Source organism: Vibrio sp. 10N.286.55.E10 (assembly GCF_002872555.1).
GTDB classification, from domain to species: Bacteria; Pseudomonadota; Gammaproteobacteria; order Enterobacterales; family Vibrionaceae; genus Vibrio; species Vibrio crassostreae.
This window is the reverse complement of record NZ_MCSD01000009.1, coordinates 57,672-115,342: the sequence shown is the minus strand read 5'-3', so window position 1 is coordinate 115,342 and position 57,671 is coordinate 57,672. Positions and strand designations below refer to the sequence as shown.

General features: G+C 45.2%; 43 protein-coding genes, 1 pseudogene and 1 other annotated feature (2 of these 45 cut by a window edge). Of the genes and pseudogenes, 25 read left to right on the top strand and 19 right to left on the bottom strand.

The window, feature by feature from the left end:
* From ftsZ to BCV39_RS07395, 8 genes are all read left to right on the top strand, one after another.
* Positions 1–299, top strand: partial view of a cell division protein FtsZ gene (gene ftsZ, locus BCV39_RS07430; protein WP_017059291.1) — the end only. 931 nt of this gene lie to the left of the window's left edge; 299 of the gene's 1,230 nt are visible here — the last part of the coding sequence; the start codon falls outside the window, past its left edge; its stop codon occupies positions 297–299.
* Positions 300–395: 96 nt separating this feature from the next.
* Entirely contained in the window at positions 396–1,313 is a 918-nt protein-coding gene (gene lpxC / locus BCV39_RS07425; RefSeq protein WP_010434751.1) for a UDP-3-O-acyl-N-acetylglucosamine deacetylase, read from the top strand.
* Between the two features lie 388 nt (positions 1,314–1,701).
* The gene (gene secA, locus BCV39_RS07420) at positions 1,702–4,428 is read left to right on the top strand and encodes a preprotein translocase subunit SecA (RefSeq protein ID WP_048658034.1); all 2,727 of its coding nucleotides are present in this window, start codon (positions 1,702–1,704) and stop codon (positions 4,426–4,428) included.
* Between the two features lie 349 nt (positions 4,429–4,777).
* Positions 4,778–5,176 carry an 8-oxo-dGTP diphosphatase MutT gene (gene mutT, locus BCV39_RS07415; RefSeq protein WP_017098312.1) on the top strand — a complete coding sequence of 133 codons (399 nt, stop codon included), beginning with the start codon at positions 4,778–4,780 and terminating at the stop codon, positions 5,174–5,176.
* A gap of 92 nt (positions 5,177–5,268) precedes the next feature.
* Positions 5,269–6,093 (top strand): 4-hydroxy-tetrahydrodipicolinate reductase, encoded by an 825-nt coding sequence (dapB, locus tag BCV39_RS07410; RefSeq protein ID WP_020628676.1) that lies wholly within the window; start codon positions 5,269–5,271, stop codon positions 6,091–6,093.
* 503 nt (positions 6,094–6,596) lie between these two features.
* Complete coding sequence (gene carA / locus BCV39_RS07405; RefSeq protein WP_048609692.1) at positions 6,597–7,736, top strand: glutamine-hydrolyzing carbamoyl-phosphate synthase small subunit; 1,140 nt, start codon at positions 6,597–6,599, stop codon at positions 7,734–7,736.
* Positions 7,737–7,752: 16 nt separating this feature from the next.
* Positions 7,753–10,983, top strand: coding sequence for a carbamoyl-phosphate synthase large subunit (gene carB / locus BCV39_RS07400; RefSeq protein WP_019823635.1), 3,231 nt, complete (start codon positions 7,753–7,755; stop codon positions 10,981–10,983).
* A 195-nt stretch (positions 10,984–11,178) separates the two neighbouring features.
* A complete protein-coding gene (locus BCV39_RS07395) occupies positions 11,179–11,958 on the top strand; it encodes a TSUP family transporter (protein ID WP_102432157.1) in 780 nt (259 codons plus the stop codon).
* Here the strand turns inward: BCV39_RS07395 and BCV39_RS07390 are convergent.
* The 11 genes from BCV39_RS07390 to gltB (BCV39_RS07340) form a co-directional block, all read right to left on the bottom strand.
* Positions 11,909–12,754: a LysR family transcriptional regulator gene (locus BCV39_RS07390; RefSeq protein ID WP_019825244.1), complete on the bottom strand. Its 846-nt coding sequence runs from the start codon at positions 12,752–12,754 to the stop codon at positions 11,909–11,911. The two genes, BCV39_RS07395 and BCV39_RS07390, sit on opposite strands and share 50 nt — an antisense overlap.
* 123 nt (positions 12,755–12,877) lie before the next feature.
* Positions 12,878–13,459: a flavodoxin family protein gene (locus tag BCV39_RS07385; protein ID WP_102432156.1), complete on the bottom strand. Its 582-nt coding sequence runs from the start codon at positions 13,457–13,459 to the stop codon at positions 12,878–12,880.
* A 274-nt stretch (positions 13,460–13,733) separates the two neighbouring features.
* Positions 13,734–14,351 (bottom strand): TRIC cation channel family protein, encoded by a 618-nt coding sequence (locus BCV39_RS07380; protein WP_016789753.1) that lies wholly within the window; start codon positions 14,349–14,351, stop codon positions 13,734–13,736.
* A gap of 74 nt (positions 14,352–14,425) precedes the next feature.
* Positions 14,426–15,295 carry a vitamin B12 ABC transporter substrate-binding protein BtuF gene (btuF, locus tag BCV39_RS07375; protein WP_102432155.1) on the bottom strand — a complete coding sequence of 290 codons (870 nt, stop codon included), beginning with the start codon at positions 15,293–15,295 and terminating at the stop codon, positions 14,426–14,428.
* Between the two features lies 1 nt (position 15,296).
* On the bottom strand, positions 15,297–16,250 hold the full coding sequence (locus BCV39_RS07370; RefSeq protein ID WP_048662666.1) for a cobalamin biosynthesis family protein: 954 nt from the start codon (positions 16,248–16,250) through the stop codon (positions 15,297–15,299).
* Between the two features lie 10 nt (positions 16,251–16,260).
* On the bottom strand, positions 16,261–16,956 hold the full coding sequence (gene mtnN / locus BCV39_RS07365; protein ID WP_012603226.1) for a 5'-methylthioadenosine/S-adenosylhomocysteine nucleosidase: 696 nt from the start codon (positions 16,954–16,956) through the stop codon (positions 16,261–16,263).
* Positions 16,957–17,083: 127 nt separating this feature from the next.
* Complete coding sequence (locus tag BCV39_RS07360) at positions 17,084–17,512, bottom strand: DUF1499 domain-containing protein (RefSeq protein WP_017070085.1); 429 nt, start codon at positions 17,510–17,512, stop codon at positions 17,084–17,086.
* Between the two features lie 170 nt (positions 17,513–17,682).
* Entirely contained in the window at positions 17,683–19,095 is a 1,413-nt protein-coding gene (locus BCV39_RS07355) for an FAD-dependent oxidoreductase (protein ID WP_102432154.1), read from the bottom strand.
* 16 nt (positions 19,096–19,111) lie between these two features.
* Entirely contained in the window at positions 19,112–23,575 is a 4,464-nt protein-coding gene (gltB, locus tag BCV39_RS07350; protein ID WP_102432153.1) for a glutamate synthase large subunit, read from the bottom strand.
* A 428-nt stretch (positions 23,576–24,003) separates the two neighbouring features.
* Positions 24,004–25,473: a glutamate synthase subunit beta gene (locus BCV39_RS07345; protein WP_017630242.1), complete on the bottom strand. Its 1,470-nt coding sequence runs from the start codon at positions 25,471–25,473 to the stop codon at positions 24,004–24,006.
* Entirely contained in the window at positions 25,473–30,020 is a 4,548-nt protein-coding gene (gene gltB / locus BCV39_RS07340) for a glutamate synthase large subunit (protein ID WP_102432152.1), read from the bottom strand. Before gltB (BCV39_RS07340) ends, BCV39_RS07345 begins: the two co-directional genes overlap by 1 nt.
* 529 nt (positions 30,021–30,549) lie before the next feature.
* Here gltB (BCV39_RS07340) and BCV39_RS07335 point away from each other — a divergent pair.
* The 4 genes from BCV39_RS07335 (at position 30,550) to BCV39_RS07320 (ending at position 36,341) form a co-directional block, all read left to right on the top strand.
* Complete coding sequence (locus BCV39_RS07335) at positions 30,550–31,503, top strand: TIGR01212 family radical SAM protein (RefSeq protein WP_102432151.1); 954 nt, start codon at positions 30,550–30,552, stop codon at positions 31,501–31,503.
* Between the two features lie 91 nt (positions 31,504–31,594).
* A complete protein-coding gene (locus tag BCV39_RS07330) occupies positions 31,595–33,346 on the top strand; it encodes a diguanylate cyclase (RefSeq protein WP_102432150.1) in 1,752 nt (583 codons plus the stop codon).
* A 174-nt stretch (positions 33,347–33,520) separates the two neighbouring features.
* The gene (arcB, locus tag BCV39_RS07325; protein ID WP_102432149.1) at positions 33,521–35,890 is read left to right on the top strand and encodes an aerobic respiration two-component sensor histidine kinase ArcB; all 2,370 of its coding nucleotides are present in this window, start codon (positions 33,521–33,523) and stop codon (positions 35,888–35,890) included.
* Positions 35,891–35,897: 7 nt separating this feature from the next.
* The gene (locus tag BCV39_RS07320) at positions 35,898–36,341 is read left to right on the top strand and encodes a hypothetical protein (RefSeq protein ID WP_048658047.1); all 444 of its coding nucleotides are present in this window, start codon (positions 35,898–35,900) and stop codon (positions 36,339–36,341) included.
* A 124-nt stretch (positions 36,342–36,465) separates the two neighbouring features.
* On the opposite strand, the gene arcA is transcribed toward BCV39_RS07320, so the two are convergent.
* Both arcA and BCV39_RS23330 read right to left on the bottom strand, forming a co-directional pair.
* Positions 36,466–37,182: a two-component system response regulator ArcA gene (gene arcA / locus BCV39_RS07315; protein WP_004741534.1), complete on the bottom strand. Its 717-nt coding sequence runs from the start codon at positions 37,180–37,182 to the stop codon at positions 36,466–36,468.
* A 429-nt stretch (positions 37,183–37,611) separates the two neighbouring features.
* A pseudogene (locus tag BCV39_RS23330) lies at positions 37,612–37,713 on the bottom strand (ribonuclease activity regulator protein RraA); the annotation flags it as partial.
* A 47-nt stretch (positions 37,714–37,760) separates the two neighbouring features.
* Between BCV39_RS23330 and BCV39_RS07310 the strand changes: the two are divergent.
* A complete protein-coding gene (locus BCV39_RS07310) occupies positions 37,761–38,246 on the top strand; it encodes a putative 4-hydroxy-4-methyl-2-oxoglutarate aldolase (RefSeq protein ID WP_048658048.1) in 486 nt (161 codons plus the stop codon).
* Between the two features lie 112 nt (positions 38,247–38,358).
* Here the strand turns inward: BCV39_RS07310 and BCV39_RS07305 are convergent, their stop codons facing one another.
* Positions 38,359–38,817, bottom strand: a complete 459-nt coding sequence (locus tag BCV39_RS07305; RefSeq protein ID WP_048662672.1) for a hypothetical protein — start codon at positions 38,815–38,817, stop codon at positions 38,359–38,361.
* Positions 38,818–39,134: 317 nt separating this feature from the next.
* Positions 39,135–39,253, top strand: a sequence feature (Thr leader region).
* A 29-nt stretch (positions 39,254–39,282) separates the two neighbouring features.
* Between BCV39_RS07305 and thrA the strand changes: the two genes are divergently transcribed.
* The 3 genes from thrA to thrC are packed head-to-tail and all read left to right on the top strand — an operon-like array spanning position 39,283 to position 43,996.
* Entirely contained in the window at positions 39,283–41,742 is a 2,460-nt protein-coding gene (gene thrA / locus BCV39_RS07300) for a bifunctional aspartate kinase/homoserine dehydrogenase I (protein ID WP_102432148.1), read from the top strand.
* 17 nt (positions 41,743–41,759) lie between these two features.
* Positions 41,760–42,716 carry a homoserine kinase gene (gene thrB, locus BCV39_RS07295; RefSeq protein WP_048658085.1) on the top strand — a complete coding sequence of 319 codons (957 nt, stop codon included), beginning with the start codon at positions 41,760–41,762 and terminating at the stop codon, positions 42,714–42,716.
* A complete protein-coding gene (thrC, locus tag BCV39_RS07290; RefSeq protein WP_048662673.1) occupies positions 42,713–43,996 on the top strand; it encodes a threonine synthase in 1,284 nt (427 codons plus the stop codon). Before thrB ends, thrC begins: the two co-directional genes overlap by 4 nt.
* 77 nt (positions 43,997–44,073) lie before the next feature.
* Here the strand turns inward: thrC and grcA are convergent, their stop codons facing one another.
* On the bottom strand, positions 44,074–44,451 hold the full coding sequence (gene grcA, locus BCV39_RS07285; RefSeq protein WP_017059315.1) for an autonomous glycyl radical cofactor GrcA: 378 nt from the start codon (positions 44,449–44,451) through the stop codon (positions 44,074–44,076).
* Positions 44,452–44,777: 326 nt separating this feature from the next.
* On the opposite strand from grcA, the gene nfo reads away from it, so the two are divergent.
* The 3 genes from nfo (at position 44,778) to BCV39_RS07270 (ending at position 47,402) form a co-directional block, all read left to right on the top strand.
* Positions 44,778–45,686 carry a deoxyribonuclease IV gene (gene nfo / locus BCV39_RS07280; protein ID WP_048658052.1) on the top strand — a complete coding sequence of 303 codons (909 nt, stop codon included), beginning with the start codon at positions 44,778–44,780 and terminating at the stop codon, positions 45,684–45,686.
* Between the two features lie 397 nt (positions 45,687–46,083).
* The gene (gene ung, locus BCV39_RS07275; RefSeq protein WP_057621958.1) at positions 46,084–46,764 is read left to right on the top strand and encodes a uracil-DNA glycosylase; all 681 of its coding nucleotides are present in this window, start codon (positions 46,084–46,086) and stop codon (positions 46,762–46,764) included.
* Between the two features lie 86 nt (positions 46,765–46,850).
* Entirely contained in the window at positions 46,851–47,402 is a 552-nt protein-coding gene (locus tag BCV39_RS07270; protein WP_048658054.1) for a hemerythrin domain-containing protein, read from the top strand.
* 185 nt (positions 47,403–47,587) lie between these two features.
* Here BCV39_RS07270 and BCV39_RS07265 read toward each other — a convergent pair whose 3' ends face one another.
* A complete protein-coding gene (locus tag BCV39_RS07265; RefSeq protein WP_008224353.1) occupies positions 47,588–47,776 on the bottom strand; it encodes a DUF3545 family protein in 189 nt (62 codons plus the stop codon).
* A gap of 711 nt (positions 47,777–48,487) precedes the next feature.
* On the opposite strand from BCV39_RS07265, the gene BCV39_RS07260 reads away from it, so the two are divergent.
* Both BCV39_RS07260 and yaaA read left to right on the top strand, forming a co-directional pair.
* Positions 48,488–49,915 (top strand): sodium:alanine symporter family protein, encoded by a 1,428-nt coding sequence (locus BCV39_RS07260; RefSeq protein ID WP_032545312.1) that lies wholly within the window; start codon positions 48,488–48,490, stop codon positions 49,913–49,915.
* 208 nt (positions 49,916–50,123) lie between these two features.
* A complete protein-coding gene (gene yaaA / locus BCV39_RS07255; RefSeq protein WP_102432245.1) occupies positions 50,124–50,900 on the top strand; it encodes a peroxide stress protein YaaA in 777 nt (258 codons plus the stop codon).
* Between the two features lie 112 nt (positions 50,901–51,012).
* Here the strand turns inward: yaaA and srmB are convergent, their stop codons facing one another.
* Both srmB and BCV39_RS07245 read right to left on the bottom strand, forming a co-directional pair.
* On the bottom strand, positions 51,013–52,278 hold the full coding sequence (srmB, locus tag BCV39_RS07250) for an ATP-dependent RNA helicase SrmB (RefSeq protein WP_048658056.1): 1,266 nt from the start codon (positions 52,276–52,278) through the stop codon (positions 51,013–51,015).
* A 107-nt stretch (positions 52,279–52,385) separates the two neighbouring features.
* Entirely contained in the window at positions 52,386–53,114 is a 729-nt protein-coding gene (locus BCV39_RS07245; RefSeq protein WP_048662677.1) for a methyltransferase, read from the bottom strand.
* 314 nt (positions 53,115–53,428) lie between these two features.
* Between BCV39_RS07245 and brnQ the strand changes: the two genes are divergently transcribed.
* Entirely contained in the window at positions 53,429–54,742 is a 1,314-nt protein-coding gene (gene brnQ / locus BCV39_RS07240; RefSeq protein WP_102432244.1) for a branched-chain amino acid transport system II carrier protein, read from the top strand.
* Between the two features lie 130 nt (positions 54,743–54,872).
* On the opposite strand, the gene fldB is transcribed toward brnQ, so the two are convergent.
* Complete coding sequence (gene fldB / locus BCV39_RS07235; protein WP_019820572.1) at positions 54,873–55,394, bottom strand: flavodoxin FldB; 522 nt, start codon at positions 55,392–55,394, stop codon at positions 54,873–54,875.
* Between the two features lie 150 nt (positions 55,395–55,544).
* On the opposite strand from fldB, the gene xerD reads away from it, so the two are divergent.
* The 3 genes from xerD to recJ all read left to right on the top strand — a co-directional run.
* The gene (gene xerD / locus BCV39_RS07230) at positions 55,545–56,459 is read left to right on the top strand and encodes a site-specific tyrosine recombinase XerD (RefSeq protein WP_102432243.1); all 915 of its coding nucleotides are present in this window, start codon (positions 55,545–55,547) and stop codon (positions 56,457–56,459) included.
* 26 nt (positions 56,460–56,485) lie between these two features.
* Positions 56,486–57,265, top strand: a complete 780-nt coding sequence (locus tag BCV39_RS07225) for a thioredoxin fold domain-containing protein (RefSeq protein ID WP_102432242.1) — start codon at positions 56,486–56,488, stop codon at positions 57,263–57,265.
* 79 nt (positions 57,266–57,344) lie between these two features.
* Positions 57,345–57,671, top strand: the 5' end (the start) of a protein-coding gene (gene recJ / locus BCV39_RS07220; protein ID WP_017059329.1) for a single-stranded-DNA-specific exonuclease RecJ. It continues 1,410 nt past the right edge of the window; 327 of the gene's 1,737 nt are visible here — the first part of the coding sequence; it begins with the start codon at positions 57,345–57,347; the stop codon falls past the right edge of the window.

The following is a 57,671-nucleotide window of genomic DNA, read 5'->3' as shown; positions in this document are numbered from 1 at the left end:
TTGTTGCAACAGGTATCGGTACAGAGAAAAAACCAGACATTACATTAGTTGCTGGTGGTAAAGCTAAGGTTGCACCAACTCCTCAACCACAGGTAGCGGCTCAAACTGCACCAAAAGTGGAAGAGAAAGTGGCACAGCCATTGCAAGAAAAAACTGAGGTTAAACCTCAAGTTAAGCCGCAGCCAACAACGTCTCCTGTTTCTTCAGGTACAGGCGCTAGCCAAAGTGCAGCACCTAAGGCTGAGAAAGAGAGTGGATACTTAGATATTCCAGCATTCTTACGACGTCAGGCTGATTAACAAATACCCAAAATTTGACTATCGTCGAATTAATGGTAAAATTCGCGGTCGGTAAATACTGACCGTGATTTGTAGCACTGATAACGAGGCAAGCAGATGATCAGACAACGTACTCTGAAAGAAATTGTGAAAACAACTGGTGTGGGTCTCCACTCTGGTCGTAAAGTCACACTTACTCTTCGCCCGGCAGCTGCAAATACAGGCATTGTTTATCGTCGTACAGATGTAAATCCACCTGTAGATTTCCCAGCTGATCCAGCGTCAGTTCGTGACACTATGCTATGTACAGCTCTTGTTAATGACGAAGGCGTACGTATCTCTACAGTGGAACACCTTAACGCAGCTCTAGCGGGTATGGGCATCGACAACATTATTGTTGAAGTAGATGCTCCTGAGATCCCAATTATGGATGGTAGCGCAAGCCCATTCGTATACTTGCTACAGCAAGCGGGTGTAGAAACACTGAATGCAGCGAAGCGTTTTATTCGTATCAAAAAGCCTATCCGTTTTGAAGATGGCGATAAGTGGGCAGAGTTTGTTCCATTTAACGGCTTCCGTATGGACTTTGAGATCGACTTTAACCACCCAGCAATTGAATCTGATGAGCAACGTTTGTTGTTTGATTTCTCTTCACAAGGCTTTGTGAAAGAAATCTCTCGCGCTCGTACTTTCGGCTTCATGCGCGATATTGAGTATCTACAATCTCAAAACCTAGTACTTGGCGGTAGCTTCGATAACGCTATCGTTCTAGACGAATACCGAATTCTTAATGAAGAAGGTCTACGTTTTGACAATGAGTTCGTAACTCACAAAGTACTGGATGCGATTGGTGACCTTTACATGTGTGGACACGCTATTATTGGTGAGTTCCGTGCATACAAATCAGGTCACGGCCTAAACAACCAACTACTACGTGCAGTACTTGCTGACGCAGAAGCTTGGGAATGGGCAACATTCGAAGAAGAAGTAGGCTCTCCTGTTGCATTTGCTGAGCCAGGAATGGTTCTAGCGTAATTGTTGTTTACAACAATATAAGATTTCGAAAACCAGGTCATTGACCTGGTTTTTTTGTATCTATTTTCCAGATACAGTGTCGTCAACATCCGAAAGTTGACTACCAATGGGCTACAGTCTGGCTAATCCGTCAGCAATTAGAAAGAAAAGTTCCAAGCACATCAAACAAATGGGGTTATAAATGGTCGTTGGTGTGAAAATTACTTACACTAAAGGGCATTAATTTTAACTCAAGCCTTGAAAACTCTACTCTCAAGTACAATATCAAAGATACTAGATTTATCTCAGTATCCTTGGTTAGTAACTGAAGACTAGTTCATAGCTAGTAGAGACTGACGGCATTTAAAATAGATCGCGGACGATCTGAGAACGAAGAGATTCCAAGCACATGATTACTAAGCTGCTGACAAAGGTAATTGGCAGTCGCAATGACAGAACACTGCGCCGCCTTAGAAAAATTGTAAAAGAAATTAATAACTACGAACCAACGTTTGAAGCACTTTCAGACGAAGAGCTAAAAGCAAAAACGGTTGAGTTTCGTGAGCGCTTAGATAAAGGTGAATCGCTAGACCAGCTTCTACCGGAAGCATTTGCTACGGTACGTGAAGCGTCTAAGCGTGTTTACGGCATGCGTCACTTTGACGTGCAAATGATTGGCGGCATGGTTCTAAATGCTGGCCAAATTGCAGAAATGCGTACTGGTGAAGGTAAGACTCTTACAGCAACCTTACCAGCTTATCTTAACGCCCTACCTAGCAAAGGTGTTCACGTAGTAACGGTGAACGACTACCTAGCGAAGCGTGATGCGGAAACAAACCGCCCATTATTTGAATTCCTTGGTATGACGGTTGGCGTGAACGTGCCAAACATGGCTCCGCCAGAGAAAAAAGAAGCGTACCAAGCTGACATCCTATACGGAACAAACAACGAGTTTGGTTTCGATTACCTACGTGACAACATGGCTTTCCGTGCTGAAGATCGTGTTCAACGTGAACGCTTCTTCGCTGTTGTCGATGAAGTTGACTCAATCTTAATCGATGAAGCTCGTACTCCACTTATTATCTCGGGTCCAGCTGAAGATAGTTCAGATCTTTACACGCGTATTAACACGTTGATCCCTAACCTTGAGCGCCAAGACAAAGAAGATTCTGAAGAGTACCGTGGTGAAGGTCATTACACCATGGACGAGAAATCGAAGCAGGTTCACCTGACTGAAAACGGTCAAGAATTTGTAGAAGAGCTAATGGTGAAAAACGGTCTGATGGAAGAGGGTGACACGCTTTACTCTCCAACAAATATCAGCCTATTGCACCATGTTAATGCAGCGCTGCGTGCACACGTATTGTTTGAGAAAGACGTCGATTACATCGTTACTGAAGAAGGCGAAGTGGTTATCGTTGATGAACATACTGGTCGTACTATGCCAGGTCGTCGTTGGTCTGAAGGTTTACACCAAGCTGTTGAAGCTAAAGAAGGAGTGAAGATTCAGAATGAAAACCAGACGCTAGCATCGATTACATTCCAGAACTTCTTCCGTCTATACGAAAAACTGTCAGGTATGACAGGTACTGCCGATACTGAAGCTTTCGAATTCCAGTCTATCTACGGCCTAGAAACAGTGGTTATCCCAACCAACAAACCTATGGTGCGTAACGATATGCCAGATGTGGTTTATCGTACTGAAGAAGACAAGTTCAACGCGATCATTGAAGACATCAAAGACCGTGTCGCAGCTGGTCAGCCATCACTGGTTGGTACGGTTTCTATCGAGAAGTCTGAACTACTGTCTAATGCACTGAAAAAAGCAAAAATTAAGCACAGCGTTCTAAATGCTAAGTTCCACGAAATGGAAGCAGAGATCGTTGCACAAGCTGGTATGCCGAGTGCGGTAACTATCGCAACTAACATGGCCGGTCGTGGTACCGATATCGTGTTAGGTGGTAGCTGGCAGGCACAAGTTGAGAAGCTAGAGAATCCAACCAAAGAGCAGATCGAGAAGATCAAAGCTGATTGGAGAGTAATCCACGATAAAGTACTTGAGTCAGGTGGTCTGCACATCATAGGTACTGAACGTCATGAATCTCGCCGTATCGATAACCAGCTACGTGGTCGTTCTGGTCGTCAAGGTGATGCGGGTTCTTCTCGTTTCTACCTATCAATGGAAGATTCTCTGCTACGTATCTTTACATCGGATCGTATGGCTGGTCTTATCCAAAGTGGTATGGACGAAGGCGAAGCGATCGAATCTAAGATGCTTTCTCGCTCAATTGAAAAAGCACAACGTAAAGTTGAAGGTCGTAACTTCGATATCCGTAAGCAGCTTCTTGAGTACGATGATGTAGCCAATGACCAACGTAAAGTGGTTTATGAGCTTCGTGACGAACTGATGAGTTCTGACGACATCAGTGAGATGATCGAACACAACCGTGAAGATGTACTGGCATCAGTCATTGATGAATACATCGCACCTCAGTCTCTTGAAGACATGTGGGATATCGCGGGTCTACAAGATCGTCTGAAGAATGACTTTGATCTAGACTTTGATATTCAAGGTTGGTTAGACGAAGACGACAAGCTTTATGAAGAAGCTTTGCGTGAGCGTATTCTTGGCATGGCGGTTGATTCGTACAAACAGAAAGAAGAAGTGGTTGGTGCTCAAGTACTGCGTAACTTCGAGAAATCTGTGATGCTACAAACGCTAGACGGTCTTTGGAAAGAGCATTTGGCTGCGATGGATCACCTTCGTCAAGGTATCCACCTGCGTGGTTATGCTCAGAAGAACCCGAAACAAGAGTACAAGCGCGAGTCGTTTGAACTGTTTGAAGGCCTACTAGATGTACTAAAAACAGACGTTGTTACCATCCTTTCTAAAGTTCGCGTTCAGCAACAAGAAGAAGTTGAAAAGATGGAAGCTCAACGTCAAGCTCAAGCTGAAGAAGCGGCGCGTCGTGCACAGGCACAACATGCAACGGCTGAAAACCAGCTAGGTGACAATGAAGCTGAAGCGGCATCTCCACAAACGGTAGTACGTGATGAGCGTAAAGTGGGTCGTAACGAGCCATGTCCATGTGGAAGTGGCAAGAAGTACAAGCAGTGTCACGGTAAAATCGCGTAAGTTTAATGAATCGTTGTTGTAGCGCATGATAGCTGCGTTGGTGGTACTCACTTACAGTCGTAAGCTCTGTGCCACCGCCTTGCTCTCAAGCACTACAACTTAGCTTCATAAAACTGATAAATAGAATATAAAGAGTCGCTTAGGCGGCTCTTTTTGTATGTAAATTTCGTGGCTTACTTTGTTACGCAAGGAAGTCGTCATTCCCTATAGCGAGGAACGAGCGTAGTAGGGAATCTCGTTTAGTTAGGCTCACGTTGTTTTATATCCCCAACTCAGTCGTTCCTCCTTCTGGAGGATGACGTATTCAGGGACTATGTGAGTTAAGCGTTTTATTAAGGAACACCAACACATGAAAAGAATCCATATTGTAGCTGGCATTATCTTTAACCAAGATAAGTCACAGGTATTTATCACTAAACGTCCGGACGACAAACACAAGGGCGGTTTTTGGGAGTTCCCTGGTGGCAAGGTTGAAGTGGGCGAAACCATTGAACAAGCTATGACTCGTGAGCTTGATGAAGAGATTGGCATCAAGGTGACAGAACAGTCTCTGTTTGAGCACCTTGAGTTTGATTACACCGATAAGTCGCTTAAGTTCGACTTCATCCTTGTGACTGACTTTGAGGAACAACCTTATGGCAAAGAAGGTCAACAAGGTGAATGGGTAAGCCTAGAATCATTGAATCAATACGCTTTCCCAGAGGCAAATGTGCCAATTTTAGAGCGAGTGATAAAAGAGTTTTCGTAATTGCTAGCCTGAGTTTGAGATTGTTGTTAGTTTAAAGAGATTAATCGATTGAACGTTGCTGCAAGAGATAAGCGGCAACCGTAACCAAAACAATGGAGATATTCGCAGTGGTAAGAATTGCAATTGCAGGAGCAGCGGGCCGCATGGGTCGCAACTTGGTGAAAGCCGCTCATCATAATTCAGAAGCAAGTGTTGGTGCTGGCTCGGAACGTCCAGAGTCATCTTTGGTCGGCGTAGATGTCGGTGAGTTATGCGGTGAAGGTCGTTTTGATGTTGCTCTAGTCGATGACCTGTCTAAAGCCATCGAAGAGTTTGACGTGATCGTCGATTTTACAGCCCCTGTTAGCACATTAGCGAATATTGAACTTTGTAAACGTCACGGTAAAAAACTGATTATCGGTACGACGGGTTTCTCTGAAGAAGAGAAGCAGGTGATTGATGCTGCTTCAAAAGAGATGGCTATCGTAATGGCACCTAACTACAGCGTTGGTGTGAACCTGGTCTTTAAGCTGCTAGAGAAGGCCGCTAAAGTGATGGGCGATTACTGTGATGTCGAGATCGTTGAGGCGCACCACCGCCATAAAGTCGATGCACCTTCTGGTACTGCGATTGGTATGGGCGAAGCGATTGCTGGTGCGATGGGCAACGAGCTGAACGATGTAGCTGTATGGTCACGCGAAGGTATTACTGGCGAGCGTACTAAAGATGAGATTGGTTTCGCGACGATTCGTGCCGGTGACATTATTGGTGAACACACCGCTATGTTTGCTGATATCGGTGAGCGAGTGGAAATTACCCATAAAGCCACTGATCGAATGACTTTCGCTAATGGCGCAATCAAGGCTGCAGTCTGGTTAAATGATAAACCAGCCGGCTTTTATACCATGACTGATGTCCTAGGTTTGAATGACCTGTAAATAGATATTTATGCGCTGGCAATTGCCGGCGCTTTCTTTATTTGATACATTTCCCTTCGTAATATCCCTTTTACAAACCTCCCTATAGTTTCTTCTTATCGTCGATTTTCTCTTATTTAACTGTCTTTTTTAATGCTTATAATGTGTTTTTTGTTTTAGGTCTTTAAATTACGATCTTTTCTCTTTGTATTTATCGATTGCGTTTTGTTGCTGATATTTTTATTACTCTATGGTTGGCTAAAATGAGGGGTGAAAATTAGAAAATCGTAATATTCGGCCGAAATGAGCATGAAAGTTGAACTTTTGAAGCTTTGATGGCATAAATTGAATTAGTCCTTACAAATGTTTAATTTCTTTTGCGTTAAATGTTGACACGTATCACGCACATCACTAAAATACCGCCAATTTGTCTAATTTCCATAAACACGCAGTTTCTGGTGTTGCAGGAAGGTAGATTTGCAAATTAAATCAATTTTAATGCATTTTTATTTCTGGAGGTTGTCTTGAAGAAGTCAGCACTACTCGTCCTAGAAGATGGGACAGTATTTCACGGTGAAGCCATTGGCGCTGTAGGTTCTGCAGTTGGTGAAGTCGTTTTTAATACCTCGATGACGGGGTACCAAGAAATCCTCACTGATCCTTCCTATTCTCAACAAATCGTTACCCTTACTTACCCTCACATTGGCAATACCGGAACCAATTCCGAAGACGAAGAATCCTCTTCAATCCACGCTCAAGGCCTTGTGATTCGCGATCTCCCTCTAATCGCTTCTAACTTCCGTAATGAACAATCCCTTTCTGATTACCTTAAGTCGCAAAACGTTGTTGGTATCGCTGATATCGATACTCGTAAACTGACGCGTATTCTTCGTGAAAAAGGCGCTCAGAACGGTTGTATCGTAGCGGGTAACAATTTAGACGAAGCTTTGGCTCTAGCTAAAGCAAAAGAATTTCCTGGCCTGAAAGGTATGGACCTTGCGAAAGAAGTTACAACAAAAGAAGCGTATCAATGGAAACAAGGTTCGTGGACGCTTACGGGTGGACTTCCTGAAGCGAAAGCAGACTCTGAATTGCCATACCACGTTGTTGCTTATGACTTCGGTGCAAAACGAAACATCCTACGAATGCTTGTTGACCGCGGCTGCCGCCTAACGGTTGTTCCTGCTGAAACTTCTGCTGAAGAAGTACTAGCTCTGAACCCAGACGGTGTTTTCCTTTCAAATGGCCCTGGTGACCCAGAACCATGTACTTACGCAATTGAAGCGACAAAAGTGTTCCTAGAAAAAGGCTTACCAATCTTCGGTATTTGTCTAGGTCACCAGATTCTTGCTCTTGCGTCAGGCGCTAAGACAGTGAAGATGAAGTTTGGTCACCACGGTGCAAACCACCCGGTTAAAGATTTAGATCGTGATGTTGTGATGATTACTTCGCAAAACCACGGCTTTGCTGCTGACGAAGAAACCCTTCCAGAGACACTACGTGCAACGCACAAATCACTATTTGATGGTTCTCTACAAGGTATTCACCGTACAGACAAACCAGCATTCAGCTTCCAAGGTCACCCTGAAGCAAGCCCAGGTCCAGAAGACGCAGCGCCGTTATTCGACCACTTTATTGAACTAATCAAACAGCACACAGCGTAATTCGGAGTAGTAGACAATGCCAAAACGTACTGACATTAAAAGTATTCTTATTCTAGGTGCTGGCCCGATCGTTATCGGCCAAGCATGTGAGTTCGATTACTCTGGTGCTCAAGCTTGTAAAGCGCTTCGCGAAGAAGGTTACCGAGTTATTCTTGTAAACTCGAACCCAGCGACAATCATGACTGACCCAGATATGGCCGATGCAACTTACATCGAACCTATCCAATGGGAAGTTGTGCGTAATATCATCGCTAAAGAGAAGCCTGATGCAGTTCTACCTACTATGGGTGGCCAAACTGCATTGAACTGTGCTCTAGACCTAGAAAAGCACGGTGTTCTTGAAGAGTTCGGTGTTGAAATGATTGGTGCAACGGCTGACGCTATCGATAAAGCAGAAGACCGTTCACGCTTCGATAAAGCAATGAAAGCAATTGGCCTTGAGTGTCCAACTGCTGATACAGCGAAAACGATGGAAGAAGCTTACAAAGTTTTAGACATGGTTGGCTTCCCTTGTATCATTCGTCCATCGTTCACGATGGGTGGTACTGGTGGCGGTATCGCTTACAACAAAGAAGAATTTGAAGAAATCTGTCGTCGTGGTTTGGACCTATCTCCAACTAATGAACTTCTTATCGATGAATCACTTATCGGTTGGAAAGAGTACGAGATGGAAGTGGTTCGTGACAAAAACGACAACTGCATCATCGTATGTGCGATTGAAAACTTCGACCCAATGGGTATTCACACAGGTGACTCAATCACTGTGGCTCCAGCTCAAACGCTGACAGATAAAGAATACCAACTAATGCGTAACGCATCTCTAGCAGTATTGCGTGAGATTGGTGTTGAAACAGGTGGTTCAAACGTACAGTTTGGTATCAACCCGAAAGATGGCCGTATGGTTATCATCGAGATGAACCCACGTGTATCTCGCTCTTCAGCACTAGCTTCTAAAGCAACAGGTTTCCCAATCGCTAAGATTGCAGCGAAACTGGCTGTTGGCTTCACGCTAGACGAGCTAATGAATGACATCACTGGCGGCGCAACGCCAGCATCATTCGAACCAACAATCGACTACGTAGTAACTAAGATTCCTCGTTTTAACTTCGAGAAATTTGCAGGTGCTAACGACCGTCTAACGACGCAAATGAAGTCTGTTGGTGAAGTTATGGCTATCGGCCGTAACCAACAAGAATCTCTACAAAAAGCACTTCGCGGCCTAGAAGTTGGCGCGACTGGTTTTGACGAAATGGTAGACCTAGATGCACCAGATGCTCTAACGACTATCCGTCACGAACTGAAAGAAGCTGGCGCAGAGCGTATTTGGTACATCGCTGACGCATTCCGTGCTGGTATGTCGGTAGATGGTGTATTCAACCTAACGCAAATCGACCGTTGGTTCCTAGTTCAAATCGAAGACATCGTTAAGCTAGAGCAAGAACTTAAAGCGAAAGGCTTTGCTGGTCTGAACAAAGACGAGCTAAACAAGCTTAAGCGTAAAGGTTTTGCTGATGCGCGCCTATCTAAGATTCTAGGTGTAGCGGAAAGCGAAATCCGTCGTCTGCGTGACCAGTACGATATCCACCCAGTGTACAAGCGTGTAGATACATGTGCGGCTGAGTTCTCTTCTGATACAGCTTACATGTACTCTTCTTACGATGACGAGTGTGAAGCGAACCCAACAGACAAAGACAAGATCATGATTCTAGGCGGCGGTCCAAACCGTATCGGCCAAGGTATTGAATTTGACTACTGTTGTGTACATGCATCACTAGCACTACGTGAAGATGGTTACGAAACTATCATGGTTAACTGTAACCCTGAGACAGTTTCTACAGACTACGATACATCTGACCGTCTGTACTTCGAACCAGTAACTCTGGAAGACGTACTAGCAATCGCACGTGTAGAGAAGCCAAAAGGCGTTATCGTTCAGTACGGTGGTCAAACACCACTTAAACTGGCTCGTGCTCTTGAAGCTGCTGGTGTACCAATCATCGGTACTAGCCCAGACGCAATCGACCGTGCAGAAGACCGTGAGCGTTTCCAAGTTGCTGTAGACCGCCTAGGCCTACTTCAGCCAGAGAACGCGACAGTAACAACGATGGAGCAAGCGGTTGAGAAATCTCGCGAAATCGGCTTCCCACTGGTTGTACGTCCTTCTTACGTACTTGGTGGTCGTGCGATGGAAATCGTATACGACGAGCAAGATCTACGTCGCTACTTCAACGAAGCAGTTAGCGTATCAAACGAATCTCCAGTACTACTTGATAGCTTCCTAGACGACGCTGTTGAAGTCGACGTTGATGCGATTTGTGACGGTGAACGCGTTGTTATCGGCGGTATCATGGAGCATATCGAGCAAGCGGGTGTTCACTCAGGTGACTCAGCATGTTCTCTTCCTGCATACACGCTAAGCCAAGAAATCCAAGACGTAATGCGCGAGCAAGTTGAAAAGCTAGCGTTTGAGTTGGGTGTTCGTGGTCTGATGAACACGCAGTTTGCTGTTAAGAACAATGAAGTGTACCTAATCGAGGTTAACCCTCGTGCAGCACGTACGGTTCCATTCGTATCTAAAGCAACTGGCGCACCAATCGCTAAGATTGCCGCTCGTGTAATGGCAGGTCAATCTCTAGAGTCTCAAGGCTTTACGAAAGAAATCATCCCACCTTACTATTCAGTGAAAGAAGTTGTACTTCCATTCAACAAGTTCCCTGGTGTTGACCCACTGTTAGGCCCAGAAATGCGCTCTACTGGTGAAGTTATGGGTGTTGGCGCGACATTCGCAGAAGCATACTCTAAAGCAGAATTGGGTTGTGGTCACATCTACCCTGAAGGCGGTCGTGCATTGCTTTCTGTTCGCGAAGGCGACAAAGAGCGTGTTGTTGACCTAGCATCTAAGCTATCTAAGCTTGGTTACCAGCTAGACGCAACTCACGGTACTGCGGTTATCCTTGGTGAAGCGGGTATCAACCCACGTTTAGTAAACAAGGTACACGAAGGTCGTCCTCACATTCTTGACCGTATCAAGAATAACGAGTACACGTATATCGTGAACACTGCAGCTGGCCGTCAAGCGATTGAAGACTCTAAAGTTCTTCGTCGTGGAGCACTTGCTGAGAAAGTGAACTACACGACTACGCTAAACGCTGCATTCGCGACTTGTATGGCGCACACTGCAGACGCGAAAACTTCAGTAACTTCAGTTCAAGAGCTACACGCTCAGGTTAAAGCTTCTCAAGCTTAATCGCCTAAAGTGTATCGCTGTTAAGCGGATATGAATGCTCAAAGCCCACTCTTCGGAGTGGGCTTTTTTATGTCTGTTAGATAGCATGAGTTAAATGATGAAAATCAGGAATAGGTTAGAATCTTGTGTTTCGTTATTGCTCGTCTGCCGTGAGTGGTAACTTGTCGCTACACAGGACTTTAAGGCGTTGGGTATATGGAAATCACTCTAGAAATATTGGCTATCTTGTTTGTTGTCGCAACGGCAGCAGGCTTTATTGATGCAATGGCTGGCGGCGGTGGGTTATTGACTCTACCAGCATTGCTAGCGGCTGGAGTTCCACCAACGCAGGCACTGGCAACCAATAAACTCCAAAGCTCCTTCGGCAGCTTCTCTGCGAGTTGGTATTTCGTGCGCAATGGTATCGTCAGTATTAAGGAGATGCGCCTCGCTATCTTTTGTACCTTTATTGGTTCTGCAATTGGTGCCGAGCTAGTCCAACACATTGATGCGAGCTTACTGACCAGTGTTATCCCGTTGCTGCTCATCGCTATCTCTCTCTATTTCCTGTTAGCCCCCCCAACTAGAGCATCTGAAGGAAAACAGAAGGTCTCTGAGGCGATGTTTGCTCTGTGTGTTGGTGGCGGTGTGGGTTTCTATGATGGCTTTTTTGGCCCAGGAACAGGTTCTATCTTCACCGTCTGCTTTGTTGCGATTGGTCACTTCTCGTTAGTCGATGCAACGGCGCGCACTAAGGTACTTAACTTTACCTCGAATATCGCGGCCTTAATTTTCTTTATTTTGGCTGGTTTGCCAATTTGGGAGTTAGGATTAGTGATGGCGGTTGGTGGCTTTATGGGCGCTCAGCTTGGCGCTAAAGTAGTAGTGACAAAAGGGCAGAAATGGATTCGCCCTCTTGTGATCGTGATGTCGATGCTAATGGCGTCTAAACTGCTTTGGGAACAGCATCAACAATGGATTCTATCAGTGTTTTAACTCGCGGAGACTGGTAGCTATTCGGTCTGACACAGATATGAATTGGTCGAATTAAACCTGTTAATTCGTGGAAGCTAAACAGGTATTGAGACTTAATATTGAGTGTTTTTACGATTGAGAGTGGGATTAAGGCTGGTCCAGTCCCACCCAATGCAAGTTGCGCTGCTGCGGTGTAGGCATCCATCTCCATCAAGGGTTTAATTCCAAACTTTTCTAACACTGAGAGCTGATAAGAGTTGGCAGGGTTGGTCATATCGTTGGTAATCACCAATGGAGGAAGCTCCGTTAACGGCGACTTACTCACTATGTAAAACGGCTCATCAAATAGATGAAAGGTCATCAACCCATGATGCGGTGGCAACAAGCCAGCACACAACCCCAAGGTCGCCTTGCCAGATTGCACTCGCTCTATGATTCTTGGCGTGTGGTTGGTGGTTATTGTGATGTATTTATCTTGCTGGATAAATTGGCCCATCATCTCACCTAAATAACCGGCTATCAGAGACTTAGAACTGTCTAGGGTGATGAGAGTGGTATCTTCCAACTCTTGCTGTTCATAAATAAGCCCGCGAAGTTCATTGAATGTAGGGCCAATACTCTCGATTAATGCAAGCGCATCTGGCGTGAGTTTTATCTGTCGGCCACTCGGTTCAATGAGCTTTTTACCTAGCTTCTTTTCTAAATTCGCAATCCGTTTACTGACCGCTGATTGGCTGATATAAAGCAAACTTCCTGTGCGGCTCATGGTTTTTGCTTTACTCAATACCAGTAGAGTTTCGATTCCTTCGAGTAGCATTAGGTTATATTCATGAAAGTTGGGAATGATTGAATCAAGTTACCTGAAACGACATTCATTCTCTAGTCTTGAGCTCATAGATATCAAACAAGCTAGGAGTTTTGAAGCTAGCCCGTCAGTTAGTTAGTCTCCCTTAACTAGGCTCGCGATGCGTTGGCCGAAATAGAAAGCAGTCTGAAGATCGTTGCTGTTGATGTGATTACTAGTGCTATCTGACGTCTCATCTTCACTGGCGACCAAACCAATGCTTGATCCTGTGCGATTCAAACCTAAGCTATCAATGTGCTTTGAGATATCAAGCCCTGCCCAAATCATGCCATGCTGACAAGCCAGAGTGAAAAAGCTCAACAAGGTTTGTTGTTGCTCACCGTTAAGGCTGCCGCCAGTGGTAAAGCCTGCTGCGAGTTTATTTCGCCACGCTTTGTTACAGTAGCTATCACTGCTTGCATCCATAAAACTCTTAAACTGCGCGGCTGGTGAGCCCATGTAAGTCGGGGATCCAAAGATAATGGCGTCACAGTTATCTAATGACTTGAGCTTATCGTCATTGTCATACCTTCCTTCGACCACTTCAGAAGATAGCACTTCGACAAGGAGTACTGAGTTAGGTTGTTGAGTGTTAATACCTTCAGCGATTGTCTCTGCAACTTGCTTAGTTGCTCCATTCTTAGAGAAGAAAACAATGCCCACTTTACCAATACCCATCTTGAACTCCCGCTTGCCAATGTTAGTAAATAAAATATTTTATAAAGTTATTTGTTTATTAATATAGCCTGTGGACTAGATAAGTAAATAAAAAACATTACTAAACTGGTGGGCTAATGGACTAATGGACTAATGGACTAATGGACTAATGGACTAACTAAATTGAGTTTTAGGAAAGGAGGGGATCTTTGATGAGTGGAAATAGAGGGTATAGTGATTTGAAACCGGATCAAAAAAGGCTCCTTTACGGAGCCTTTCTCTTTGTAATGATAGCTTATTTGATGGCGAAGGTCGGCAATGATAAATGCCAGCGAATAGCGCCAAGTCTAATCAATAGTGTTGAGAACACGCCGGCCAGAAATGCAGTTTCTGAGTCGTGCCCCATACTGATCGCCATGGTGTGGAAAGCGCCACCAATGATACAAGCGGTCGCGTAGACTTCACTTCTTAGAATCATTGGCACTTCACGGGCAAGTACGTCACGGATAATACCGCCACCGCAGCCGGTGATGACACCCATGATGATAGCAACTAATGCAGAATCTTGATAAATCAGTGCTTTTTCTACACCAATGCCAACAAATACCGCTAAGCCTATCGCATCACATACTGGCAGGATCCACCAAGCAAGGCGTTTGGGGCGTCTTACTATAATCATGGTCAGCAAGCAGGTGGTGATGATGACCCAAAGATAGGTGGTGTCGGTGATCCAAAACACGGGAGTTGCACCCAGAGCCATGTCTCGAATTGTACCGCCACCAATTGCGGTTACACTGCCTAAAACGGCTACGCCAAAGGGGTCCATCTTAAGACGGCCAGCGACAAAAACGCCTGAGACGGCAAAGATGGCAGTGCCAAATAAATCGATAATATAAAGCAGCATGGAGTCCATGATACTGGTGCTCTTATGGTTAAAATTGTAGGGACAGGTCGGTGGCGAATTGTACGAAAAAACGCAGCAAATAGTTAGTGATTTTGCCTAGCTCTATCGAAGAAATCGCACACTTGTTGGATCGCTTGCAAAGTTCTCGTTGTTGGGCGATTAATCCAGTCAGAATTGAGTGACCAAATCTGATTTTGAGCAACTGCTGGGATCTCATCTTGCCAAGTTTGCCACATGGTTCCATTCTCAATCGCGTGCTGAGACGTGAAGATCACTTGTGGTTTCCTTAATACAACTTGTTCAATACCAACTTGCGGATATGGGGAGGCGCTGTCTTCAAAAATATTGTGGCCACCACAAAACTCAAACACCTCACTTGGCCAGTGCCCTTGAGCAACAGTGATGATCGGCTTCTCACTGAGTTGGTAGAAGTAGTTTACTGGCTCGGCATCTTTGTATTTTAGTCTCAACGCGTTGAGCTGCTCTCTGTATTGCTGAGCGTTATTTTCGCCAATACTTGGATCGCTAGCGTATTGGCTCAGTTGTTCAATATTGGTTGCGATACTGTCTAGGCTTTTGGTCTTGGAGTAGTAAATATTAAAACCAAATTGCTCTAGTTTCGCGAGCTCTCTGGGCGGGTTTCCGGCTGGCCACGCAAGAATCAAATCAGGCTGAAGAGCGATGATCTTCTCAACCTTGATACCTTGATAGTTTGCCACTTTTTCAAGCTTATCGGCTTGTGGTGGGTAATCACTTCGTTCACTTACGGCAACAAGGCTGTTGCCTAAACCTGCGCTGTACGCGAGCTCAGTGGCATGAGGAGCAAGGCTGACCACGCGTTGAGCTGGCTGTACTTTTTCTTGAGTCCGTGGTGCTTCTTCTGCAAATGATAAAGGCAGCCATAAGCTGGAAGACAAAATAGTAAGGCTTGTAACAAGTGCTGAAGGTTTCACTCTAAATCCCTTGGTGAATAAATAGTAAGGCTAGGCTTTGTAAAAATATCCAGATAGCGATGCGACCAAAGAGTAGTTTCTGAACCTGAGACAGATGCAGAGCTGACGGTGCGATTCTGCCGCCTAATTTTGCACGAATGGCTTTAGTGTTGTCGTAAATCGCAGGGCCACCTAATGATAACTCCAGTTTGTTGCCAACGGCCGTGATCAACCAGGCAGGGCCGGGCAGTGGCCAAGAGCGACTCTGAACTAACATCATCTTAAACGTGTGTGTGGCTTTATCACCACATACGATCATCAAAGCAAAAAAACGCATCGGTATAAATTCGAGAATCGCGACTATCTTGATCGCCGTTGAGCCGAACGGAGAAAATTGCTTGCGACTTGGCGACCAAGCTCGAGCTAATTCGACCACAAGGCGATACATTAACGCGGTGATTCCACCACCAATGGCGTACCAGAACAACACACAAACTACGTTACGAGCGTAGCCCATGATGATGGTTTCTGTGGCGGCTTTGCCTAGGCCAAGTGACGAAAGTGATTCAGTTTGACGATTGATAATCGGAGCCAGTAACTGACGAGCGGCCGCTTTATCTTCTCGGCCTAATGCTTTGATTAACTGATTTGCCAGCTTTTCATTATTGCGCCAATCAATCGCGAGTAATAAAAGTGCTAATTCAAATAGTTGAGATTGCCAAACCAATGGTTGCAGTGCCAGAAGAATAACCAGAGTCGGCAGTACCATTAACCCCCAGGCTAATGTGCCTGAGATTAAACTTTGGGAATAGTTGTGGTTGTTATTAACCTTGCTTGCTAAAAGCTCAGCAAACTTATGCCATAAGGTCGTGGGGTGTGCGGCATGGGGGATAGGTAAAATTAAATGAAAAAGCAGTGCTCCCCACATCACAAGGAGCACGCCATTTGCAAATACCTGATCAAACAGTGTTTGCATGTCTAGTCGCTTACTTTAGTAGGGCAACCATCTTGATAACCATTTCAGAAGAGCTTTGCGCTGCTAATGGCAGGAACTCTTCGAAGCTCATTGGTGATTCTTTGTCTGCAACGTCAGAGATTGCACGAACAACCACGAATGGTACTTGGAATTGGTGACAAGCTTGAGCGATAGCCGATGCTTCCATCTCTACAGCAACGACAGATGGGAAGTGCTTGCGGATGAACTCTTGGCGTTCTGCTGTGCAAACAAATGCGTCGCCAGTACAGATAAGACCGCGAACGGCATGCTTATCTTCCATTTGTGCTAGCGCTTGTTCAGCAACAGCCATCAGTTTGTCGTCAGCTTTGAACGCTGCTGGTTGACCTGCCATTTGGCCAATTTCGTAACCGAAAGCTGTAACGTCTGCATCGTGGTGACGAACTTCAGTCGAGATAACCACATCGCCAAGGTTCAGTGTTGAATCAAAACCGCCAGCAGAGCCTGTGTTTAGAACGACATCTGGTTGGTATTCGCTTAATAGGATTGAAGTACCAACAGCTGCTGCTACTTTACCAATGCCAGATTGAAGCAAAACAACGTCAACACCATTTAGCTGACCAGAGAAAAAGGTACAACCGCCTTTATTAACTTCAGTAATGTCTGAAATTGCTGCTTTTAGGATCGCAACTTCTTGCTCCATTGCGCCAATGATGCCGATTTTCATGTGTAGTCTCTTAATAAATAATATTTAAACAGTAGAGCGAAATTGTAGCATGGATAAGAAGTGTCGAGCGACTGCCCAGAGGCACTTCTCATCCGAATAGCAGCGATTTATCTGCGTATTCTTTTATCTACTTGATTAGGCCTTCGCTTTTCAAGCTAGCACGAAGTTGTTCAGCTCGTTTTCGGTTTACGCCAAAATCAGAATGGCCAGTACGAGACTCTGAACGCACGATCAGTTTGCCATCGGTGATCTTAAGCTCTAAGTCATCGACAAAGCGCATGATGCGAGAGGTACATTCAACACGCAGATAATCTTCTGTTTTACTCGCGGTTTTCGATCCCGGTAAGGTTAGTGCAACCTGCTCAATCGCATCTAGGTTTGCTGAATCTGATAACTCAAACGCGGCCAATGCGTGCTGCTCACGATCATCTTGAGTTGATACGCAGTTTGGTTTGTCTCCACAAGGTGATGAAGTTCTATCTTTCATGTCCGTGATTCCTTGGCTGCATGCGGTTAACGTTAAAAGTGATAGCGAGAGGAGAGCGGCTTTTTTCATAGTGTTTCCTATGGCTTGTTTTTAATTCTAATTGTAGTTATCGGTATTGGCTTATTTGTAATTGTTTTACGTATTTTCGTTGTGCTTTTGATAAACGAATCTAATTCAAAAAAGGATCCATAATTGGATCCTTTTTTATAGTAACGAACTGAGTAATAAAGGAAACCTAATCACACTTCTAGGTAATCTAATATCCCTTCTGCTGCTTTGCGGCCTTCATCGATAGCGGTCACCACCAAGTCAGATCCTCGAACCGCATCACCACCTGCAAAGATCTTGCTGTTGGTGGTTTGGTATTGAAACTCTTGTTTGCCGGAGGCTTTGATTCGCCCCCATTGATCGAGTTCCACACCGAAAGGTTCTAACCATTCCATCGCATGAGGTTGGAAACCAAATGCCATGATCACAGCATCGGCTTCAAGAACATGTTCACTGCCTTCGACAGGTTCTGGACGACGACGACCGGCTTCATCTGGCTCACCCAAAGCAGTTTTCACGACTTTGACACCAACCACATGACCAGCGTTGTTAAGCTCTAAGCCAATAGGTTGTAGGTTGAACTTGAACTTCACACCCTCTTCACGTGCATTTTTTACCTCACGGCGAGAGCCCGGCATATTGGCTTCATCTCGACGGTAAGCACACACAACATTAGCCGCATGTTGACGAATCGAAGTTCGGACACAGTCCATCGCGGTATCACCACCACCAAGCACGACCACTTTTTTGTCCTTCATGTCGATGAATGGCGTTGGGTTATCCAGTTCCATTACCTTATAGGTATTGGAAACAAGGAAGGGTAGAGCATCATAAACGCCTGGTGCTTCTTCGTTGTCTAACCCAGCACGCATGTTTTTATAGGTGCCGACACCTAAGAAGACAGCGTCGTAGTCATCGACAAGTTGTTGTAGTTGAACGTCTTTACCGACTTCGGTATTCATCTTAAATTCGACACCCATACCACTAAAGATACGGCGTCGGTTTTCCATGATACCTTTCTCAAGTTTGAACGATGGGATACCAAACGTGAGCAGGCCACCGATCTCTGGGTAACGGTCAAATACCACGGCCTTCACACCGTTTCGAACTAAGATATCAGCTGCAGCAAGCCCTGCGGGGCCAGCGCCGATGATAGCGACTTTTTTATCGGTCCATTCAACGTGAGACATGTCTGGCTTCCAGCCCATCTCAAACGCTTTGTCATTGATGTATTTTTCAATGTTGCCGATGGTTACTGCGCCGAAATCATCATTGAGGGTACAAGATCCCTCGCACAGTCGGTCCTGAGGACAAACTCGTCCACACACCTCAGGTAAACTGTTGGTTTGGTGAGACAGTTCAGCGGCTTCGATAATGCGTCCTTCATTGGCAAGCTTAAGCCACTGAGGGATGTAGTTATGGACTGGACACTTCCATTCACAGTATGGGTTACCACAGTCTAAACAACGGTCTGCTTGTGCTTTGGCTTGCTGTTTAGTGAAAGGTTCGTAGATCTCTACAAACTCAATCTTACGAATCTTGATTGGTTTCTTCGCTGGATCTACGCGATTCACATCAATAAATTGGTATACATTCTGGCTCATTATTGGCTCCTTCCAATTATTGCGCTTGAACACGAAGTTCAGCAGAGCTACGGCTTTGGTGACCGAGCAAGGTGTTGAGATCCGCCGTCTTCGGCTTCACTAGGTAGAACTTCGGAATCCATTCATCAAAGTTCGCCAGAATCGCTTCAGCGTGTACTGAACCTGTCTCTTCTAAGTGCTCTGCAATCAAACCACGCAGATGTTCTTGGTGGATGTATAGGTCAGATAGAGAAAGTGCCTCAACCGATTCGTTGTTCACACGGCCTTGGAAGTCTTCATTCTTATCCATCACATAAGCGAAGCCACCCGTCATACCTGCGCCGAAGTTGACTCCGGTTGCGCCAAGAATGGCCACAATACCGCCTGTCATATACTCACAAGCGTTATCACCTGCACCTTCAATCACAGCGACGGTACCTGAGTTGCGCACGCCAAATCGTTCTCCTGCGGTACCTGCGGCAAATAGCTTGCCTCCAGTAGCGCCATACAGACAGGTGTTGCCTATGATGGTCGCTTCGTTACAAGTAAATGCGGTGCCTTGGTGAGGCTTGATAACCACTTTACCGCCCGCCATGCCTTTGCCGACATAGTCATTGGCATCGCCTGTCAGATACAGCTCAACGCCACCAGCGTTCCAAACCGCAAATGATTGGCCTGCTGTACCATCGAGGTACAACTTAATTGGTGAGCCCGCCATCCCTTGGTTACCGTAACGCTTAGCAATTTCGCCAGAGATACGTGCGCCTATCGAACGGTCTGTATTAATCACGTTGTAGTAGAGGCTGGTGGACTGTCGTTTCTCAATCGCATCGAGTGCATCATCAAGAATCTGCTGGTTGAGCTGAGCTTTATCAAATGGTGCGTTTGGCTCGGTCCAAAACAGCGGGTGACCTTCCGAAGATACTGGAGCTTCGAGTATTGAAGATAGATCGAGTTTGCTCTGTTTCGCTGTGAGGCCTTGAACGGCTTCTAGTAAGTCCGTACGTCCAATCAGGTCTGTAAGTTTTTCTACACCAAGCTCCGCAAGGTATTGGCGAACTTCATCGGCTAGGCCAGTAAAGTAGTTCACCACCATGTCTGGCAGGCCTTTGAAGTATTCACGGCGTAGCGTTTCATCTTGAGTCGCAACACCCGTTGCACAGTTGTTTAGGTGACAAATTCGTAAGAACTTACAACCCATCGCGACCATTGGCGCAGTCCCGAAACCAAAGCTTTCAGCACCGAGAATCGCGCCTTTAATCACATCAAGGCCAGTTTTCAGACCACCATCGACTTGTAGACGGATCTTATGACGAAGCCCGTTAGCAACCAATGCTTGCTGGGTTTCCGCGAGTCCTAGCTCCCAAGGACAGCCAGCGTATTTCACCGAAGTCAGTGGGCTTGCCGCGGTACCGCCGTCGTAACCTGAAATGGTGATCAGATCCGCATAGGCTTTTGCCACACCTGTTGCAATCGTGCCGACACCCGGTTCGGATACTAACTTCACTGAAACTAAGGCTTTAGGATTCACTTGTTTAAGGTCGAAAATCAGCTGTGCCAAATCTTCGATGGAATAGATATCGTGATGTGGAGGAGGGGAAATCAGCGTGACCCCTTGAACTGAGTATCTCAGTTTGGCGATTTCTGCCGTGACTTTATGACCTGGCAGCTGACCACCTTCACCGGGTTTCGCACCTTGCGCGACCTTGATTTGCAGAACATCTGCATTGGTTAAGTAATGCGGCGTTACGCCAAATCGACCAGACGCAATCTGTTTGATGCGCGAGTTGCGGTCAGTCCCAAAGCGTCGTGGGTCTTCACCACCTTCACCAGAGTTGGAGTAGCCTCCTAATCGGTTCATCGCCATAGCCAGTGCTTCATGAGCTTCTGGGCTCAAAGCTCCAATCGACATCGCAGCCGAGTCAAAGCGCTTAAACAGATCGCTACTTGGCTCTACTTGCTCAAGTGTTAGTGGTTTATCGGCTTTTTTCAGGCTCATTAAGTCACGTAACATTGCCGCAGGGCGAGCATTTACCTGTTTAGCAAAAGATAGGTAATCCGAAGTTTCGCCAGTTTTAACTGCGGTTTGCAGTGTGCCAACTACATCTGGGTTGTAGGCGTGATATTCACCGCCATGGACGTATTTCAGTAAACCGCCGTGTTCGATCGGTTTGCGCTTAGTCCACGCTTTACGAGATAAGTTATAGATATCTTGTTGGAAATCGCTAAAGCTTGCGCCTTGGATTCGTGTGGTAACTCCGCGGAAACAGAGCTTAACAACATCGGAATGTAGGCCAACGGCTTCGAAAAGTTGCGAACAACGATATGAAGCAATCGTAGAAATACCCATCTTCGACATGATCTTATACAGACCTTTGTTGATGCCGTTTTGGTAGTTCTGCATCGCGGTACGATAGTCTTTATCTAAAGAACCATCATCCAACATTTTACCTAACGCTTCATAAGCAAGGTATGGATAAACCGCGGTCGCACCGAAGCCAAGTAGAACTGCGAACTGATGTGGGTCACGAGCAGTGGCTGTCTCAACCACGATGTTGGCATCACAACGTAGGTTAGTATCAGCAAGCCTTGTTTGAACCGCGCCAACCACCATGGCTGCAGGGATCGGTAGTTTGCCTTTTTCTAAACCTTTGTCCGATAGCACAACTAAAACCGCACCCTCACGGACTTCTTGTTCCGCGCTATCACATACCGCTTTGATCGCTTGTTCGAGATCTTGATGATTCGGGTCGTAGTGCATGCTGAGAATGACATGACGGTAATGTTTCTGACTTAACTGCAGAAGCTGTTGCATGTCTGAGTAAAGCAGTACTGGTGAATCAAACGTCACACGATAGGCGTGACCGTCTGTTTCACAGAACACGTTCATCTCTTTACCGATACTGGTCGCCAAAGACATCACGTGTTTTTCACGCAATGGATCAATCGGAGGGTTGGTGACCTGTGCAAACTTCTGACGGAAGTAATCAGTAACCAGACGCTCTTTTGAAGAGAGAACAGCCATCGGCGTATCATCGCCCATTGAGCCTACTGCTTCTTGCCCCATATCACCAAGTACACGCAGTACTTGGTCGGACTCCTCGTTGCTCATCGCAAACTGTTTTTGGTAGGTCTTGAGCGTGTCATCGTCAAAGCTACGCTTACCGACTTGGTCATCTTGCAACGCAGAAAATGGCGTTAATTTGTGAACATTCTTTTCCATCCACTCTTTATATGGATGGCGGCTTTTGAGGTCATTATCGATTTCATTAGATTGCCACAGTTTGCCGCGGCGAGTATCTATCACCAGTAACTCACCTGGACCAACACGACCTTTTTCTGCAACTTCATCCGGTGCGTAGTTCCAGATACCGACCTCAGATGCCAGTGTGATTAGATTGTCTTTGGTAATCACATAACGCGCTGGTCGCAGGCCATTTCTATCAAGGTTACATGCGGCGTAACGACCATCAGAAAGTACGATGCCAGCAGGGCCATCCCACGGTTCCATGTGCTTGGAGTTGAAGTCGTAAAAGGCACGCAGATCTGGGTCCATGTCTGGGTGATTTTGCCAAGCGGGCGGCACAAGCATGCGCATCGCTCGGAACACATCCATACCACCGGCAAGGAACAGGTCGAGCATGTTATCTAGGCTTGATGAATCTGAGCCTGTCTCATTCACAAAGGGTGCAGCCGTTTGTAAGTCGGGCAGCAACGGTGAAGAGAATTTATAGGCACGAGCCTTGGCCCATTGGCGGTTACCTTCGATGGTATTGATCTCACCATTGTGCGCCAAATAGCGGAATGGTTGAGCCAGTGGCCAGCGTGGTTGCGTGTTAGTTGAGAAACGCTGGTGGAACAGACATATTGCCGATTCCATACGTAAGTCTGCAAGATCGAGGTAAAATCGCGGAAGATCGGCGGGCATACACAGACCTTTGTAGACCATTACTTGTGTTGAAAGGCTACAAATATAGAAATCTTTGTCTTCGGTGATCTGCTTTTCAATTCTGCGACGAGCAATGTATAGGCGGCGTTCGATATCACGCTCACGCCAGCCTGCAGGTGCTGAGATAAACACCTGTTGAATGTTGGGAACCGAGTCTTTCGCGATGGGACCCAAAACTTCGGTGTTAGTCGGCACGACACGCCAACCTGCAACGGTGAGTGTCTCTTGAGCGAGCTCTTTATTGACGATGTCTTGCGCGGATTGCGCCTTGATTGGGTCTTGGCTGAAGAAAATCATGCCGACAGCGTATTGCTTGCCGAGCTTGAAGTTATTCTCTTCTGCGATGATTCTGAGGTAAGAGTCTGGCTTCTGTAGTAATAAGCCACAGCCATCTCCGGTTTTACCATCCGCAGCGATACCACCACGGTGTGTCATGCGATCTAGGGCTGAAATAGCAGTTCTTACCAACTTATGACTAGGTTGGCCTTCCATTTGCGCTATTAAACCAAATCCACAGTTGTCTTTTTCAAGACTAGGATCATATAGAGCCATTGCAATTCTCCCTTTTGCTTCTCTGTCATCCAGACAGTAAATGACTAACTATTCATGTACTTGTTGTTTTTTATAAACTGATAGTTTGCTTTAGCCAGTTAAAACGTTATTGGTTGTGTTAACAAAACCGATTGATTTTATTTTCATCAGCTTTACAACGTATAGCTAATTGTGTTTAAGGTCAAGTTCATGGTTAATTATCATGCATAAACGCGATTAGCCACTTAATAATCTAAAATAATCGATGGATATCAATGAGATATATAAGGTGGATGTTAACGAGATTTAACATATACAACAGGGGGATTTTGAAAGCGCCAGAAAGCAGATAGAAAAAAGGCTAGCATCGAGTGCTAGCCAAATATAAAAGTTAGGAAGGGTGTTGCTTTTCCTCTAGGCTAACGTCATTGACGTTAGCCCGAGAAATATTATGCGGAAAGCATGAGTGAATCAGCTTTCGCTTCTAAGTTTGAGTTACCCATTAAGAAGTCATCAATAGCAATTGCACATTCACGACCTTCATTAATACAACGTACCACTAGAGACTGACCTGTACGCATATCACCAGCAGCGAAAACGCCTTTCTGGTTAGTTGCGTAACCTTCAGAAGCGACGTTACCGCGCTCGTCCAGTTTAATGTCTAGTTGAGCTAGTACACCTGTTGGCTCTGGGTGTAAGAAACCCATTGCTAGGAATGCCATATCACAAGGGATAACACGTTCTGTGTTCGCCACTTCATCAAAGCTTGGACGCTCACCTGGTTTCGCATCTTGCCAAACGATGTCAGCAATACGTAGACCCGTCACTTGACCTTGCTCGTTACCGATGAACTCTTTGGTTAAGATGTTCCAGTGACGTTCACAACCTTCTTCGTGAGAAGTAGTGGTTTTCATGATCATTGGGTATTGAGGCCAAGGCATATTTGCAGGGCGCTTCTCTGGTGGGATCGGCATGATCTCTACCTGAGTAATGCTTGCTGCTTTATGACGGTTTGAGGTACCTACACAGTCAGAACCAGTATCACCACCACCGATAACCACAATGTGCTTATCTTGAGCGTGAATCTCTTCTGTTTTCAGGTCTAGGTCGTTGGCACGACGGTTGTTTTGGCCAAGGAATTCCATCGCAAAATGAACGCCTTTTAGCTCACGACCTGGAATTGGTAGGTCACGCGGAACCGTAGAACCACCTGTTAGCAGGACCACATCAAACTCTTGACGTAGCTGTTGAGCATTAACATCAACACCGATGTGTTGGTTCACTTTAAACTCAACGCCAGCTTCAGCCATTAGGTTGATCTTACGATCAATCACGTCCATACCCAGTTTGAAATCTGGGATACCGAAACGCAGTAAACCGCCAACTTTCTCGTCACGTTCAAATACAGTCACTGAGTGACCTGCACTGTTTAGTTGCTCAGCAGCGGCTAGGCCAGCAGGACCTGAACCGATAACAGCCACTGTTTTACCTGTGCGAGAACGAGGTGTTTTAGGTTTTGCGTACCCTTCGCGGTACGCAGTCTCTACAATCGTTTTCTCGATATTACAGATAGTGATTGGGTCTTGGTTGATACCCAGTACACAAGCACTCTCACAAGGAGAAGGGCACACACGACCTGTAAATTCAGGGAAGTTATTGGTCGAGCTTAGGATGTTCCAAGCCTCTTCCCAGCTGTCACGGTAAACCGCGTCATTGAATTCTGGGATGATGTTACCAATCGGACAACCGCTGTGACAGAAAGGTACGCCACAGTCCATACAACGAGACGCTTGAGTATTGATCTTGTCACCAAACTCTTCGTTAAGTACGAACTCTTTGTTGTCTTCGATACGAACTGACGGGTCGAGCTTCTTTGGAAGCTCACGACCGTGTTCTAAAAATCCAGTAGGCTTACCCATTATACTGCCTCCACTTCTTCCGTTTGTGCTTGTTGTGCTTCAGCTTTACGCTTCTCAAGAACTGCTTTGTAGTCGCGTGGCATGACTTTAATTAGTGATGCAACACTTGCTTCAAAGTTGTCTAGGAAAGACTGAGCAACTTCACTTCCTGTGAATTCAACGTGCTTGGTTAGCATATCTAGTAGAAGATCTTTATCTTCTTGTTCAATTGGATCTAGGTCTACAAGTTCAGAGTTAAGCTTGGTTTCGAAGTCGCCCGCTTTATCCCAAACATAAGCGACACCGCCACTCATACCCGCAGCAAAGTTACGACCCGTTGAGCCAAGGATAATAGCAACACCGCCAGTCATGTATTCACAACCGTGGTCACCAACGCCTTCAACAACAACCTTCGCACCTGAGTTACGAACACAGAAACGTTCGCCAGCCATACCGCGAATGAAAGATTCACCTGAAGTCGCACCGTAGAAACATACGTTACCAACCACGATGTTATCTTCAGCAACGATAGATGATTTCGCATCTGGGTACAGTACTAAAGTACCGCCAGACAGACCTTTACCCCAGTAATCGTTCGCGTCGCCTTCTACTTCGAACTTAACGCCTTTCGCAAGGAACGCACCGAAAGATTGGCCAGCACTACCGTGGAACTTAACGTTCATTGGCTGTGGTAAACCTTGGTCTTTGTAAACCTTCGAGATTTCGTTCGACAGCATGGTACCTGCAGAGCGGTCCGTGTTGATGATAGGGAAGCTTGCACTTATAGCTTCGCCTTTCTCAAGTGCAGGAATCGCAGCTTGAATCAACTTACGGTCTAGAACATCTTCTAGGTTGTGGTTTTGTTGTGTCTGGTTGTAGATACCATCTTCTGCACGCGCCTGCTCAATGTGCAGTACCGGCGTTAGATCTAGGTTCTTGTACTTCCAGTGACCGATGTCATCACGAACTTTAAGTTTGTGCGATTGACCCACCATCTCATCAATAGAGCGGAAGCCAAGTTCAGCCATTACTTCACGTAGACCTTCAGCCATGTATTGGAAGAACGTTACTACGTCTTCTACGCGGCCGTCGAAACGCTCACGAAGAGTTTTGTTTTGTGTTGCGATACCAACAGGACATGTATTCTTGTGACACTTACGCATCATGATACAGCCTTCAACAACTAGAGCTGCTGTTGCTACGCCCCATTCTTCAGCGCCAAGTAACGTTGCGACTGCAAGGTCACGTGGTGTTTTCATCTGACCATCAGACTGAACAACGATACGGTTACGTAGGCCGTTTTTCAGTAGTGTTTGGTGCGTTTCTGCTAGACCCAGTTCCCAAGGCAGACCAGTGTGACGGATAGAAGACATCGGAGATGCACCCGTACCACCATCAAAACCTGCGATAAGTACCACGTCAGCTTTCGCTTTCGCTACACCAGATGCAATCGTACCTACGCCAGCTTCTGATACTAGCTTCACGTTTACACGGCCATTACGGTTCGCGTTTTTCAGATCGTAGATCAGCTGAGCCAAATCTTCGATTGAGTAGATATCGTGGTGTGGCGGTGGCGAGATAAGACCTACGCCCGGAGTCGAGTGACGCGTTGCGCCGATCCAGTCATCAACCTTATCACCAGGTAGTTGACCACCTTCGCCCGGTTTCGCACCTTGAGCCATCTTGATTTGTAGCTCATCAGCGTTAGATAGGTAGTAAGACGTTACACCAAAGCGACCAGAAGCCACCTGTTTGATTGCTGAACGTTCCCAGTCGCCGTTTTCTTTACGTTCGAAACGTGCTGGATCTTCACCACCTTCACCTGAGTTTGATTTCGCGCCAATGCGGTTCATCGCAACAGCCAGTGTTGAGTGAGCCTCATGCGAGATTGAACCAAAGCTCATTGCGCCAGTAGCAAAACGCTTAAGGATGTTCTCGATTGGTTCTACTTCTGCTAGAGGAATAGAGCCTGCAGGGTTTTTGATGAAGTCCAGTTGACTACGTAGCGTTGCTGCGTTGTCGCCTTGGTCATCAACTGCTTTTGCGTACTTCTTGAACTGACCGTAATCTTTGTTACGCGTCGACTCTTGAAGTAGAGAAATCGTTTCAGGGTTGAACAGGTGCTTCTCACCACGTTGTTTCCACTGGTAAACACCACCAACATCAAGGATCTGAGCTGGGATTTCACGAGCTGGGTAACCAACACGGTGACGAACCAGTACTTCTCGCGCGATATCGTCGATCGTTAGACCTTGGATACGAGAAACAGTACCTGTGAAGTATTTTTCAACTACTGATTTGCTAACACCAAGTGCTTCAAAGATTTGTGCACCGTGGTAAGACTGCAGCGTAGAGATCCCCATCTTAGAGAAGATCTTAAGTAGACCGCCGTTAACACCTTTACGGTAGTTATCGAATAACTCACGTGGGTGTACGTTTGGATCTAGCTTCTTCGTACGTTGCAGTTCAACAATCGTTTCAATAACTAGGTATGGGTTAACTGCGTTCGCACCGTAACCGATAAGCGTTGCAAAGTGGTGTGTCTCACGAGCGTCGCCCGTTTCAACCACGATGTCACACTTAGCACGTAGACCTTTACGGATTAGGTGGTGATGAACCGCGCCAACAGCCAGCATTGCTGGAATAGCGGCATGGTTAGAGTTAACCGCACGGTCAGTTAGTAGGATGATAGAGTAGCCATCAATCACTGCGTCTTCTGCGTATTGGCAGATACGCTTAAGTGCGCGCTCTAATTTACCTTGGTCGCCATTTGCTTGGAATACGATATCCAGTGTCTTCGCTTGAAGGTGCTCGTTATCGATTGCACGCAGTTTTTCTAACTCAGAGTTAGACAGTACTGGAGACTCAAGCTCTACTTTTTGACAGTGTTCAGGTGTTTCAGCAAGTAAGTTCTGATCTTTACCTAGGTAAGTGTTCAGAGACATAACCATACGCTCACGAATCGGGTCGATCGGTGGGTTGGTTACTTGTGCAAACAACTGTTTGAAGTAGTTTGAAAGGTGCTGAGATTGATGAGAAAGAATCGCTAGCGGCCAGTCAGCACCCATTGCAGAAAGTGGCTCGTAGCCTGTTTTCGCAAGAGGTAGAATGATTTCGTTCACTTCTTCAGAGCTCACACCAAACGATTGTTGTTTGTGGAGAAGTTTCTCTGGAGAAGGTTGACTAAATTCGTTGCTCGCATCTGGTAGCTTTTTCAAGCTCAGAAGGTTCTCTTCAACCCACTTTTCGTAGGGTTGTGCTTTAGCAATGCTGTCTTTCACTTCTTCATCAGAAATGATGCGGCCTTGCTCAAGGTCAGCAACAAAAATACGACCTGGTTGCAGGCGACCACGGTACTCAACGTTTTCAGGTGCAATCTCAACAACACCAGACTCAGACGCCATTACTAGGAAATCGTCTTTTGTTACTGTGTAGCGAGAAGGACGCAGACCGTTACGGTCTAGCGTTGCACCTACTTGAACACCATCGGTGAAACATACAGATGCTGGGCCATCCCATGGTTCCATTACGTTCGCGTGGTACTGGTAGAACGCACGACGAGTTGGGTCCATGTTTTTGTTTTCTTGCCATGCTTCCGGGATCATCATCATCAACGCATGTGGCAGAGTACGACCTGAAAGAACAAGTAGCTCAAGTGCCATATCGAAGTTTGATGAATCCGAACTACCTTCCTGACAGATAGGCAGTAGCATGTCGATTTCAGCTTGTGTAAACAGATCCGATTCTAGGATTGCTTCACGCGCTTTCATCCAGTTCAGGTTGCCGCGAACCGTATTGATTTCGCCATTATGCGCGATGTAACGGAAAGGCTGAGCTAGACGCCAACGTGGGAATGTATTGGTAGAGAAGCGAGAGTGTACCAGTGCTAGAGCTGTCACCATGGTTGGGTTTTGCAGGTCTAGGAAGTACTGAGGAACTTGTTCAGTTGTTAGCTGACCTTTGTACACCAATGTCTTGTAAGACATAGAGTTGATGTAGAAGTCATCACCGATATTTGAAACGCTTTCTAGGCATACACGAACCGTGTAGTTACGTAGAACATACAGTTTACGCTCAAGTTCTTCTGGTGTGATACCAGGGCCGCCAGAAATAAATACATGTTCAAATTGAGGTTCAGTGCTTAGTGGGTCAGCACCAATCATTGAATTGTCAGTTGGAAGTTCACGGTAACCGATCACTTCTAACTCAAGGCGTTGTGCATTGCGTTCTAGAATGTCACGACACTGTGCACGTTTGTGTTCATCTTTAGGGAAAAGTACAACACCAACACCATATTTTTCAAAAGATGGCAGCTTAATTCCAAGCTTTACGGCTTCTTCTAGTAAGAATTCGTGCGGCTTCTGTAGCAGGATACCTGCACCATCACCAGAACACGGATCGCAGCCTTGGCCGCCACGGTGTTCCATACGTGCAAGCATATCGAGTGCTTGAGTTACTACATCATGAGATTTGCGATTCTTTAGATGCGCAACAAAACCGATACCACAAGCGTCATGCTCCAATTCAGGAGTATACAGACCCTGTGAGTTCTGCTCTTGATCTACCATAGATACATCCTTCCAGTTAAATCTAGGCGCAACTTATTTGTATAAAGTCAGCCTTGTCCTTTTATATTTATGGGTCTAAACCTGCCTATGCTGGCGGTTTGAATCCTTTCCGTATCTCGCAGGAAAAGTATTGCGAGAAAAACAATCCTTAGTGATACCTGTTTATTTTTAACCACAAACTAGTGGTTTATATAGGTGGGAGTTAGATATCACCGACTTATTAGCAAGTTTTCGTTGTAAGTAAATACTCAAAAATAGCCAATATGTGTAAGTATCCTACAATTTTGTCTAGGCGAATTGCAATGAAAGTTGACCCATGTAGACCATTTTTTTCGTTTTATTTTGAATTTAATGCCTAACAAATGTGCAACATTAGGCAAATAGAGCCGATTTTTTGCATGTTTATTGATATTTGTTAGGTTGCTCGCAAAAAGCCTTGAGTAAACTAATTGGTCGAATTTTGCAGGGATGTAATTTTTTTTCAAAAAAGACTGATATTCATTCTTATTTACTTGAGTGCTTTGAAAATATGCAATTACACGAGTTGGTCAATACTATCGGCCAAGACCTTCAACGCCGTTATGGCGAAAAAGTCCACAAGCTGACGCTTCACGGTGGTTTCAGCTGCCCAAACCGAGACGGGACCATTGGTCGTGGAGGTTGTACGTTTTGTAACGTGGCTTCCTTTGCCGATGAACAAACTCAAATTCAAAGTATTGCTGACCAGTTAAAAGATCGCGCGGGTGAGATTGCTCGTGCCAAGAAGTATCTGGCTTACTTTCAGGCGTACACCAGCACTTATGCTGAGGTACAAGTGCTTAAGAATATGTATGAAGAGGCGTTAAAAGCACCTGGTGCAGAGATCGTCGGCCTTTGTGTTGGCACAAGACCAGACTGCGTGCCTGATGCGGTGTTGGATCTGTTAGCGGGTTACGTTAAACAAGGCTATGAGATTTGGCTCGAGCTTGGCCTGCAAACCGCCAATGATAAAACCCTCAAGCGAATTAACCGCGGACACGACTTTGCGGTGTATGAAACGATCACCCAGCGTGCACGCGCTTTAGGCATCAAGGTGTGTACCCACCTGATTGTTGGTCTACCAAAAGAGACTAAGCCGGATAACCTTGAAACCTTAGACAAGGTATTAGCGGTTGGCACTGATGGTATTAAGCTGCACGGCCTGCATATAGTAGAGGGCAGTACCATGGCTAAGGCGTGGAAAGCCGGAAAGCTAGAAGCCCCAAGCCTTGAAGAGTACATCGATATCGCGAGTGAGATCATTCAACGCACGCCTGCGGACGTGGTTTATCACCGTGTTTCTTCAGCGGCGAGACGGCCAACGTTACTCTCTCCTTTATGGTGTGAGAACCGCTGGTTAGCGATGACTGAAATAGGCCGTTCGCTCGATAAAACCGGTGCTCAAGGCATCAAAACTGGCTCTGCATTCGAGTACACGTTGCCTGTTTTAAACGCAGCCAATTAATAGAAATGGGTGACTGTAGGTAACAGCAGATAAAACCAACAAATAGTGGTAACATTTCCCTCACAGATTTTATGGTATAGATTGAGAGCAGATGGAACTGGTAATGACTTGGTTGTGGGACAGGGCGTATGGCTACGGTATTTATATCGTTGTTGTATTGCTGATTGCTCTCATCTGCTGGCATCTCTATTCTCGTTATCAATCGCATATCGAAACGCTTCTACTTGCTACCCCGTCGCCACTCTACTTTGTTGATGTTCGAAGTGGCGAAATACTCTATGCCAATCGCCAAGCAATGCAGTTGCTTGGTATTCGACAAATTGGTGTTAACTTTCGATTCCCTACCGTTGAAAGCGAGAATAGCTTTCGCCACTACTTAACCAATCACATCAACTCTCGAGCCTTCGAGCAGGTCTCCCTGTGGGCGCTTTCTGAATTTGAGTCGTTTAAGATCAACTTAGTCGGTCGTAAGGTTCATTTTAGAAATAAGCAGGCTTGGATGATTCATGCTTCACCTTATAAGAATACTAACGAAGAAATGTCCCAAGAAGTTCGAGAGTTGAATGTTGCTCGTACCGCTTTGGATTCTTTGTCTGAGTTGATCTACGTGAAAGATCAGAAAGATCAGTTAGTGACGAGTAATCGCTCGTTTAAAAAGTTTTGGCATGGTCGTGCTGAAGAGGGCACCCTGAGTGTTTCTGGTGGAGTATTAAAAGGTCGTGTAAGTGAACGCTCTTGGACTACAGATCAAGATGGAAAAAGCTGCTTGCTTGAAACCTACCAAAGTGTCTTGCTCTCACAAGATGGATCAACCATAGGTACGCTCTCTATTAGCCATGATGTGACCGATTGGCATGACATGCAGCAGCAGCTTCGTGGCGAAATGGAGAAGCGAAAAGATACCGAAGTGGCACTTGCGCAGCGTGACACCATCTTGCAAAACATCTTGGAGGCCAGCCCAGACTCGATTGGCATCTTTAATGAAAACATGGTTTATCAAGCGTGTAATAAGCCATTTGTGGCTGCGCTAGGTATCTCTGAAGTGAGTGACTTGATCGGTAAACGCTTACAAGATGTGGTGCCACATAGTATCTATACGCGAATATCAGAAACCGATCATCAAGTGCTTCATCAAAGTAAATCGCTGCGTTATATCGACAAAGTGGTCTCAAGTGATGGAGCATTTACTTGGTATGATGTAGTCAAATCACCGTTTAGAGATCCAGCATCGAGCACTAATGGTGTGTTGATCATGGCGCGTGATATTACAGAGCGTTATCTAGCAGAACAAAAGCTTGAAGAAGCCAACCTTGAACTTGAACGCCTCAGCTTTATGGATAGCCTGACTAAAGTTTCTAACCGACGTCGTTTCGATGAACAGCTCTCGACACTGTGGCATTATCATGTGCGTGAGAAGTTACCGCTGACGATCATGCTGTGTGACATCGATTTCTTTAAAGGCTACAACGACTATTACGGACACCAGCAAGGTGATGATGCCTTGGTCCAAGTTTCTCAGGCATTTAAGCAGGTGTTGAATCGTTCATCGGACTGTGTAGCTCGTTATGGTGGTGAAGAATTCGGCTTTATTCTGCCGAATACAACGACCGAAGGTGCTCAGCTGGTGGCGCAGCGTATTCATGACGAAGTCCTAAAGTTGGAACTTGCGCATGAGAAGTCGACGGTCTCTGAATTCATCACCGTGAGTATTGGTATTGTCTCTTACATTCCGAAACCTGATGACGAGATGGAGTCGGCCGTTGCTTTGGCTGACAGTGCTCTGTATCAAGCAAAGTCTGACGGTCGAAACCGTTCTATGGTGCACCCATCCTCAATTTGCTAACTCTATAAAATCGGTGATTTTCCCACCTTCGTCTGTTTTGGTTGTTCGGTATTTATATTAATTGGATTAACCTTCGATATTGCCGCTGATCTCTTGCTGCGTGTGATGTAGCTAGCTTACCTCCTATCTTCAAACAGGGTAGAATGTTGCTAGTCTTATCGCATGGAGCGTTAAATGAAACCCATGAAAAATCTTGCCCAGTATTACGTGGATCTACTCGTAAAGCTGGGGATTGTCCGCTTTTCTATCTTACTCGCCCTAGCGCTTGTTGCCCTCGCTGTTGTTGTGCAAGTCGGTATCACCCTCGCACTCAAAGGTAATGTTGATGATATCGATATTGTCCGTTCAGTTTTCTTTGGTTTAGTGATAACGCCTTGGGCGGTTTACTTCCTATCTGTAGTCGTTGATCAGCTGGAAGAGTCTCGTCAAAGGTTAGCGAAACTGGTCTCTAAACTTGGCGACATGCGTGAGCGAGACCAAGAGCTTAACAATAAACTGCAGCTCAATATTGAGAAGCTTAATCAAGAAATTGAAGAGCGTGAAAAAGCGGAAGAAGCGCGTGCAGAAGCGATGCACGACCTTGAGAACGAGGTGTTTCAACGTGAGCGAACTCAGCTTGAACTTGCAGAACGTACGGCACTGCTACGTTCATTCATCGATGCCTCTCCTGACCTTATTTACTATCGTAATGAAGATGGTGTGTTCTCTGGTTGTAACCGTGCTGTAGAAGAGCTCACCGGCAAAACAGAAAAAGAGCTGGTTGGTTTGACTCCTTGGGATGTCTACAGTAAAGAGGTAGCCCAACAAGTTGTTGAAACCGATAAGAAAGTCTTTTCTGATAACCAAGCGCTGACCTATGACCAATGGCTTGAATACCCTGACGGACGTAAGAGTTACTTCGAACTGCGTAAGGTTCCTTTCTACAGCAAAGATGGCCGTCACTTGGGCTTAGTCGGTTTTGGTCGTGATATTACTGAACGTAAAGAGCATCAAGAGTCGTTAGAAAAAGCTAGCCGCGATAAGACCACCTTTATCTCAACCATTAGCCACGAGTTAAGAACACCGCTCAATGGCATCATCGGCTTGAGCCGCATGTTGTTGGATAGCCAACTAACGACCGAGCAGCGTAAGCAGATGCAAACCATTAAGGTAAGCGCAGTGACATTGGGTAATATCTTTAACGATATTATCGACATGGATAAGTTCGACCGCCGTAAGCTTGAGCTCTTCCCAACCCCTATCAATTTTGAAGATTTCGTTGTCGAGATCGAGAGTATTTCTGCGTTAATGGCAGAGCAGAAAGGACTAAGGTTCGATCTAGAAAGATTGTCTGATCTTCCAGCTGCTGTTGAGGTGGATGGTACTCGTCTTAGACAGGTATTGTGGAACCTTGTCAGCAACGCGATGAAGTTCACCAAAGATGGTGGTGTGGTGATGACAGTCAGCGCCGAAATTGATGGCGACTTTGCCAACATAACGATGGAAGTAGAAGACACCGGGATTGGTATCCCTGAAAGTGAAATCGAGAAGATCTTCGCGATGTACTATCAGGTAAAATCGGGCACGGACAACTTGCACGCTGTCGGCACGGGCATTGGCCTCGCGGTCTCACAGCAGCTGATCAATATGATGGATGGCCACATTGAAGTCACCAGTGAAGAGGGCTTTGGTAGCACCTTTACGGTTTCGATTCGAGTTCCAGTTAATCACGATACTCAGGCACTGATCAAAACGCCAAGAAAGCAGTCGAATCTTAAGATCTTCATGGTCGAAGATATTGAACTCAATATCACAGTGGCTCGCTCTCTACTTGAAAGTCTGGGTCATGAGGTGACCGTAGTAATGACGGGTAAAGAGGCTCAGATTGCTTTCAACCCGGAAGACTATGACTTGGTACTGTTAGATATCCAACTGCCAGACATGACAGGTTTCGATATTGCTCAATACTACCGCGAGAAATACAGCCAACTACCGCCTTTGGTGGCATTAACTGCCAACGTGTTAAGCAACAAGCAAGAGTATTTCCAGAAAGGCATGGACGAAGCGATCAGCAAACCTTTGTCAGTTCGAGCTATTCAAGATGTCATCAGCGAGCTGATCGAAGATGCGCCAGAGGTAATTGAGAAAGTAGCGGGTACGGAGAAGGTTGAAAGCATTGAGAAAGTCGACGCCACTAAGTCTGTTCTTTCAGCTATTGATACCACTTTGCTTGATATTGATATGCTAGAGTCTTATGTTGACATTGTTGGACCAAAACCGGTTTTGGATAGCATCGTGATGTTTGAAGATATGATGCCGGAGTATATGGAAATATTGAACTCCAACATGGTCGCGAAAGATAAAGCCAGTATCGTTTCTGAAGCACATAAAATTAAAGGTGCAGCAGGTTCTATCGGCCTGAAACGCATTCAACAAGTTGCTCAGAAAGCTCAATCTCCTGACCTACCAGCTTGGTGGGAAAACATTTCAGATTGGGTCGATGAGATTAATAACGAATACCAGAATGACATTGAAGTCTTAAAGAGTTGGTTAAATCAAAGGTAGAAGAAGAATGAAAAAATTAGCATTCGCCGCATGTGTAGTGGCATTAGCGGGTTGTTCTACGCCCCAAGTAGAATGGCAGCAAGATAATCAAGTAGAAGTATCTGCAGCAACAGTCACAATGAAAAGCAACCTTTGGCACAACAAGATGCCAACGATTGGAGAGACCCAAGATAAGACTCTGCATGGTGCAATCTACCTAGAGTCAGACTCACAACTGCCAGCAACGCTTGCGGTTGAGAGTGTTACCGTTAAACAGGGTGCAGACACCTTATTGGTAACAGCTGACGATCTTGATTTAAGAACACATAGCGAAACTCAATGGGAAGTCGCTTTTGTGTGGCAACTAGAGATCGACAGCGACAAGCCTGTTGATGTGGCGGTTGAACTGAAAGATGGTGAAACCGTGAAGTGGCTAGTAGAGAAAGACGTTAAGGTTGATACGGTTTACTAAACCTTAGCGAACAATGAACAACAAAAAAGGGAGAATGCGTTGGCATTCTCCCTTTTTAATAACTATTGATTGCGCTTCTACTGTTCAAACACTAAGTGCTAAACGACTCGAAACGCGAATCGAATTAGTCTTCTAGGTCACCACAAAAGCGGTAGCCTTCACCGTGAATCGTTGCGATGATTTCTGGCGTACCAGAAACAGATTCAAAGTGCTTACGAATACGACGGATTGTTACGTCTACAGTACGATCGTGTGGCTTAAGCTCACGACCAGTCATCTTCTTAAGAAGGTCTGCACGTGTTTGGATCTTACCTGGGTTCTCACAGAAGTGAAGTAGAGCACGGAACTCTGAACGAGGTAGCTTGTAGCCTTCGCCATCTGGGCTAACCAGAGAACGACTGTTGATATCTAGTACCCAACCGTTGAACTCATACTTTTCAACGCTACGCTTTTCTTCTTGAACAGAGCTTGTGCTCATTGAACGGTTAAGAAGGTTGCGTGCACGGATAGTCAGTTCACGAGGGTTGAAAGGCTTCGTGATGTAGTCATCAGCGCCGATCTCTAGGCCAAGGATCTTATCAACTTCATTATCACGACCAGTTAAGAACATAAGCGCTACGTTTGCTTGCTCACGTAGTTCACGCGCAAGTAGTAGGCCATTCTTACCTGGAAGGTTGATGTCCATAATTACAAGGTTAACTTGGTTGTCAGATAGCACTTGGTGCATCTCTTCACCGTCGCTAGCCTCAAAAACAGCATATCCCTCTGCTTCAAAAATACTCTTTAGAGTGTTACGAGTTACTTGCTCATCTTCAACGATAAGAATCTGCGGGGTTTGCATTTGGCGGTACCTAAATTTGTGACGAAACTGTGCTAATAGAATAAATTCTAGGCAAAAACATAACATACAGGTAATGTATTTTTGATGATAACTTAAAGTTTTCAAAAAAACACTTACTTCCAGCTATCTGCCTTCCTTGAAGTATTGCCCAATAACGTAGATCCAGTACGCCTTTCAATCATTCTTTTAGTGATTGGAGAGGATTCTATAATGTTAACAGCATGCTAACAACGCGAGAATGTTAATTCCATTCACTTTGTTGATTTACATCAATTGCCGTATCGCAACAAACTTTAATAGTATGGCTACAACTTAACCAATGTTATGGTGATTATTTAGCACCAAAACAAGAATGATTATTCGAGATGTTTCGCACATCTTGCCTGCTAAAGACCGTATTATGAACCAAGGAAGCTGAAAGCTGTCCTAAGAGTCTAGTAGATAAATATGCTCAATCAACTTTTATTGAGTAATAAATTGAGCATAGAACAATGAAAACAAAGGATTAATTTTAATAACATATAAAAGCATAGAGGTTAGCCTGACTAAACAGGTAACGCCTTACTCACGGAGGATATATGCACGATATAACACCCGACTTATGTGATGAGTTTGAAAGCGAAGTCACCCTACTGAACATGCCATTGCAGAACTTCGGTCAACGTGGTGCGTTCTTTGGAAAAATTGTAACAGTTCGTTGTTACCACGATAATTCCAAGGTTCGCGAGATTTTAGAGACCGATGGCTGTGGCAAAGTGCTTGTCGTTGATGGAAATGGCTCATGCCAAAAGGCGCTGCTTGGCGATCAGCTCGCTATTCTCGCGATAGAGAATGGTTGGGAAGGCGTGATTGTGAACGGTGCGGTGCGTGATGTTGGCATGATGTCGCAAATGGACCTTGGTGTTCAGGCGCTGGGTGCATCGCCATTCAAGACCGAGAAACGCGGCGTCGGACAAGTGAATGTTACGCTCTCTATACATAATCAACTGATTCAGCCTGGTGACTATATTTATGCCGATTGGAATGGCGTATTAATTTCATCTGAGTTGTTAATTGAGTCGTAACTAACTCAAATTTAATTCCGTTGTTAGATTAGATTGGGGAATGGTTTGTGATGTGCTGAAAGCTTGGGGCTCAATTCGGACTAATCAGTAAATAAAGAACAAGCGAAAGAGATTAAAAGCGAAACCCTAATCCCACTTCAACACCTTGCTGCCACTCTTCATAGTCAAGGGTGGCATGCAAATCTAGATTATCAGTCAGTTGCACTCGGCTGGAAACCTCTGCGGCTACCGATTTCTCATTGTCTTCGGTTTCATCTTTATAGGTGTGTAAAGAACTGTTGAAAGAGACTCTTTCTGAAAACTGATAACTGACACCACTTAAGAATCCACTTTCCTGTTTCAGTGCCGCACTATTGATACGTGTACCCACGTAAAGATCCACATCTGAAAACAAGCTATAAGAATAGCCACTGTCTATTTTCCAAGTATCGAAGCTTTCACTTGACGCGTTTTGTGTGGAGATAAAAAATTTATGAGAAGAACGATCTATTTGAGAAGGAAGTAGAGGCAAACTATTCGCTGAACAAACAACAGGCATAGCAAAAGCCAAAAGAATAAGTAATCTCTTCATTTCCCACTCCTGATGTCATTATTATTGTTCTTCGAACGTTATCGTTCAATTAAAGCACAGAACTTGTGCGTTCGCTGCACAATCGATATAGCATTTTGTTATGACTATATATGCAATTGATCACTCTTGCTTGTTCAATGAGTAAATCCAGTATCTTAAGTGAAGGTTTATACAGGGTGTTTTATCCCTTAAATGACGGTTTGCTCTGAAAAACGGTGCGAATGTAAAAAAAACGCAACTTTTCATTGACGTCCAGTGGTAAAAATTGATACACGTAGAGTAAAGCACAAGCAGAGAATTTGATATGCAGCACTTAAGCCACCTAGTAATGACCACAACCATTATTATTACCGACATTAACATTGTTGGGGCAGGCTGCTAAGTAACGGATTTTAAAAAAAAGGCCTGTATCCAACAAGATACAGGCCTTTTTTTGTACCATTTTTATGACTTATGGAGAAAGGGATGCGCGTTTTAAAGTTTGGAGGTTCATCATTAGCTGATGCAGATCGTTTTTTACGAGCGGCTGATATCATCGCTAATAATGCCCAGCAAGAAGAGCTAGCTGTTGTACTATCGGCTCCAGGAAAAACAACCAATAAGTTGGTCGCTGTAATTGAAGCTGCACTTAAAAATGGTGAAGCAGATGCACAGATTACAGAGATCGAATCCTCATTCGCTGCACTGTTTGCAGATATTCAAGCCGTTGTTCCTTCTATTGACGGTTCTGCGTTCCAAGAGCAGGTGGATACTTCTCTTGCTCAGCTAAAACAGTTCGTGAACGGCATTAACCTACTGGGTATGTGCCCGAATCATGTTAATGCTCGCATCATCAGTAAAGGTGAGCGAATCTCAATCCAGTTGATGAAAGCGGTACTTGAAGCGAAAGGCCAACCAGCAAGCCTGATTGACCCAGTTCAATACCTATACGCTAAAGGTGATCACCTTGAAGCTATGGTCGATGTGGATGTTTCAACTCAGAACTTCCGTCAATCGCCACTTCCTAAAGGTCACGTAAACATCATGCCGGGCTTCACTGCTGGTAATGATAAAGGTGAGTTAGTAACACTTGGCCGTAATGGCTCTGACTACTCAGCGGCAGTTCTAGCGGCATGTCTACGTGCTGATTGCTGTGAAATCTGGACTGATGTAGACGGCGTTTACAACTGTGACCCACGCTTAGTCGATGATGCACGTCTGCTTAAATCATTAAGCTACCAAGAAGCGATGGAGCTTTCTTACTTCGGTGCTTCGGTTCTGCACCCGAAGACTATCGCGCCTATCGCGCAATTCCATATTCCTTGTCTGATCAAAAACAGCTTTAACCCACAGGGTGCGGGTACTTTGATTGGTCAAGACACTGGCGAAGATAACCTAGCAATTAAAGGTATTACTACGCTAAGTGACCTAACAATGGTTAACGTATCAGGCCCTGGTATGAAAGGCATGGTTGGCATGGCAAGTCGCGTATTCGGCGCGATGTCTTCGGCTGGCGTTTCTATTGTCCTTATTACTCAATCGTCTTCTGAGTACAGCATCAGCTTCTGTATTGAATCGGCTGACAAAGTGAAAGCGAAACAAGTGTTGTCAGACGCGTTTGAACTTGAGCTCAAAGATGGTCTATTAGAGCCAGTTGAGTTCATGGACGACGTAGCGATTGTAACGCTGGTGGGTGACGGTATGCGTACTTCACGCGGTGTTGCTTCTCAGTTCTTCTCTTCTTTAGCTGAAGTGAACGTCAACATTGTTGCGATTGCTCAAGGGTCATCTGAGCGTGCTATCTCAGCGGTTATCCCTGAAGATAAAATCTCTGAAGCAATCAAAGCGTGTCACGAGAACCTATTTAACTCTAAGCACTTCCTTGACGTATTCGTTGTGGGTGTTGGCGGCGTTGGTGGCGAACTTGTTGATCAGATCCAACGTCAGCAAGGTAAATTGGCTGAAAAAGGCATCGTGATTCGCGTATGTGGTTTAGCAAACAGTAAAGGTTTGTTGCTAGACAGCGATGGTCTACCGTTAGAGCAGTGGCGTGACCGTATGTCGAGTGCGACTGAAGAATTCAGCCTAGCTCGCTTAGCCGCTCTTGTTCAACGTAACCACATCATCAACCCAGTATTGGTTGACTGTACGTCTAGCGAAGGTATTGCTGCGCAGTACGCTGATTTCCTAGCGGCTGGTTTCCACGTGGTAACACCAAACAAGAAAGCAAACACAGCAAGCATGGCTTACTACCATCAGCTTCGTGAAGTTGCACGTAACTCACGTCGTAAGCTGATGTACGAAACAACCGTAGGTGCAGGTCTACCAGTAATCGAAAACCTTCAGAACCTTATCTCTGCAGGTGATGAACTTGAGAAGTTCAACGGCATTCTTTCAGGTTCACTGTCTTACATCTTCGGTAAACTTGATGAAGGTATGACACTAAGCCAAGCAACCAATATTGCTAAAGATAACGGCTTTACTGAACCGGATCCTCGTGACGATTTATCTGGTATGGATGTGGCGCGTAAGCTGCTTATTCTTGCTCGTGAAGCAGGCATGGCGCTTGAACTTGAAGATGTTGAAGTTGACCAAGCTCTGCCACCAGGTTTTGATGACTCAGGCACGGTTGAAGAGTTTATGGCTCGTCTGCCAGAAGCGGATGCTTACTTCCAAGAGCAGTCGGCTATCGCAGCAGAAGAAGGCAAAGTACTTCGTTATGTTGGCGAAATCGCTGAAGGTAAGTGTAAGGTTCGTATCGCTGCTGTTGATGGCGATGACCCAATGTTCAAGATTAAAGATGGCGAGAACGCATTAGCATTCTACAGCCGTTACTACCAACCAATCCCTCTAGTACTACGTGGCTACGGCGCGGGTACTGAAGTAACAGCAGCTGGCGTATTCTCTGATGTGATGCGTACTCTTGGTTGGAAATTAGGAGTTTAGGAATGAGTTCAAGTGATATGGATGTTGTCGTTTATGCTCCTGCATCAATCGGTAATGTCAGTGTAGGGTTTGATGTGCTGGGGGCCGCTGTGTCTCCAGTGGATGGCACACTGCTGGGTGACCGAGTAATGGTTAAAGCAGGCGATGAATCATTCTCGCTAAAAACAGCAGGCAGCTTTGTTTCTAAGCTGCCGACTGAAGCCAAAGAAAACATCGTCTACGACTGCTGGGTGGTGTTCTCTAGAGAGCTTGATAAAAAAGGCGTTGCGCTAAAGCCTTTAGAAATGACACTCGAAAAGAACATGCCTATTGGTTCTGGTCTAGGTTCAAGTGCATGTTCAATCGTAGCGGCGCTTGATGCGCTAAACCGTTTTCACGGTCAGCCACTGAATGAAACTGAACTGCTTGCTCTGATGGGCGAGATGGAAGGTAAGATTTCAGGCGGTATTCACTACGATAACGTTGCGCCATGTTACCTTGGTGGCGTGCAATTAATGCTTGAAGAGCTAGGCATCATTAGCCAAGAAGTCCCATGTTTTGATGACTGGTACTGGGTAATGGCGTATCCGGGTATTAAGGTTTCAACGGCTGAAGCTCGCGAAATTCTTCCTTCTCAATATCGTCGTCAGGATGTGATTGCCCATGGCCGTCATCTAGCGGGTTTTATCCACGCGTGCCACTCTGGTCAGCCAGAGCTAGCAGCGAAGATGATCAAAGACGTGATTGCTGAACCATATCGTGAGAAACTGCTTCCAGGGTTTGCTGATGCGCGTAAATACGCCACTTCAGCAGGAGCACTGGCTACTGGGATCTCCGGTAGCGGTCCAACTCTATTTAGCATTTGCAAAGAACAAGATGTCGCCGAGCGTGTTGCACGCTGGTTAGAACAAAATTACGTACAAAATGAAGAAGGATTCGTTCACGTTTGTCGCCTAGATAAGCAAGGTTCGATCGTTACAGGAAGTGAGTTATGAAGCTGTACAACATCAAAGAAAATGACGAGCAAGTCTCTTTTGGCCAAGCCGTTCGTCAAGGTTTAGGTCGTAATCAAGGTCTATTTTTTCCATCTGAGCTACCAAAGTTTGATGATATCGATGCGCTGCTAGCAGAGGACTTTGTCCCTCGTAGCTCAAAGATTCTGTCAGCATTGATTGGCGATGAATTACCAAAAGAACAGATCGACCAAATGGTGGATGCAGCGTTCCAATTCCCTGCACCAATCAACCAAGTAAAAGACGGCGTTTACGCGCTTGAGCTTTTCCACGGCCCTACACTGGCGTTTAAAGATTTCGGTGGCCGCTTTATGGCTCAGTCTTTAGCAGCCGTTTCAGATGGTGGTCAAATCACGATCTTAACAGCAACATCAGGTGATACTGGTGCGGCGGTTGCACATGCTTTCTACGGCATGGAAGACATCAATGTTGTGATTCTTTACCCGAAAGGCAAGATCAGCCCATTGCAAGAGAAGCTTTTCTGTACGCTGGGTAAGAACATTCACACTGTCGCTATCGATGGTGACTTTGATGCGTGTCAGGCTCTGGTTAAAGAATCATTTGATGATGCTGAACTGCGTAAAGAGATTGGTCTTAACTCGGCAAACTCTATCAACATCAGCCGTTTAATGGCTCAGATCTGTTATTACTTTGAAGCGGCTTCTCAGCTGACTAAAGAGCAACGTGAAAACCTAGTTATTTCTGTACCAAGTGGTAACTTTGGTAACCTAACGGCGGGTCTATTGGCTAAAGCACTAGGTTTACCTGTTAAGCGTTTCATCGCAGCAACCAATGAAAATGACACGGTTCCTCGCTACCTAGAAACAGGTCAATGGGATCCAAAACCGACCATTGCGACAACGTCGAACGCGATGGACGTAAGCCAACCAAATAACTGGCCTCGTATTGAAGAGCTTTGCCAACTGAAAGGTTGGGGCTTAGATACACTAGGCAAAGGTAAAGTATCTGACGAGCAGAGCGCTGAGTCAGTTCGCGACCTAAAAGCACAAGGTTACCTATGTGAACCACATGGTGCGATTGCTTACCGTCTATTGGAAGAGCAATTGCAAGAGAATGAAACTGGCTTGTTCCTGTGTACAGCACACCCAGCGAAATTCAAAGAAGTGGTTGATGACATCCTAGGTTCTGATATCGAACTGCCTGGCCCGCTAGCAAAACACGCGGCAATGGAGTTGTTGTCTGAAGATCTTGATAACGATTTTGAAGCGCTAAAAGCAGTGCTTCGTCGAGTTCAACCGTAACGTCCATTTGTTTTTCGAACAAATAAAAACGGCGCTCAATGAGCGCCGTTTTTGTATTCTAATTTAAGCTCTAAAAATTATAGAGACTCAGTGAACGTACGTGCGATAACGTCACGTTGCTGTTCAGTTGTTAGAGAGTTGAAACGTACAGCGTAACCCGATACACGGATAGTTAGCTGTGGGTAGTTCTCTGGGTGAGCAACTGCGTCTTCTAGCGTTTCACGCTTAAGAACGTTAACGTTTAGGTGTTGGCCACCTTCGATGCGTGGTGCTGCTTCGATTGCAACTTCACGGCTTTCGTACTCGCCTAGGTCTGCAGCTGAGATAACTTGGTCAGCTTCGAAACCTGCAGTAGCAACAACACAACGAGCTTCATTCTTCTCGCTATCTAGTAGCCAGATTGAGTTTAGTAGGTCATCGTTTGCTGCTTTAGTAATTTGAATACCTTGGATCATAACTATCTCCTAGTCCACTGAATGTGGTTTGATTATGGTGTTAACTTTCGATTTTTATTGAGCTGAGTAATATATACCTAATATTAGTAAGGTTAACATTGATTTAAGTCAAAAAACAACCAAAAACCATATTTTTACAAAGGTGATTATCTTGAGGTAAATCAATAAAACCTTTGAAAACAAAGCAATTACAAAATATTTTAAAGTATAAAAAATATTTAACAGTTGTATTTGTTGTAAGTTTACTACATTTGTTGTGTTTTTATTGAACAACAACCGATACAACCCTTTATTTATTAAGCATTATGAAAGTGTAAAGTGATTTAATGACAAACAATAATTCATCTTCAAAACCGGAAACAAATATGAAGTTTATTGGCGCTCATGTGTCGGCTGCTGGTGGTGTTGATCAGGCGCCTATGCGTGCACGTGAAATAGGTGCCAATGCGTTTGCACTGTTTACCAAGAATCAGAGACAGTGGGCGGCAAAACCGCTAGAAGCGAAAACCATTAGTGCCTTCAAAGCCAATTGCAAAATGTTGGGCTTCGGTGCTGAGCACATTCTTCCTCATGACTCCTACCTTATTAACCTAGGAGCACCAGAGGAAGAGAAGCTAGAGAAATCACGCGCGGCTTTTATTGATGAGATGGAGCGTTGTAATCAACTTGGGTTAACGCTTTTGAATTTTCATCCTGGGAGTCATTTGAAGAAAATCTCAGAAAGCGAATGTTTGGCTAAGATCGCCGAGTCGATCAACCTAGCTCATCAAGCTGTACCTGACGTAATCGCGGTGATCGAGAATACGTCAGGGCAGGGCACTAACCTTGGTTGGAAGTTTGAACATCTAGCTGAGATTATCGAGCAGGTAGAAGATAAGTCACGTGTTGGCGTGTGCTTAGACACCTGCCATACGTTTACTGCTGGCTATGACTTACGTACAAAAGAGGCGTGTGAGCATACTTTTGCTGAGTTCGACCGCATTGTGGGTATGCACTATCTAAGAGCAATGCACATCAATGATTCAAAAGCTGAGTTCGCGAGTCGAGTTGATCGACACCATTCTTTAGGAAAAGGTGAAATTGGCTGGGATTGTTTTGAGTATATTGCTTCTGATTCTCGCTTTAATGGTATCCCTCTTATCTTGGAAACGATTGATTCGACGATTTGGAAAGAGGAAATTCAACAACTTAGAATGTTTCATCGCTCAGCAACGGTAGTCAGCGAAGAAGCGTAATAATAGAAGGGAAAATTTATTTCCGTCTATTTCTAAAAATTGGCACCTTTCTTTCATAACATTAAAGTGAATATGTAGTTCACGATGTCTTAGAGGAGGTGCCTTTATGTATTCAATCACCCAAACTTCAACTGTTGCTGTCGCAAGTCGTTTACCAACACCAAACCGTCACGTGCATAACCATGGCCACCATCGTACACAACAGAAAAGTGGTTAATCGAGATAAACACAACTTGAACTGATTATTATGATTCATCAACAAGTGAACCCTACACATCATGTTTATTGATAGCTGTATGAGGTATAACTAGATCCTTATTTAGAAGAGTTAGCCGATACAGCTATTTTTTTGTCTGGCGAAAGCCGCTAGAAACCTTGATGATTGGGAAGTAAAACGATGAGCGCACCAAAAACTTGGGAATCCATTATTAATGATGAACGTGACAAGGAGTACTTTCAGAGTGTCCTCGCGTTTGTTGAGCAGCAACGTAATAATGGGAAAACCGTCTACCCGCCACAAGATCAGGTGTTCAGTGCCTTTGATATGACGCCTTTCGAATCCGTGCGAGTAGTTATCTTAGGGCAAGATCCTTATCACGGTGCTAACCAAGCTCATGGTTTAGCATTCTCAGTCCTTCCTGGCGTGAAAATCCCCCCTTCTCTACGCAATATGTACAAAGAGCTTGCACAAGATATAGAGGGCTTTGAGATTCCTAGTCACGGTTATCTCGATTCTTGGGCATCGCAAGGGGTGTTGATGTTGAACACCGTTCTTACAGTAGAAGAGGCAAAAGCACACTCACATGCGAAATGTGGTTGGGAAACTTTTACTGATGCCATGATTGCTGAGCTCAATCAGCGTTCTGAACCGATCATCTTTTTGTTATGGGGCGCACACGCCCAGAAGAAAGGCCAAGCGATTGATGAAGACAAACATCAAGTGTTGGTTGCACCTCACCCATCGCCATTATCGGCACGTCGTGGCTTCTTCGGTTGTCAGCATTTCTCAACAACCAACAAGTTACTTTCTTCTATGGATCAACAACCTATTGACTGGTGTTTACCAACAGAAGTGTAGGTTGGTGGTTTTCTGAGCCGGGTCAAATCATAAATCAGCATCTTCGTATACACTTATAAACAGTAGGTGTAATGGAGTGCAATACTATGATGATTGAAAGGATAAGACGAGAGCATGGCTATATGGCTCGTTTGCTCGCGATACTCAACAATAAGTTAGAGCTTCTAAAACAAGAGCGAGAAATAAACTATAGCTTGATCGCAGAGGTGGTTGATTACCTGATGAACCATTCGGACAAAGTGCATCACCCTAAAGAAGACGTTATTTATCGCTACTATCTTAAACAATATGGCAGTGATCAAGCGATTGAAGACTTGGAGTTAGAGCATCAATTGCTTTCTGAGAAAACGGCGGACTTTTTAGGCGTGGTCGATATGATCCTTCAAGATGCGGTGGTTCCTCAGCAAGTCTTTATTGAGCAGCTTGAAGCGTTTGTTAAGGCTCAGAGAAAGCACATGGAATATGAAGAGAAGCATGTGCTACCAATGATTGTTGAGGCGTTCACGGTTAAGGATTGGCAAGAGGTTGAGTCACAGTGGCTTCAACCAGAAGACGACCCTGTTTTTGGGGACACGATTGCTGACCAATATCGCCAGCTCGCAGCTCGCGTTCGACAAAATGAGCAAGAGTGCGTTTAGTTAATATTAAGAGTGAGTCACACCTATTTCGAAGTGCCTTCTATATTAAGAGGTGACTGTTTGAGACTCCCTCTATATTAGTTGATTAGTTCTTAGTGCGGCGCTTTGAACGGATGCGATAGTCTAAACAATAAAAAAGGCACCTTTATAGGTGCCTTTTGCTATCTGATTTCTTATCGTGCTGATTAAAGCTTTATATCGTCAAGGCTAAAATCGAGACCGAGATTCATCTCTCTTAGCTCTTTCTCAAGCTGCCTGCGATCGTTGATGGCTTCGATTTCACGCCACTTACGCTTAAGTGGTTTCGAGCGTGTTTTTTGAGTTGCACGAGGCATTTCTAGTTCTGATACTTCATCGAATTGAAAGCTATCCATAAGCCATATCTCCTTCCGTGGGACTAGTTCTTACGAACCATTAAATATCATATTTAGGTTCACCATAACCTTGATTTATTTCTCATTTGTTTCAAATCTATGAAGTTTTTGTTCTGTTTTTTTATGCATGCTCACACATTGAGGGACTTTTTATGTATAAAAAACAAGCAAACAAACCTAAGTAAACGATTAAATTAGGGGTTATTGAATGTTAATTCATTGTGCGAATGGAATAGTGTTTTGCCTATAATGCATTGAAGTGCACATAGTGCTATGCGGTATAGGGATCTCATTGGCCTAGAAAAAAACGAAGATCTTCACTATACCTTGTAAAACCTAGGCTGACGTCATTTTTATGGGATGGTGTTCTTGTTGGGGCGGAGCCGTGGCTGTTGTTGATATTATGTCCCGATAATGTGACTTTTATTGGGCTGTATTGTTGAAAGTTGTGTTAACAAAAGGTGTGTTATTAGTGAAATGTCATTTTAATATAAATGCATTTGCATATTGATTTTTAAGTCGTCTCGCTGCATTATCCGCCCGTCAAAAAATACACTGATACGTAAAATGGATGCATGAAGCGACATTTACAATCTAGATCGCAGCAAATAAATATAAAACGAATGCCGACACAACATTGACACTGGCATAGGCGATTTAGAGGAAGGCTAGGAAGCATGATCGGTGCTTAAACTCAATTACGAGGTTCACGTGACAGACTTAATCAATTTGATGAACGATCTCCTTTGGGGATCTATCTTAGTTTACTTACTGGTTGGTGTGGGTATCTACTTCACTGTACGACTAGGCTTCATTCAATTCCGCCATTTCGGCCACATGTTCTCTGTTCTGAGAAACAGCCGTAAAGCAGACAGTGCTGGTATCTCTTCTTTCCAAGCTCTTTGTACTAGTCTCGCTGCTCGTGTAGGTACGGGTAACATGGCAGGTGTTGCTGTAGCTCTAACCGCAGGTGGCCCTGGTGCTATCTTCTGGATGTGGCTAATCGCCATGCTAGGTATGGCAACATCGTTTGCTGAAAGTACACTGGCACAGCTATACAAAACGCGTGATAACGACGGTAACTACCGCGGCGGCCCTGCATACTACATGGAGAAAGGCCTAGGCATGCGTTGGATGGGGGTTCTATTCTCTATCTTCCTAATCATTGCATTCGGTCTTGTATTCAACGCGGTTCAAGCAAACGCGATTGCAAGCGCAATGAACACAGCATTTGACCTTGAGCGTAGCTACGTTGGTGTTGGTATCGTAATTATCTCTGCATTCGTTATCTTCGGTGGTATCCGTAAGATTGCACGTACTGCAGAAATCATCGTTCCAATCATGGCATTGGCTTACCTAGCGATCGCTATGTACGTGATGTTCGCGAACATCGAGAAAGTGCCTGAAGTATTGGCTCTTATCTTCAAGAGTGCATTCGGTCTGCAAGAAGCAGCGGCGGGTGGCCTAGGTTACGCAATCGCACAAGCGATGATTAACGGTATCAAACGTGGTTTGTTCTCGAACGAAGCGGGTATGGGTTCTGCGCCAAACGCAGCAGCTTCTGCTACGCCTTACCCACCACACCCAGCATCACAAGGTTACGTGCAAATGCTAGGCGTGTTCATGGATACCATTGTTATCTGTTCAGCAACAGTAGCAATCATCCTGATGTCTGGTGAGTATGTACCACACGGTGAAGTTACGGGTATCGAACTAACGCAACGTGCACTAACAGCACAAGTTGGCGAATGGGGTGGCATCTTTGTAGCGGTAGCGATTTTCTTCTTCGCTTTCACTTCAATTATTGCAAACTACTCGTACGCTGAAACGAACCTTATCTTCCTAGAGCACAACAACAAGAAAGGCCTAGTGCTGTTCCGTATTGTTGTACTGGGTATGGTTATGTTCGGTTCTCTAGCGACACTACCAACGGTATGGGCCCTGGCTGACGTATCGATGGGCCTAATGGCGATTGTTAACTTGGTGGCGATTATCCTGCTATCAGGCATCGTGATTAAGCTAGCGAAAGACTACAACCGCCAACTAGACGCGGGTAAAGTACCGACATTCGATTCGAATGACTTCCCTGAGCTTAAGTCTCAACTGGAAGACGGTATTTGGGACAACAACAAGAAATAATCTTGTTGGAGCGATAAACCGCTCATCCTAAAATGATTAGAAAGGCTAAGGTTTCGACCTTAGCCTTTTTCTTTGCCTGTCATTTGTCTCATTCTGTCTATCAAAGCTCATTCTCCCTATCAAAGTAATAGGAAGAGTCATAAAGACAAGTTGATGTTTTTTCTATACTCTAGCAGCATCCAGTTAGATAACCGATTAGGGTAAAGTTATGTTAGTTGTCGTTTCTCCAGCCAAAACACTTGATTACGAATCACCATTAGCGACTGAACGCTTTAGTCAGCCTGAGTTTGTTGAACACTCTGCTGAACTGATTGAAGAGTGCCGTAAACTGACGCCAGTCGATATTTCTGCACTGATGAAGGTGAGCGATAAAATCGCAGGGTTGAACGTAGCGCGCTTTGAGCAGTGGAGCGAGACCTTTACCCAAGACAACGCACGCCAAGCAATCCTAGCCTTTAAGGGCGATGTATACACTGGCTTAGATGCTGAGACGCTATCGGATGAAGATTTTGACTACGCACAAAATCACCTGCGCATGCTTTCTGGGTTATATGGCTTGCTTAAGCCGTTAGATTTGATGCAGCCTTACCGTCTAGAGATGGGCACACGCTTGGCGAATGCTCGTGGTACTAACTTGTACCAGTTCTGGGGCAACATCATTACAGACAAGCTGAATGAAGCGTTGAATGCTCAAGGCGACAATGTGTTGATCAACCTAGCATCTAACGAATACTTTAAAGCTGTGAAGCCGAAGAGCTTGGATGGCCAAGTGATTACCCCTGTATTCAAAGACTGTAAGAACGGTCAATACAAGGTGATCAGTTTCTATGCGAAGAAAGCGCGTGGCATGATGGCTCGCTACATTATCGAGAACAAGATCAACTCGGTCGAGGCGTTGACCCAGTTTGATACGGCGGGTTACTACTTCGTTGAAGAAGAGTCGAACGCGAAAGAGTTAGTCTTCAAGCGTGAAGAGCAAAACTAGACGTTATTGATTAATGGTCGTCACGCTCTGTGGCGAGATACCAACCAGATAGAGAAAAGCCCCATGCAGCGAACTGCATGGGGCTTTTTATTGAATCGTTGAAGCAGTTAGATTATTTCTTCTTTGCTGCTTTCTTTTTCTTCGCGATTTTTTTCTTTTTCGCGATTTTTTGTTTCTCTACCGCTTTCTTATCTTCTTTCTTCGGCTTCTTTTTCTTAGTCACGGCCGCTTTCTTATGCGTAGGGCGCATGCCTTCGATGAAGCGTTCTTTGATTGGTTCGTCTGTGTAACGAGCCACACGTTCAATCATCAGTTGATCGTGCGCTTCAATGATAGAAACCGCGTTACCTTTTTTACCAGCACGAGCAGTACGGCCAATACGGTGTAGGTATACATCAGCAGTACGTGGCATGTCGTAGTTGATTACGTGGCTTACGTCTGGAAGGTCGATACCACGAGCCGCAACGTCAGTCGCTAGCAATACGTTGACAGAACCGTCACGGAAACGAGCGATCGCGTTGTTACGACGATCTTGAGGCATTTCACCTTGGATCCACGCACATGGGATTTGCGCGCTTTCTAGTTGAGCACGAAGATCACCTAGGCGATCACGCGTCTTCAAGAATACGATGCTACGCTCAGCTTGCTCTGTGATGATGTGCTTTAGGATGTTCAGCTTGTGCTCTGCTGTATCTGCACGGTGGTACCACTGAGTGATCTTCTTACGCTCACGAAGTGATGATTTCGCATCGATCTCTGCTGGGTTTTTCAGTAGATCTTCAGTGAAGCCTTCAATGCCTTTACCTTCTAGCGTTGCTGAGAACAGTAAAGTTTGTTTACGCCAGCGACACTCTGCAGACAGACGGTCAACAACAGGACCAAAGCCCATGTCTAGCATACGGTCGGCTTCATCTAGAACCAGCCATTCAATTGCACGGCAGTCAAAACGCTCGCCTTCAATGTATTCCATCAAACGACCAGGTGTTGCTACTACGATATCTTGAGTTGTGCTTAAGATATCTGCGTGCTCTTGGTACATAACACCGCCCGTGATCGTGAAGATATTTAGGCTAGTGTATTTAGCAAGCTCACGTGCTTGTTCGGTGATCTGCATTGCTAGCTCACGCGTTGGCGTCAGGATAAGCATACGAGCAGGGCCAGATTTCTTACGTGGGAAATCCAGTAGGTATTGCAGTGCTGGCAATACAAATGATGCTGTTTTACCAGTACCTGTTGGCGCAGAAGCCAAAACGTCTCTTCCATCTAACGCTTGTGGGATTGCTTCAGCTTGTATCTGTGTAGGGCGTTCGTAGCCCATTTCGTCAATTGCTTTAAGCAGCTCTTGGTTTAGATCGAGTTCTGCAAAGGTTCTGATCACTGTTGTTTCTCCACAAGCAATAAATGTTTCTGCCTCAAAAAGCAGACGATAAAAAAGAGTAGTCGGACATTATAGAAGCATTAGTGATTAGGATCACATGGTATTTGCTACATCTTGAGATAAAAATCTTTCGTGAGCGCAATAAATGCTTCGCTATAACCACCTTGATGGTGAATTGTAAGCGATTCGCGCTGCAAATCTTGCTCGCAGGCAGGATCTTTAGATAACTCAAATAGAATTCGGCTAGCCGGTTTCTTGTCTGTTGTTCTCACATCAAGGCGTTTTGCTAGATACCAACCACATTGCTCGGCAAGCTTGATAAAACCTTCCCCCTCAGGCGTCGGTAGGATGAAACTGGCCGTCGCGGCTTCGGTTGTGATCTCGAAACAACGTTGAGCAAGCGCTAGGTGATCCAAGCTGTCGGTGTGTCTGGCGGTGGCTCTTTGGCTTTGCTGCGCCTGTTCTCCAGAGTTGAAGTAGGGCGGGTTACAGATGATCGCATCAAACTTCTGTGGAAAGCTTGCCGATAACACACTGTCGTGATGAAGCGAGACACGATTTTGCCAAGGCGACTGCTCAATATTGACAGTGGCAGCATCAATGGCGTGTTGATCAATATCTATCGCAGAGATTGAAGCATCCTCAAAACGCTGCGCAGCCATCAAGGCCAGCAGACCTGTTCCTGTTCCAATATCGAGTACACATGATCTTTGTGGCAGGCTTACCCACGCGCCAAGTAACACGCCATCGGTACTGACTGGCATACCGCTTTGCCCGCCGTAAATTGAGAATTGCTTAAAATTGAAGCTTTTAGTTTGCACTGTTTTGTCTTTCATTAATGTTCTGAGTATCAAGATATTTTAAGTGATTAGCTCTAATGTTAACCGCTTGTATGAATCAATGTTCTGCTTGGGAAAATATTGTTGTGAATTATGGTTAGTTTATAATTGTGGCTATTTTTCCATAGCCAGTGTAATCCACTGCTTTTTGTTCTCATATGCAAATTTATATGGTGTTTTTGTGTGGTGACTTGCAGCTAGCCAAGTGTTTCGTCATTATGCGCGACTATTTTATAGATTGATTGGCAGCTTTTAGCTGTAACATTCATGTAAGCACAACATAAACTCATAAATATAATTAAGGATTATCTGTGAAACAGAGTCTAAAACTAACAGATATAATGGCATTGGGCTTTATGCTTTTTGCGTTTTTCTTGGGTGCGGGTAACATCATCTTCCCACCTCTAGCTGGCCAATTAGCCGGTGATCACTTCCTTCCAGCGATGTCTGGTTTTCTGCTGACTGCCGTTGGTCTGCCGTTAATCACTATCGTCGCGGTCGCTGTGGCTGGTGGCTCTTGGGGTCACTTAACTAAAGATCTTCCAAAGCAAGCTGCAACTATCATGGCTGTTCTGATCTTTATCATTATCGGTCCTGCATTTGCTGCACCACGTACTGGCCTTGTTGCCTATGAGATGGCGGTGAAACCGTTCTTCATCGATGCCTCTCAAGCTCACCTAACTCTCTTTTCGATTGCATTTTTTGTAGTAGCGATGTTCTTCTCATGGTCGCAAGGTAAGCTTATTGACGTTATTGGCAAGGTACTGACACCTGCACTGTTCGTTGGTTTGGTTGTACTGGCGATTGCTGTGTTCGTTAACCCTCAAGGTGATATTCTTGCGGCTCACGGTGAGTACATCACTCAACCACTGACCAAAGGTTTCCTTGAAGGCTACAACACCATGGATACTTTTGCTTCTTTGATGTTTGGTATGCTGATTGTTGATGCGATTCGTAGCAAGGGCATTACTGACCGTGCTGCGACGACTAAGTACCTAATTAGCGCGGGTTGTATTGCCGCAGCGGGTCTAGCGTTTGTTTACATCTCTCTATTCTTCCTAGGCGCAACAAGTGCAACAGTCGCAGCTGGTGCAGACAATGGCGGTGCTATCTTAAGCCTATACGTTCAATCGTTGTTTGGTCCTTCTGGTCAGCTAGTGCTTTCTGTGATCGTACTATTAGCGTGTCTAACAACGGCGATTGGTCTTGTGTCAGCATGTTCGGATTACTTCAGCTCGCTAACGCCTCTGTCTTACAAGACTTGGGTAATCATCAACGGTGTGGCTTGTGCAACCGTTGCAAACGTTGGTCTTTCTCAACTGATTTCTCTGTCTGTTCCAGTACTATTTGCATTGTACCCAGTCGCTATCGCGTTGGTTGCTCTGACATTCTTGCGTAGCCGTTTCCCTAATCCAAAAGTGGCTTACCGCGTAGTAGTATTAGTGTCACTGCTGTTTGCTCTTATTGATGGCGCTAAAGTAGCGGGTGTAGACGTGTCTGCACTTAAGATGCTGCCACTGTTTGAGATCGGTATGGGTTGGTTGCTTCCAACGACTGCTGCAATCATCTGTATGTTCTTCGTTGGTAAATCAACAGAGCAAGAGATGGCTGAGGAGACTGTTTAATCTTCCGTTGAGATTAGATTGTTCTTCGAGATGAAATAGAAAAGGCCTCATTACTTCGCAGTAATGAGGCCTTTTTGTATTCTGTGGTCTTTTTATATTCAGCTACTTAGTTAGGTGTACTTCTGTTTGGTTATAGCTTTTCGCTGTACTCAACCAGTACTTGCTCAACCCAGCTTGCGATACGGTCATCGCTAAGCTCGTATTGTGAATCTTCATCAAGCGCCAAACCAACGAATTGAGATTGGTCTTCCGTTAACGCTTTAGACGCTTCGAACTCGTAGCTGTCGTCGTTTGGCCAGAAGCCAACAAACTCTGCTCCAGCGGTTTTCAGTTCATCATGCAACAGACCCATCGCATCAAGGAACCATTCGCCGTAGCCTTCTTGGTCACCTAAACCAAACAGAGCCACAACCTTGCCTTTCATTGGCGTGGTTGCGATGTCTTCCCACAGTTCATTCCAATCTTCTTGGATTTCACCGAAGTCCCAAGTCGAGATGCCCAGCAATAAAAGGTCGTAGTCCGCCATCAATGAAAGAGGGGTTTCTTTCACGTTATGGATATCAACTAGGTCTTCACCAATAATGCCGCGAATTTTCTCTGCTGCCATTTCTGTGTAGCAGGTGGTTGAGCCGTAAAATAATCCAATTTTCATAGCAAACGTTCGATTTTAATTTCAGATGGCGAATTCTAACCATAAATCGACTTCGATTGCAGCGATTATCCGCTCAAGTCGTAATTTTTATGGCATTCATATTTGCTCTGGCATACTCTCAAAACAGTTTCCAATATTGTGAGTAACACTATGCAGTCGCCTCAAGGGCAGAGCGAAGACCACGGTCTCGTTGAGCAGTTTTTAGATGCTATGTGGATGGAGCGAGGATTATCGGAGAATACGCTTGTCTCGTACCGTACCGATTTGTCCAAGTTATTAGCGTGGATGGAAAAGAACAATTACCGCCTCGACTTCATTAGCCTTTCAGGTTTACAGGATTATCAAGGCTGGTTAGCCGACGCTGATTTTAAGCAGACTTCTCGTGCCCGTATGTTGTCGGCGATTCGTCGCTTGTTCCAATACTTACACCGCGAGAAAATCAGAGGTGATGATCCAAGTGCTTTGTTGATCAGCCCGAAGTTGCCGCAACGCTTGCCGAAAGATTTGAGCGAAGAGCAGGTTGATGCTTTGCTTGATGCGCCAGATCCGAACGATCCGATTGAGCTTCGCGATAAGGCGATGCTTGAGTTACTCTATGCAACCGGTTTGCGTGTGACAGAACTGGTTAGCTTGACGATGGAAAACATCAGCCTAAGACAGGGCGTGGTGCGTGTTATTGGTAAGGGTGGTAAAGAGCGCTTAGTACCCATGGGCGAAAATGCGGTCGATTGGATAGAGACTTTTATTGAGCAAGGTCGTCCACATCTACTTGGCGAAAACAGTTCTGATGTGGTTTTTCCGAGTAAACGCGCCAAGCAAATGACCCGTCAGACGTTCTGGTATCGTATCAAGTACTACTCGGTCGTCGCCGGTATCGACACAGAATTGTTGTCACCCCACGTATTGAGACACGCTTTTGCGACGCATTTACTGAACTATGGCGCAGATCTCAGGGTCGTACAGATGTTACTTGGGCATAGTGACTTATCGACAACCCAAATTTATACTCACGTGGCGACTGAAAGGCTGAAGCAAATTCACGCGCAGCATCACCCACGTGCTTAAATCCATTTATTTTTAAGGTGAACTTAATGAGCGTATTACGCCGTCTTCCTCTACTAGCGATTCCTCTTATGATTACTGCATGTAATGCATCAGAAGCGAAAGTAGAAACAACGTCAACAGCCGTAGAAGCTGCTCCTGCTCAAGCTATTGATACTGCAGCGTTAACTAAGCGTTTTGAAAAGATCGGCATTAAGGTCGATAAGATTGTTCCTTCGGATATCGATGGTCTTTTAGAAGTTCAAACCAACAGCGGCATTATCTTTTCTTCTCCTAAGGGCGACCATTTTCTAGCCGGCACACTTTACTCTTTGGATGACAACGGCAAGTTCAGTGATGTTTTGGCTGAGCGTCAAGCTCCGTTGAATGCTGAAAAAGTAGCAGCAATGTCGGATACGGTTATCGAATATAAAGCTGATAACGAAAAGTACGTTGTGACGGTATTTACGGATATTACCTGTGGCTACTGTGTTCGTCTGCACAGCCAAATGCAGGGCTACAACGATCTGGGTATTACCGTTCGCTACATGGCTTACCCGCGTCAAGGCGCGACAGGACAAGTTGCTGATCAAATGGCGGCAATCTGGGCGTCAGATGATCCAAAAACAGCTATGCATGACGCTAAAGTAAATCGTCAAATGCCAGCGTCTGGTAAAGACCTAGCAGAGCAGAAGCAGATCATTGCTAAACAATACCAATTGGGTCGTGAGCTTGGCATCAATGGTACACCGGCTATCGTACTAGCAAGTGGTGAGTTGGTGAGTGGTTACTTGCCGCCAGCACAACTTCTTCAACGTTTAGAGCAATAATCTCGTTTTCTGTATTGCCATTTATCCCCCATGTTTTTGATTTAAGGAGAGGCCTGATTGATATCGGGCCCATTTTTATATGATAGAGATCCAACGCCGTCCAGAGGTCGACATTTCAGTCTTACCTGCTCACTTACCTGACTTATTAAAGCGTATTTATGTGAGTCGTGGAATCGACAGTGCTGACCAACTAGAGACAGCAGCGAAAGGCTTGCACTCTTATCAAAAACTGGGTGGCATTGATGCTGCGGTTGAACTGTTGTTCAAGGCCATTCAGCAGCAAAAACGCATCATCATTGTTGGTGACTTTGATGCCGATGGCGCAACCAGTTCAGCGTTGTCCGTACTTGCTCTACGTATGTTGGGCAGTTCTAACGTCGATTATCTGGTACCAAACCGTTTTGAA

What these genes read in the sequence shown, in the direction of transcription:
- lpxC (WP_010434751.1), top strand. Translation starts at nt 396, where the DNA reads ATGATCAGACAACGTACTCTGAAAGAAATTGTGAAAACAACTGGTGTG.
- secA (WP_048658034.1), top strand. Translation starts at nt 1,702, where the DNA reads ATGATTACTAAGCTGCTGACAAAGGTAATTGGCAGTCGCAATGACAGA.
- mutT (WP_017098312.1), top strand. Translation starts at nt 4,778, where the DNA reads ATGAAAAGAATCCATATTGTAGCTGGCATTATCTTTAACCAAGATAAG.
- dapB (WP_020628676.1), top strand. Translation starts at nt 5,269, where the DNA reads ATGGAGATATTCGCAGTGGTAAGAATTGCAATTGCAGGAGCAGCGGGC.
- carB (WP_019823635.1), top strand. Translation starts at nt 7,753, where the DNA reads ATGCCAAAACGTACTGACATTAAAAGTATTCTTATTCTAGGTGCTGGC.
- BCV39_RS07395 (WP_102432157.1), top strand. Translation starts at nt 11,179, where the DNA reads ATGGAAATCACTCTAGAAATATTGGCTATCTTGTTTGTTGTCGCAACG.
- BCV39_RS07390 (WP_019825244.1), bottom strand. Translation starts at nt 12,754, where the DNA reads ATGCTACTCGAAGGAATCGAAACTCTACTGGTATTGAGTAAAGCAAAA.
- BCV39_RS07385 (WP_102432156.1), bottom strand. Translation starts at nt 13,459, where the DNA reads ATGGGTATTGGTAAAGTGGGCATTGTTTTCTTCTCTAAGAATGGAGCA.
- BCV39_RS07380 (WP_016789753.1), bottom strand. Translation starts at nt 14,351, where the DNA reads ATGGACTCCATGCTGCTTTATATTATCGATTTATTTGGCACTGCCATC.
- BCV39_RS07370 (WP_048662666.1), bottom strand. Translation starts at nt 16,250, where the DNA reads ATGCAAACACTGTTTGATCAGGTATTTGCAAATGGCGTGCTCCTTGTG.
- mtnN (WP_012603226.1), bottom strand. Translation starts at nt 16,956, where the DNA reads ATGAAAATCGGCATCATTGGCGCAATGGAGCAAGAAGTTGCGATCCTA.
- BCV39_RS07360 (WP_017070085.1), bottom strand. Translation starts at nt 17,512, where the DNA reads ATGAAAAAAGCCGCTCTCCTCTCGCTATCACTTTTAACGTTAACCGCA.
- BCV39_RS07355 (WP_102432154.1), bottom strand. Translation starts at nt 19,095, where the DNA reads ATGAGCCAGAATGTATACCAATTTATTGATGTGAATCGCGTAGATCCA.
- gltB (WP_102432153.1), bottom strand. Translation starts at nt 23,575, where the DNA reads ATGGCTCTATATGATCCTAGTCTTGAAAAAGACAACTGTGGATTTGGT.
- BCV39_RS07345 (WP_017630242.1), bottom strand. Translation starts at nt 25,473, where the DNA reads ATGGGTAAGCCTACTGGATTTTTAGAACACGGTCGTGAGCTTCCAAAG.
- gltB (WP_102432152.1), bottom strand. Translation starts at nt 30,020, where the DNA reads ATGGTAGATCAAGAGCAGAACTCACAGGGTCTGTATACTCCTGAATTG.
- BCV39_RS07335 (WP_102432151.1), top strand. Translation starts at nt 30,550, where the DNA reads ATGCAATTACACGAGTTGGTCAATACTATCGGCCAAGACCTTCAACGC.
- BCV39_RS07330 (WP_102432150.1), top strand. Translation starts at nt 31,595, where the DNA reads ATGGAACTGGTAATGACTTGGTTGTGGGACAGGGCGTATGGCTACGGT.
- arcB (WP_102432149.1), top strand. Translation starts at nt 33,521, where the DNA reads ATGAAACCCATGAAAAATCTTGCCCAGTATTACGTGGATCTACTCGTA.
- BCV39_RS07320 (WP_048658047.1), top strand. Translation starts at nt 35,898, where the DNA reads ATGAAAAAATTAGCATTCGCCGCATGTGTAGTGGCATTAGCGGGTTGT.
- arcA (WP_004741534.1), bottom strand. Translation starts at nt 37,182, where the DNA reads ATGCAAACCCCGCAGATTCTTATCGTTGAAGATGAGCAAGTAACTCGT.
- BCV39_RS07310 (WP_048658048.1), top strand. Translation starts at nt 37,761, where the DNA reads ATGCACGATATAACACCCGACTTATGTGATGAGTTTGAAAGCGAAGTC.
- BCV39_RS07305 (WP_048662672.1), bottom strand. Translation starts at nt 38,817, where the DNA reads ATGAAGAGATTACTTATTCTTTTGGCTTTTGCTATGCCTGTTGTTTGT.
- thrA (WP_102432148.1), top strand. Translation starts at nt 39,283, where the DNA reads ATGCGCGTTTTAAAGTTTGGAGGTTCATCATTAGCTGATGCAGATCGT.
- thrB (WP_048658085.1), top strand. Translation starts at nt 41,760, where the DNA reads ATGGATGTTGTCGTTTATGCTCCTGCATCAATCGGTAATGTCAGTGTA.
- thrC (WP_048662673.1), top strand. Translation starts at nt 42,713, where the DNA reads ATGAAGCTGTACAACATCAAAGAAAATGACGAGCAAGTCTCTTTTGGC.
- grcA (WP_017059315.1), bottom strand. Translation starts at nt 44,451, where the DNA reads ATGATCCAAGGTATTCAAATTACTAAAGCAGCAAACGATGACCTACTA.
- nfo (WP_048658052.1), top strand. Translation starts at nt 44,778, where the DNA reads ATGACAAACAATAATTCATCTTCAAAACCGGAAACAAATATGAAGTTT.
- ung (WP_057621958.1), top strand. Translation starts at nt 46,084, where the DNA reads ATGAGCGCACCAAAAACTTGGGAATCCATTATTAATGATGAACGTGAC.
- BCV39_RS07270 (WP_048658054.1), top strand. Translation starts at nt 46,851, where the DNA reads ATGATGATTGAAAGGATAAGACGAGAGCATGGCTATATGGCTCGTTTG.
- BCV39_RS07265 (WP_008224353.1), bottom strand. Translation starts at nt 47,776, where the DNA reads ATGGATAGCTTTCAATTCGATGAAGTATCAGAACTAGAAATGCCTCGT.
- yaaA (WP_102432245.1), top strand. Translation starts at nt 50,124, where the DNA reads ATGTTAGTTGTCGTTTCTCCAGCCAAAACACTTGATTACGAATCACCA.
- BCV39_RS07245 (WP_048662677.1), bottom strand. Translation starts at nt 53,114, where the DNA reads ATGAAAGACAAAACAGTGCAAACTAAAAGCTTCAATTTTAAGCAATTC.
- fldB (WP_019820572.1), bottom strand. Translation starts at nt 55,394, where the DNA reads ATGAAAATTGGATTATTTTACGGCTCAACCACCTGCTACACAGAAATG.
- xerD (WP_102432243.1), top strand. Translation starts at nt 55,545, where the DNA reads ATGCAGTCGCCTCAAGGGCAGAGCGAAGACCACGGTCTCGTTGAGCAG.
- BCV39_RS07225 (WP_102432242.1), top strand. Translation starts at nt 56,486, where the DNA reads ATGAGCGTATTACGCCGTCTTCCTCTACTAGCGATTCCTCTTATGATT.